55 protein-coding genes and 1 tRNA gene (2 of these 56 cut by a window edge) are annotated in these 57671 nt (G+C 30.0%); 43 read left to right on the top strand and 13 right to left on the bottom strand.

The window, feature by feature from the left end:
• From ACI48P_RS17655 to ACI48P_RS17590, 14 genes are all read left to right on the top strand, one after another.
• A protein-coding gene (locus ACI48P_RS17655) for an ATP-binding protein (RefSeq protein ID WP_475218177.1) crosses the window boundary here: on the top strand, window positions 1–81 show its 3' portion. 690 nt of this gene lie to the left of the window's left edge; the window shows 81 of its 771 coding nt (coding positions 691–771); the start codon falls outside the window, past its left edge; it ends in the stop codon at window positions 79–81.
• A 19-nt stretch (window positions 82–100) separates the two neighbouring features.
• Window positions 101–1045 (top strand): acetyl-CoA decarbonylase/synthase complex subunit delta, encoded by a 945-nt coding sequence (acsD, locus tag ACI48P_RS17650; protein WP_475218175.1) that lies wholly within the window; start codon window positions 101–103, stop codon window positions 1043–1045.
• A 29-nt stretch (window positions 1046–1074) separates the two neighbouring features.
• Window positions 1075–2451, top strand: a complete 1377-nt coding sequence (gene acsC / locus ACI48P_RS17645; protein WP_475218174.1) for an acetyl-CoA decarbonylase/synthase complex subunit gamma — start codon at window positions 1075–1077, stop codon at window positions 2449–2451.
• A gap of 34 nt (window positions 2452–2485) precedes the next feature.
• Window positions 2486–3298: a carbon monoxide dehydrogenase/acetyl-CoA synthase methytransferase subunit gene (gene acsE / locus ACI48P_RS17640; RefSeq protein WP_475218172.1), complete on the top strand. Its 813-nt coding sequence runs from the start codon at window positions 2486–2488 to the stop codon at window positions 3296–3298.
• Between the two features lie 28 nt (window positions 3299–3326).
• A complete protein-coding gene (gene acsB / locus ACI48P_RS17635) occupies window positions 3327–5453 on the top strand; it encodes an acetyl-CoA decarbonylase/synthase complex subunit alpha/beta (protein WP_475218170.1) in 2127 nt (708 codons plus the stop codon).
• Window positions 5454–5472: 19 nt separating this feature from the next.
• Window positions 5473–5847, top strand: coding sequence for a glycine cleavage system protein GcvH (gene gcvH, locus ACI48P_RS17630; RefSeq protein ID WP_475218168.1), 375 nt, complete (start codon window positions 5473–5475; stop codon window positions 5845–5847).
• Between the two features lie 217 nt (window positions 5848–6064).
• Window positions 6065–7993: a corrinoid activation/regeneration protein AcsV gene (gene acsV / locus ACI48P_RS17625; protein WP_475218166.1), complete on the top strand. Its 1929-nt coding sequence runs from the start codon at window positions 6065–6067 to the stop codon at window positions 7991–7993.
• Window positions 7994–8171: 178 nt separating this feature from the next.
• Window positions 8172–8363 carry a CooT family nickel-binding protein gene (locus ACI48P_RS17620; protein WP_475218164.1) on the top strand — a complete coding sequence of 64 codons (192 nt, stop codon included), beginning with the start codon at window positions 8172–8174 and terminating at the stop codon, window positions 8361–8363.
• Window positions 8364–8378: 15 nt separating this feature from the next.
• Window positions 8379–8798 (top strand): DUF3842 family protein, encoded by a 420-nt coding sequence (locus ACI48P_RS17615; RefSeq protein ID WP_475218162.1) that lies wholly within the window; start codon window positions 8379–8381, stop codon window positions 8796–8798.
• Window positions 8799–8810: 12 nt separating this feature from the next.
• Window positions 8811–9113 (top strand): DUF8180 domain-containing protein, encoded by a 303-nt coding sequence (locus tag ACI48P_RS17610; RefSeq protein ID WP_475218160.1) that lies wholly within the window; start codon window positions 8811–8813, stop codon window positions 9111–9113.
• Between the two features lie 225 nt (window positions 9114–9338).
• On the top strand, window positions 9339–10127 hold the full coding sequence (gene hisJ / locus ACI48P_RS17605; RefSeq protein WP_475218158.1) for a histidinol-phosphatase HisJ: 789 nt from the start codon (window positions 9339–9341) through the stop codon (window positions 10125–10127).
• 281 nt (window positions 10128–10408) lie between these two features.
• Window positions 10409–10501 (top strand) — tRNA-Ser (locus tag ACI48P_RS17600).
• A 127-nt stretch (window positions 10502–10628) separates the two neighbouring features.
• Window positions 10629–11747 (top strand): COG1361 family protein, encoded by a 1119-nt coding sequence (locus tag ACI48P_RS17595; RefSeq protein ID WP_475218157.1) that lies wholly within the window; start codon window positions 10629–10631, stop codon window positions 11745–11747.
• A gap of 127 nt (window positions 11748–11874) precedes the next feature.
• Window positions 11875–12939 carry a M42 family metallopeptidase gene (locus ACI48P_RS17590; protein ID WP_475218155.1) on the top strand — a complete coding sequence of 355 codons (1065 nt, stop codon included), beginning with the start codon at window positions 11875–11877 and terminating at the stop codon, window positions 12937–12939.
• 106 nt (window positions 12940–13045) lie between these two features.
• On the opposite strand, the gene ACI48P_RS17585 is transcribed toward ACI48P_RS17590, so the two are convergent.
• Both ACI48P_RS17585 and ACI48P_RS17580 read right to left on the bottom strand, forming a co-directional pair.
• On the bottom strand, window positions 13046–13948 hold the full coding sequence (locus ACI48P_RS17585) for a DUF4300 family protein (protein ID WP_475218153.1): 903 nt from the start codon (window positions 13946–13948) through the stop codon (window positions 13046–13048).
• Between the two features lie 356 nt (window positions 13949–14304).
• Complete coding sequence (locus ACI48P_RS17580; protein WP_475218151.1) at window positions 14305–15219, bottom strand: ribonuclease H-like domain-containing protein; 915 nt, start codon at window positions 15217–15219, stop codon at window positions 14305–14307.
• A 190-nt stretch (window positions 15220–15409) separates the two neighbouring features.
• On the opposite strand from ACI48P_RS17580, the gene ACI48P_RS17575 reads away from it, so the two are divergent.
• On the top strand, window positions 15410–17452 hold the full coding sequence (locus ACI48P_RS17575; RefSeq protein WP_475218149.1) for an ATP-dependent helicase: 2043 nt from the start codon (window positions 15410–15412) through the stop codon (window positions 17450–17452).
• 334 nt (window positions 17453–17786) lie between these two features.
• Here ACI48P_RS17575 and ACI48P_RS17570 read toward each other — a convergent pair whose 3' ends face one another.
• A complete protein-coding gene (locus ACI48P_RS17570) occupies window positions 17787–18782 on the bottom strand; it encodes an asparaginase (protein ID WP_475218147.1) in 996 nt (331 codons plus the stop codon).
• 873 nt (window positions 18783–19655) lie between these two features.
• Between ACI48P_RS17570 and ACI48P_RS17565 the strand changes: the two genes are divergently transcribed.
• Window positions 19656–20807 (top strand): cysteine desulfurase family protein, encoded by a 1152-nt coding sequence (locus tag ACI48P_RS17565; RefSeq protein WP_475218145.1) that lies wholly within the window; start codon window positions 19656–19658, stop codon window positions 20805–20807.
• A 55-nt stretch (window positions 20808–20862) separates the two neighbouring features.
• On the top strand, window positions 20863–22035 hold the full coding sequence (gene thiI / locus ACI48P_RS17560) for a tRNA uracil 4-sulfurtransferase ThiI (protein ID WP_475218143.1): 1173 nt from the start codon (window positions 20863–20865) through the stop codon (window positions 22033–22035).
• Window positions 22036–22160: 125 nt separating this feature from the next.
• Here the strand turns inward: thiI and pflA are convergent, their stop codons facing one another.
• Window positions 22161–22901, bottom strand: coding sequence for a pyruvate formate-lyase-activating protein (pflA, locus tag ACI48P_RS17555; RefSeq protein ID WP_475218141.1), 741 nt, complete (start codon window positions 22899–22901; stop codon window positions 22161–22163).
• A gap of 398 nt (window positions 22902–23299) precedes the next feature.
• Window positions 23300–25531: a formate C-acetyltransferase gene (gene pflB / locus ACI48P_RS17550; protein WP_475218139.1), complete on the bottom strand. Its 2232-nt coding sequence runs from the start codon at window positions 25529–25531 to the stop codon at window positions 23300–23302.
• Between the two features lie 327 nt (window positions 25532–25858).
• Here pflB and ACI48P_RS17545 point away from each other — a divergent pair, with 327 nt between their 5' ends.
• The 12 genes from ACI48P_RS17545 to ACI48P_RS17490 all read left to right on the top strand — a co-directional run bounded on the left by ACI48P_RS17545 (window position 25859) and on the right by ACI48P_RS17490 (window position 36922).
• The gene (locus tag ACI48P_RS17545) at window positions 25859–26812 is read left to right on the top strand and encodes a calcium/sodium antiporter (protein WP_475218138.1); all 954 of its coding nucleotides are present in this window, start codon (window positions 25859–25861) and stop codon (window positions 26810–26812) included.
• Window positions 26813–27011: 199 nt separating this feature from the next.
• The gene (locus ACI48P_RS17540) at window positions 27012–28640 is read left to right on the top strand and encodes a DEAD/DEAH box helicase (RefSeq protein ID WP_475218136.1); all 1629 of its coding nucleotides are present in this window, start codon (window positions 27012–27014) and stop codon (window positions 28638–28640) included.
• A gap of 336 nt (window positions 28641–28976) precedes the next feature.
• Window positions 28977–30170 carry a methionine gamma-lyase gene (gene megL, locus ACI48P_RS17535; RefSeq protein WP_475218134.1) on the top strand — a complete coding sequence of 398 codons (1194 nt, stop codon included), beginning with the start codon at window positions 28977–28979 and terminating at the stop codon, window positions 30168–30170.
• A 129-nt stretch (window positions 30171–30299) separates the two neighbouring features.
• Window positions 30300–32297 (top strand): molybdopterin-dependent oxidoreductase, encoded by a 1998-nt coding sequence (locus ACI48P_RS17530; RefSeq protein WP_475218132.1) that lies wholly within the window; start codon window positions 30300–30302, stop codon window positions 32295–32297.
• 83 nt (window positions 32298–32380) lie between these two features.
• The gene (gene spoIIAA, locus ACI48P_RS17525) at window positions 32381–32716 is read left to right on the top strand and encodes an anti-sigma F factor antagonist (protein WP_475218130.1); all 336 of its coding nucleotides are present in this window, start codon (window positions 32381–32383) and stop codon (window positions 32714–32716) included.
• A 13-nt stretch (window positions 32717–32729) separates the two neighbouring features.
• Window positions 32730–33158 carry an anti-sigma F factor gene (gene spoIIAB, locus ACI48P_RS17520; protein WP_475218128.1) on the top strand — a complete coding sequence of 143 codons (429 nt, stop codon included), beginning with the start codon at window positions 32730–32732 and terminating at the stop codon, window positions 33156–33158.
• Window positions 33159–33183: 25 nt separating this feature from the next.
• Window positions 33184–33948 carry an RNA polymerase sporulation sigma factor SigF gene (gene sigF, locus ACI48P_RS17515; RefSeq protein WP_475218126.1) on the top strand — a complete coding sequence of 255 codons (765 nt, stop codon included), beginning with the start codon at window positions 33184–33186 and terminating at the stop codon, window positions 33946–33948.
• 114 nt (window positions 33949–34062) lie between these two features.
• On the top strand, window positions 34063–34659 hold the full coding sequence (locus ACI48P_RS17510) for a stage V sporulation protein AA (RefSeq protein WP_475218124.1): 597 nt from the start codon (window positions 34063–34065) through the stop codon (window positions 34657–34659).
• Between the two features lies 1 nt (window position 34660).
• Window positions 34661–35068 (top strand): stage V sporulation protein AB, encoded by a 408-nt coding sequence (locus ACI48P_RS17505; RefSeq protein ID WP_475218122.1) that lies wholly within the window; start codon window positions 34661–34663, stop codon window positions 35066–35068.
• Between the two features lie 13 nt (window positions 35069–35081).
• Window positions 35082–35522, top strand: a complete 441-nt coding sequence (gene spoVAC / locus ACI48P_RS17500) for a stage V sporulation protein AC (RefSeq protein ID WP_475218120.1) — start codon at window positions 35082–35084, stop codon at window positions 35520–35522.
• A gap of 12 nt (window positions 35523–35534) precedes the next feature.
• Window positions 35535–36548 (top strand): stage V sporulation protein AD, encoded by a 1014-nt coding sequence (gene spoVAD / locus ACI48P_RS17495; RefSeq protein WP_475218119.1) that lies wholly within the window; start codon window positions 35535–35537, stop codon window positions 36546–36548.
• A gap of 11 nt (window positions 36549–36559) precedes the next feature.
• Complete coding sequence (locus tag ACI48P_RS17490; RefSeq protein ID WP_475218117.1) at window positions 36560–36922, top strand: SpoVA/SpoVAEb family sporulation membrane protein; 363 nt, start codon at window positions 36560–36562, stop codon at window positions 36920–36922.
• Between the two features lie 131 nt (window positions 36923–37053).
• Here ACI48P_RS17490 and ACI48P_RS17485 read toward each other — a convergent pair whose 3' ends face one another.
• Entirely contained in the window at window positions 37054–39645 is a 2592-nt protein-coding gene (locus ACI48P_RS17485) for a transglycosylase domain-containing protein (RefSeq protein ID WP_475218115.1), read from the bottom strand.
• Between the two features lie 210 nt (window positions 39646–39855).
• Between ACI48P_RS17485 and yunB the strand changes: the two genes are divergently transcribed.
• Window positions 39856–40533: a sporulation protein YunB gene (yunB, locus tag ACI48P_RS17480; RefSeq protein WP_475218113.1), complete on the top strand. Its 678-nt coding sequence runs from the start codon at window positions 39856–39858 to the stop codon at window positions 40531–40533.
• Between the two features lie 127 nt (window positions 40534–40660).
• Here the strand turns inward: yunB and ACI48P_RS17475 are convergent, their stop codons facing one another.
• Together ACI48P_RS17475 and ACI48P_RS17470 are read right to left on the bottom strand one after the other, a co-directional pair.
• Window positions 40661–41662, bottom strand: a complete 1002-nt coding sequence (locus ACI48P_RS17475; RefSeq protein ID WP_475218111.1) for a SpoIVB peptidase S55 domain-containing protein — start codon at window positions 41660–41662, stop codon at window positions 40661–40663.
• 208 nt (window positions 41663–41870) lie between these two features.
• Window positions 41871–42227 carry a hypothetical protein gene (locus ACI48P_RS17470; protein WP_475218109.1) on the bottom strand — a complete coding sequence of 119 codons (357 nt, stop codon included), beginning with the start codon at window positions 42225–42227 and terminating at the stop codon, window positions 41871–41873.
• Between the two features lie 307 nt (window positions 42228–42534).
• Between ACI48P_RS17470 and ACI48P_RS17465 the strand changes: the two genes are divergently transcribed.
• The 4 genes from ACI48P_RS17465 (at window position 42535) to ACI48P_RS17450 (ending at window position 46874) form a co-directional block, all read left to right on the top strand.
• Window positions 42535–43329: an N-acetylmuramoyl-L-alanine amidase family protein gene (locus tag ACI48P_RS17465; RefSeq protein WP_475218108.1), complete on the top strand. Its 795-nt coding sequence runs from the start codon at window positions 42535–42537 to the stop codon at window positions 43327–43329.
• A 15-nt stretch (window positions 43330–43344) separates the two neighbouring features.
• Window positions 43345–44052, top strand: coding sequence for a zinc dependent phospholipase C family protein (locus tag ACI48P_RS17460; protein WP_475218106.1), 708 nt, complete (start codon window positions 43345–43347; stop codon window positions 44050–44052).
• 295 nt (window positions 44053–44347) lie between these two features.
• Window positions 44348–45898 carry an ABC-F family ATP-binding cassette domain-containing protein gene (locus ACI48P_RS17455; RefSeq protein WP_475218105.1) on the top strand — a complete coding sequence of 517 codons (1551 nt, stop codon included), beginning with the start codon at window positions 44348–44350 and terminating at the stop codon, window positions 45896–45898.
• 343 nt (window positions 45899–46241) lie between these two features.
• Entirely contained in the window at window positions 46242–46874 is a 633-nt protein-coding gene (locus ACI48P_RS17450) for a TIGR01906 family membrane protein (protein WP_475218104.1), read from the top strand.
• 343 nt (window positions 46875–47217) lie between these two features.
• Here ACI48P_RS17450 and ACI48P_RS17445 read toward each other — a convergent pair whose 3' ends face one another.
• A complete protein-coding gene (locus ACI48P_RS17445; RefSeq protein WP_475218103.1) occupies window positions 47218–47475 on the bottom strand; it encodes a cysteine-rich small domain-containing protein in 258 nt (85 codons plus the stop codon).
• A gap of 107 nt (window positions 47476–47582) precedes the next feature.
• On the opposite strand from ACI48P_RS17445, the gene hflX reads away from it, so the two are divergent.
• The 4 genes from hflX to ACI48P_RS17425 all read left to right on the top strand — a co-directional run bounded on the left by hflX (window position 47583) and on the right by ACI48P_RS17425 (window position 50975).
• Window positions 47583–48875 carry a GTPase HflX gene (gene hflX / locus ACI48P_RS17440; RefSeq protein ID WP_475218102.1) on the top strand — a complete coding sequence of 431 codons (1293 nt, stop codon included), beginning with the start codon at window positions 47583–47585 and terminating at the stop codon, window positions 48873–48875.
• Window positions 48876–48883: 8 nt separating this feature from the next.
• Window positions 48884–49546 (top strand): HEAT repeat domain-containing protein, encoded by a 663-nt coding sequence (locus ACI48P_RS17435; RefSeq protein WP_475218100.1) that lies wholly within the window; start codon window positions 48884–48886, stop codon window positions 49544–49546.
• Between the two features lie 122 nt (window positions 49547–49668).
• A complete protein-coding gene (locus ACI48P_RS17430; RefSeq protein WP_475218098.1) occupies window positions 49669–50115 on the top strand; it encodes an NUDIX hydrolase in 447 nt (148 codons plus the stop codon).
• A 215-nt stretch (window positions 50116–50330) separates the two neighbouring features.
• Window positions 50331–50975, top strand: a complete 645-nt coding sequence (locus tag ACI48P_RS17425; RefSeq protein WP_475218096.1) for a YigZ family protein — start codon at window positions 50331–50333, stop codon at window positions 50973–50975.
• A gap of 57 nt (window positions 50976–51032) precedes the next feature.
• On the opposite strand, the gene ACI48P_RS17420 is transcribed toward ACI48P_RS17425, so the two are convergent.
• From ACI48P_RS17420 to ACI48P_RS17410, 3 genes are all read right to left on the bottom strand, one after another.
• Window positions 51033–52961 carry a hypothetical protein gene (locus ACI48P_RS17420; protein WP_475218094.1) on the bottom strand — a complete coding sequence of 643 codons (1929 nt, stop codon included), beginning with the start codon at window positions 52959–52961 and terminating at the stop codon, window positions 51033–51035.
• A gap of 220 nt (window positions 52962–53181) precedes the next feature.
• Window positions 53182–53562, bottom strand: coding sequence for a sulfite exporter TauE/SafE family protein (locus ACI48P_RS17415; protein WP_475218092.1), 381 nt, complete (start codon window positions 53560–53562; stop codon window positions 53182–53184).
• A complete protein-coding gene (locus ACI48P_RS17410) occupies window positions 53562–53930 on the bottom strand; it encodes a sulfite exporter TauE/SafE family protein (protein WP_475218090.1) in 369 nt (122 codons plus the stop codon). Before ACI48P_RS17410 ends, ACI48P_RS17415 begins: the two co-directional genes overlap by 1 nt.
• 171 nt (window positions 53931–54101) lie before the next feature.
• On the opposite strand from ACI48P_RS17410, the gene nadE reads away from it, so the two are divergent.
• Both nadE and ACI48P_RS17400 read left to right on the top strand, forming a co-directional pair.
• A complete protein-coding gene (gene nadE / locus ACI48P_RS17405) occupies window positions 54102–54857 on the top strand; it encodes an NAD(+) synthase (protein ID WP_475218088.1) in 756 nt (251 codons plus the stop codon).
• Window positions 54858–54954: 97 nt separating this feature from the next.
• A complete protein-coding gene (locus ACI48P_RS17400) occupies window positions 54955–55677 on the top strand; it encodes a YebC/PmpR family DNA-binding transcriptional regulator (RefSeq protein ID WP_475218086.1) in 723 nt (240 codons plus the stop codon).
• A 160-nt stretch (window positions 55678–55837) separates the two neighbouring features.
• Here ACI48P_RS17400 and ACI48P_RS17395 read toward each other — a convergent pair whose 3' ends face one another.
• Complete coding sequence (locus ACI48P_RS17395; protein ID WP_475218084.1) at window positions 55838–56158, bottom strand: hypothetical protein; 321 nt, start codon at window positions 56156–56158, stop codon at window positions 55838–55840.
• Between the two features lie 159 nt (window positions 56159–56317).
• Here ACI48P_RS17395 and ACI48P_RS17390 point away from each other — a divergent pair, with 159 nt between their 5' ends.
• From ACI48P_RS17390 to ruvA, 3 genes are all read left to right on the top strand, one after another.
• A complete protein-coding gene (locus tag ACI48P_RS17390; protein ID WP_475218082.1) occupies window positions 56318–56917 on the top strand; it encodes a hypothetical protein in 600 nt (199 codons plus the stop codon).
• Window positions 56918–57052: 135 nt separating this feature from the next.
• On the top strand, window positions 57053–57562 hold the full coding sequence (ruvC, locus tag ACI48P_RS17385; RefSeq protein WP_475218080.1) for a crossover junction endodeoxyribonuclease RuvC: 510 nt from the start codon (window positions 57053–57055) through the stop codon (window positions 57560–57562).
• A protein-coding gene (gene ruvA / locus ACI48P_RS17380; protein WP_475218078.1) for a Holliday junction branch migration protein RuvA crosses the window boundary here: on the top strand, window positions 57555–57671 show its beginning. It continues 486 nt past the right edge of the window; only the first 117 of its 603 coding nucleotides appear in the window; the start codon lies at window positions 57555–57557; its stop codon lies beyond the right edge, outside the window. Before ruvC ends, ruvA begins: the two co-directional genes overlap by 8 nt.

Raw genomic sequence — 57671 nt, 5'->3', positions numbered from 1 at the left:
ATACCACTAGTAAAGCTACCTGAAGATGCAAAAGCTAAAATGGCAATAAAAGAATTAATGGCCAAATTAGAACTAAAATAGGCTTAAGGGGGAGAAAACTATGGCATTTAAGATGTCTGTTCAAAAATATTCTGGTAAGATATCAGAAGTAGAAATAGGGACAGGAGATAAAGCGATAAAATTAGGTGGAGAAAGCGTATTACCATTTTATAGTTTTGATGGAGAAACTGGAAATTCACCAAAGGTAGGAATACAAATATTAGATGTTTACCCAGAAGCATGGGCTGATTCATACAAAGAATTGTATAAAGAAGTAGCAGAGTGTCCAGTAAAATGGGCTAAGCATGTGGAGGAAACTTCAGCTGCAGATTTTATCAACTTAAGATTTGAAGGAGCTGATCCAAATGGATTAGACAAAGATCCTGAAGATTGTGCAAAAGTTGCTAAAGAAGTAGCAGAAGCAATTTCACTACCACTTGTAATATCAGGATGTGGAAACCATGAAAAGGATTCAAAATTATTTGAAAAAGTAGCTCAAGCTGTAGATGGATACAACTGTTTATTTATGTCAGCTGTAGAGGAAAACTATAAAGCAGTAGGAGCTGCGGCTTCAATGGCATATAGCCATAAGGTTGGAGCTGAGTCTTCAGTAGATATAAACCTTGCTAAGCAAATGAACGTTTTATTAACTCAATTAGGTGTTAAACCTGAAAATATAGTTATGAATATAGGATGTTCAGCAGTTGGATATGGATATGAGTATGTTGCATCAACTATGGATAGAATTAGACTTGCTGCATTTGGTCAAAATGATAAATCATTACAAATGCCAATAATAACACCAGTATGTGATGAAGTATGGAATGTTAAAGAATCTGTAGCTTCAGTTGAAGATGAACCAACATGGGGATGTGTAGAAAAAAGAGGGATAGCAATGGAGATATCAACAGCAACAAGTGCATTAGCTGGTGGAGCAAACGCAGTTATATTACGTCATCCAAAATCTATAGAAACTATAAAAGAATTAGTTAACGCATTAGCTTAATTAAATTGTAAGGTTAGGGGGATAAAATAATGGCATTAAAAGCTTTAGATATATTTAAATTAACACCAAAGAAAAACTGTAAGGATTGTGGATTCCCAACATGTATGGCTTTCTGTATGAAGGTTGCATCAGGGGCTGTTGAAGTAAGCAAATGTCCACATATGTCAGATGATGCTATAGCTCAATTATCAGAAGCTACAGCACCATTAATGAAGGCTTTAAAAATAGGAACTGGAAAAAGCGAGTATGAATTTGGTGGAGAAACTGTATTATTCAGACATGAAAAAACACTAGTAAATAGAAATAGATTTGCTGTAGCATTTAATGATGCTATGAGTGAAGATGATATAGAAGCAAAACTTACAAATATGAAGATTGTTGATTATGTAAGAATAGGCGAAGAAATGAAGGCTGAAATGGCTGTATTAGAATATATTAACAGCAAAGAAAACTTCATAAATTTAATAAATAAGGTTAAAAATAGTGGATTAGATTTAGCTTACATAATAGTTTGTGAAGATGCAGAAGTAGCAGCAGAGGCTGTAGGAATTTTAAAAGAGTTTAAACCAATGGTTTATGGGGCTAACAAAGAAAACTATCAAGCTATGATAAATGTAGTTAAAGATGCTAAATTACCTTTAGGTGTTAAAGCTAGTTGCTTAGAAGAGTTATATGCTACTATAGAAGCTATTCAAGGCGCTGGATATAAAGAATTAGTATTAGATGTAACTGGAGAAACTGTAAAAGATACATTTACTAATGCTGTTCAAGTTAGAAGAATATCTTTAAAAGAGCAAGATAGAACATTTGGATATCCTTCAATAATATTTGCTAATAAATTAGCTAAAGATAATGAAATGATGGAAGTAGCATTATCATCATTATTCACAGTAAAATATGGATCTATAATAGTTTTAGATGATATAAACTATGCTAAAGCATTACCACTATTTGCTTTAAGACAAAATATATATACAGATCCACAAAGACCAATGAGGGTTGAACCTAAGATTTATCCAATAAATAATCCAGATGAAAATTCACCAGTATTAGTTACTGTTGACTTCGCATTAACTTACTTTATAATAGCAGGTGAAATAGAAAGATCTAAAGTGCCATGCTGGCTTGTAATACCAGATGCAGGTGGATACTCAGTTCTTACTGCATGGGCAGCAGGTAAATTTGGTGGAAATTCTATATCTGCTTTTATCAAAGAAAGTGGTGTAGAAAGTGTAACTAAGAATAGAGATTTAATAATACCAGGTAAAGTTGCAGTACTTAAAGGGGATATAGAAGATAACTTACCAGGATGGAAAGTTGTAATAGGAACTGAGGAATCAATGCAATTACCTAAGTTCTTAAAGGACTACAATACTAAAAAACAAGAAAGTCTTGCAAACGCTTAATAATTATAAATAAACTAAAGGGGGATAATTGTAAATGGAAAAGTTTATGATTATAGGAGAAAGAATACACTGTATTTCGCCAGTAATAAGAAAAGCATTAGCAGAAAGAGATCCTGAGCCAATATTAAAAAGAGCTAAAGAACAATTAGAAGCAGGAGCACATTATATAGATTTTAATATAGGTCCAGCAGAAAGAGATGGAGAAGAATTAATGGCTTGGGGAGTTCAATTACTTCAAAGTGAATTTAATAATGTTCCATTAGCGCTAGATACTGCTAATAGAAAAGCGATAGAAGCTGGTCTTAAAGTTTATGATAGAACTCATGCAAAACCAATAATAAACTCTGCTGATGCAGGTGGAAGAATAGATTTAATAGATTTAGCAGCTGAATATGAATCTAAAGTTATAGGTTTATGTGCTAAAGAAGGTATACCAAGAGATAATGATGAGCGTATGGGTTATTGCCAAGAAATACTAGAAAAAGGGTTAATGTTAGGTATGGATCCAAGTGATATATTATTTGACCCATTATGTTTAGTTATAAAAGGAATGCAAGAAAAACAAGGTGAAGTTCTTGAAGCTATAAGAATGATGACTGAAATGGGACTTTTAACTACAGGAGGATTATCTAACGTATCTAATGGATGTCCTAAACATGTAAGACCAGTTCTAGATAGTGCATTCTTAGCAATGGCTATGGCAAATGGATTTAGCTCTGCAATAATAAATCCATGTGACGCAGAGTTAATGAAGATGATAAAATCTTGCGATATAATAAACAACGCATCATTATATGCTGATTCTTATTTAGAATTAAATGAAGGTGGATTTGCATTTAACGCATAATCTATAAGTTTAAAAGGGGGAAAGTAGAGTGAATTTATATAATATAATTTTTACAGGTTCAGAACAAGCTTTAGCAGCAGCTAAAGGTATGTTAAGTGAAGCAATAGAAAAAAATGGAAGAGAACATAAGGTTGCATTCCCAGATACAGCTTATTCTCTACCTTGCATATATGCAGCTACAGGTCAAAAAATGAATACATTAGCTGATTTAGAAGCAGCTCTTGGAATAATTGAATCTTTAATAAATAGAACTCATTTATTAGAGCATGCATTTAATTCAGGTCTTGCTACAGCACTTGCGGCTGAAGTTATAGAAGCATTAAAATATTCAACAATGGATGCTCCATATAGTGAGCCATGTGCTGGACACATTAGTGATCCAATAATAAGATCACTAGGAGTACCTTTAGTTACTGGGGATATACCTGGAGTTGCAGTTGTTTTAGGTGAATGTCCAGATAATGAAACCGCAGCTAAGGTAATAAAAGATTATCAATCGAAAGGTTTATTAACTTTCTTAGTTGGAAAAGTAATAGATCAAGCAATAGATGCTGGAGTTAAGATGGGTCTTGAGCTAAGGGTTATACCATTGGGATATGATGTAACATCTGTTATCCACGTTGTATCTGTTGCTGTAAGAGCAGCACTGATATTCGGTGGATTAACACCAGGTGACTTAAATGGATTATTAGAATATACAGCTAAGAGAGTACCTGCATTTGTTAATGCATTTGGACCACTTAGTGAGTTAGTTGTATCTGCTGGAGCAGGAGCAATAGCTCTTGGATTCCCTGTTATAACTGATCAAACAGTTTTAGAAGTTCCGATGAACTTATTAACTCAAAAAGATTATGATAAATTTGTAGCTACTTCTTTAGAAGCTAGAAATATAAAAATAAAAATAACTGATATACCAATACCAGTTTCATTTGCAGCAGCATTCGAAGGAGAAAGAATAAGAAAGAACGATATGTTTGCTGAATTTGGTGGAAATAAAACTGAAGCTTGGGAACTTGTTATACACAAAGAAGCAAGTGAAGTTGAAGACCATAAGATAGAAGTGGTTGGACCAAACATAGATCAAGTTGAAACTGATGGCGTAGTTAGATTACCATTAGCTGTTGTAGTTAAAATAGCTGGTAAAAACATGCAAGATGACTTTGAACCAGTTCTAGAAAGACGTTTACACTACTTCTTAAACTATATAGAAGGTGTAATGCACGTTGGTCAAAGAGATATGTCTTGGATAAGAATATCTAAAGATGCATTTGAAAAAGGATTCAGATTAGAGCATATAGGAGAAGTTTTATATGCTAAGATGAGAGATGAATTTGAATCTGTTGTTGATAAATGTGAAGTAACGATAATTACTGATGCTGAAAAAGTTTCAGAATTAAAAGCAGAAGCTGCAGCTAGATATGAATCAAGAGATGAGAGATTAGCATCTCTAGTTGATGAAAGTGTTGAAGAATTCTATTCTTGTAACTTATGTCAATCATTTGCTCCAGCGCACGTTTGTGTTGTTACTCCTGAAAGACTTGGACTTTGTGGTGCAGTTAGCTGGTTAGATGCAAAAGCTACTAAAGAGCTTGACCCAACAGGGCCATGTCAACCAATAGTAAAAGGAGAATGCTTAGATACAAGAACAGGGGTATGGGCATCAGTAAATGATACTGTTGGTCAAATATCTCAAGGTGCAGTTGAAAGCGTTACTCTTTACTCTATACTAGAAGATCCTATGACTTCTTGCGGATGTTTCGAGTGTATATGTGGAATAATGCCAGAAGCAAACGGATTTGTTATAGTAAATAGAGAGCATGGAGGAATAACTCCAGTTGGTATGACATTTGGTGAATTAGCTTCTATGACAGGTGGAGGGGTTCAAACTCCAGGATTCATGGGACACGGAAGACATTTCATATCTTCTAAGAAATTTGCATTTGCAGAAGGTGGACCAGAAAGAATAGTTTGGATGCCAAAAGAATTAAAAGATTATGTTGCTGATAAGTTAAATGCAACAGTTAAAGAGATGACAGGAGTTGAAAACTTCTGTGATATGATATGTGATGAAACAATAGCTACTGATTCTGAGGGAGTACTTGCTTTCTTAGAAGAAAAAGGTCATCCAGCATTATCAATGGAAGCTGTAATGTAAACTTATTAGGAGGAGTGTTATGAAAACTATACCAAGTTTAAAATATACTAGCAAACATGAATGGGTAAAAGTAGAAGGTGAATACGCAATAATAGGTATAACTGATTTTGCTCAAGATCAATTAGGAGAAGTTTTATTTGTTGAAATGCCAGAAGTAGGAGATGCTATAACTAAGGATGAGGATTATGGTGTAGTTGAATCTTCTAAAGTAGCTTCTGATTTAATAGCTCCATTATCAGGAGAAGTAGTAGAAATAAATGAAAAATTAGAAGATGAACCAGAATATATAAATGATGATCCATATGATGCATGGATAATAAAGATTAAGATTGAAAATGAAGAAGAGATTGCTGATTTAATTAGTTCTGAAGAATATGAAAACGGATTAGAATAATATTATTATATAGGAGTATATTTGGTTTGAGTGCACGCAAACCTACTATACTCCTATTCTCAATACAACTTATCTTAAAATCACAGTAAAAAATATATATTTAATATTCAAGCAGGTAATAAAATTGATAAATTTACTTAAGTAAAAATATGAATTTTGTTACTTGTTAGTTAGCGTGTGCTAAAATTATGTTAAAGATACATATTGGGGGGAGAGCATGATAAAAGTAGTTTTCAAATCACATAACAAAGAAGTTTATTGTAATGAAGGGGACAATTTATTAGAAGTAGCAAGAAATAATGATATTTTTATAGATGCTCCATGTAATGGAAATGTATCATGTGGAAAATGTAAAGTTAAGTTATTAAGTGGGCAAGTAAATACAGAAAAAACTTTACACATAAAGGATGAAGAATGGGAACAGGGATATATATTGGCATGTAATACGAAGGTTACATGCGATATTGAAATAGAGGTGCCATCAAAATTATCTTCATCTATGGATAAAATGAAGATTGAAGGCAGTGACAAGAAAAAGGATAAAGAGATATTTGACAGAGCAAAAAATATAATTAAAAAACATAATCTTAAGTTTAGTAGCAATATTAAGAAACTGTATATAGAATTAGAAGAACCAAATTTAGATGATAATATTAGTGATGTCGATAGACTAGAGAGATATGTTAGAAATAACTTAGGATATGAAAAAATAGATTTTAGTTTAGAATTATTAAGAAAAATACCTATTGTTTTAAGAGAAAGCAACTTTAAAATTACATTAACTTATGTAGAAAAAAAGAATAAGCTTACTATATTAAATACTGAACCAGAAAACACAGAAAAAGAATTATATGGCATTGCTATAGATATTGGAACTACATCTGTAGTTGTATGCTTAGTTGATTTACATACTAAAGAAGTAATAGATAAAGCTTCATCAGGAAATGCACAAATAAAATATGGTGCAGATGTAATAAATAGAATAATTTACTCAACAAAAGGTGAAGGGCTAAAAAAATTGAATGAAGCAATAATAGAAGAAACTATAAATCCTTTGTTAGCATCATTATATAAAAAGAACAAAGTAAATAAAGATGATGTGGTAAGTGTTGTTGCGGCAGGAAATACAACAATGAGTTCTTTATTTTTAGGTGTATATTCTGACTTTTTAAGAATGGAACCATATATTCCTCCATTTTTAAAATCACCTAAGTTAATGGCTAAAGATGTTAATATGTATGTTAATGAAAGTGCATATTTATATATAGCTCCTAATGTTGCCTCTTATGTAGGAGGAGATATTACAGCTGGAGTATTATCTTCAGGGATATGGGCTAGCGAAGAAAATGTATTATTTATAGATTTAGGTACTAATGGTGAGATAGTATTTGGAAACCAAGATTACATGATGAGCTGTGCTTGTTCAGCAGGACCTGCATTTGAAGGTGGAGGAATAAGCTGTGGAATGAGAGCATCAAGTGGAGCAATAGAGAAGGTAAATATAGATAAAGAAACTCTAGTACCTGACTTAAAAATAATAGGAGACTGTGAGCCAGTAGGTATATGTGGCTCAGGTATAATCGATTTAATCTGTAAGTTAATGTTATGCGATATAATTGATAGAAGAGGTAAAATACACAAAGATATAGATAATAAAAGAATAAGGTTTAATGAATATGATATAGGAGAGTATGTATTAGCATTTAAAGAAGAGTACAACCTTGAAAATGATATAACAGTAAATGAAGTAGATATTGATAACTTTATCAGAGCGAAAGGTGCAATATATTCTGGGGCTTATACCCTTGTAGAAAGCCTGGGAATGGATTTTAGTGTGCTAGACAGGGTTTATATTGCAGGTGGAATAGGAAACAATTTAGACATAGAAAATTCGATTCTAATTGGACTTTTACCTGATATAGATAGAACAAAATTTACTTATATAGGTAATAGTTCTTTAGTAGGTGCATATCTTACTTTAGTTAGTAAGGATGCTAAGAAAAAACTAGAAGAAATAGGTAATCAAATGACTTATGTGGAGCTAAGCGTATATCCTACATATATGGATGAGTTTATATCTGCATGTTTTTTACCTCATACCAATATTGAGCAATTTCCAACAGTAAAAAATATACTTGAAAACTAAAGCAAAATATAGCAAAAATAGGTAATTTGAATTGACGTAGCAACTTAAAAAGTGATATACTCAACTTATAATAATATATTAAAAAAACGAAATCATGAAGATTTCTTTGGAGTATTGAAATACCTAAAGAAATCTTTTTTTGATATCTAGAAAAAAGGTATAAAAAGGGAGGATTATTATGTGTGAATCAGCAGCTTTTATTTGGAAAGAAGATAAACTAGAGAGAGTTATGGATAACGTTGTAAGTGTTGATCCAATTGAAGGAAAAGTATATTTAACAGACTTACTTGGAGATCAAAAGATAATAGATGGGGAAATAAAAGAAATAAGATTAATGGAGCACAAAATAATAATAAAAGAGAATATATAGTAAAGGGAATTAGTTATGATAATAGCAGTTATAGATGGAATGGGTGGAGGTATAGGTGCCCAAGTGGTATCTGCCTTAAGAGAGGAGTTACCATCGTATATAGAAATATATGCACTTGGTACAAACTCAATAGCAACTAGCTCAATGATGAAGTCACATGCAAATAAAGGTGCAACAGGGGAAAATGCAATAGTGGTATCGTCTAAAAAAGCAAATATAATAGTAGCACCTATTTCTGTTATAATGCCAAATTCTATGATGGGAGAGGTAACAAGTAGAATAAGTGAAGCAGTAGCAGATAGTGAAGCTTTAAAAATATTACTACCGATTATGCCTGAAAACATAGAAGTTGTTGGACTAGAAAATAAACCGCTGGCGCTACTGATAAAAGATTCTATAAAAGTAATAAAGCAGGAGTTTAATATTAAAAAATAGGGGGAGTTACAAATGATATTTAATAATGAAACTTTAAGATACCATCATGGACATGACCATGACCATGATCACGAGCATACTCATGAACATGTACATACACACGGGGAGTCAGCAGAAAATAAAGACGAAAAAACTTTAAAAATATTATTAGTTCACTGGATAAACCACAATGAATCTCATGAAGAAGGATTTAAAGAGTGGGTAGAAAAAGCTAAAGCTATAGGGAAAAATGATACTGCAGACTATATAGAAAAAGCTATAGAATGTATGCAACAAGCTAATCAAATGTTAATGGAAGCTAAAAAATATATGTAATATAAAGCTGTTTCAAAATAATTTTTGAAACAGCTATTTTATATACTAAGGTATTATAACTTATCTGGTTTTTGGATAAGTTATAATACCTACCACTTTCAACCTGAGCAACGGGATGTGAGCTTGCCGAGCAGACGTTGGCGACATGAGCGAAGCGAATTTTTTACGTATAAGAATAAGTTTTTAAATTAGGGAATTATGACGATATAAATGGAGGAAATTTACATGAGAGATGGACATATACACTCACCTTATTGTCCTCATGGAACTAAGGATGCTTTTGAAGAGTATGTAGAAAGAGCAATAGAAATAGGATTAGAAGAAATGACTTTTACAGAGCATTTACCTTTACCAACTGGTTTTAAAGACCCTTCACCTGAAGATGATAGTGCAATGAAAATTGATAAATTAGATTTATATATCAATGATGTAAAAGCTATTAAAGAAAAGTATGCAGGTAAGATAAAGATAAATATAGGGTTAGAAGTTGATTACATAGAAGGTTATGAAGAATACACAAGATATATACTCAATAAAGTAGGAGATGATCTTGATGATGCAATATTATCAGTTCATATTATAAAAGTTGACGACGAATATCACTGTGTAGATTATAATCCTGAAGAGTTTATAAAATTGGCGAAAAGGTTAGGAGGAATAGATAACTTATATTCTAAATACTATCAAAGTGTAAAAAAGGCTATAAAATCTGACCTTGGTAAATTTAAACCTAAACGAATAGGACATTTAAACTTAGTAAGAAAGTTTAATCAAGTTCATCCACATGACTATAGCGAAAATAAAGATTTGCTAGATTTAATTAAATTGATAAAGGATGAAAATTATGAGGTAGATTATAATATATCAGGGCTTAGAAAAGGAGGCTGTAAAGAACCATATTTACATGGTGCTTTATTAGACTTAATAAAAGAGCATAATATAAATATGGTTTTTGGAACAGATTCACATTGTGCTGATGAAATATTATCTCTTAGAGACTTTTTAGGTGAGTAACAATAACATACTAAATATGTTAAAGATGGTATATAAATATATCTATGTTAAGTAATTTATAAATAGTAAGATATAACTTTATAAAAAATATGAAAAGGCTTCTGTGTAGTAATTAATAATTAAATCAGAAGCTTTTTTAGAATAATTTATTAAATGTAGATTGAGTTTATTATTCTTATAAAGCTATATATAATCATAATAAAAAATATATTATATAAAATGGAAAATATATATTGACTATCTATAGAAATTATTATATAATTTATCTTGTAGATGAGCTTGGAGAAGTACTCAAGCGGCTCAAGAGGATCCCCTGCTAAGGGATTAGGCTGGATTAAACCGGTGCGAGGGTTCGAATCCCTCCTTCTCCGCCAGTAAAGACTATCGATTTTCGATAGTCTTTTTTATTGTGTAAAAATATAGATGTACTGTAATATTGAGGTATGAGATATAATTAACATAAAGGGAATATTTTAGTAATGGTCAAAGGGGGAGATTATTATGAAAGAAAAGCTACCTAAGGACTGGAAAAAAATATTACTTTGGTTTGTAGGAGCAGTTCTATTTACAATATTAGTTTTCTTTTACAGTCAAAGTCAATTAGATAATTATGATACTAGTTATGTATCAGCTGATAAAGATAGATTGGAAGTAGGAGATCCTGAATACGTAGAATATGAAAATATCAAAACTAATGATACATATATCAAAACAAAAGGAAACTCTAAGTATTCTCAAATTAAAGTTAAAAATAACTCTAGCGAAACCTTATATGAAATAAGTATTGGGTTAAAAGAGCAAGAGATGAATAATCCATCTGAGTTTATTATTCCGTCCTATAGTATAGAGGTATTAGAGCCTGGAGAAAGTGCTATACTAAGTAACCGTCATGAAAATTTAAAAGATGGTGAAAAACTTGAAATAGATAGATATTCTTATTGTGATGGTAAAGGTAAATCTTATGAAGTAACTAAGAGAATAGAAGATGGTAAAATTAAATTAGGAATTAGTAGTGATAGAGATGATAAGTTTTACAAATACCACGATATTACACCTAAAGTTGATGCTATATCATTTAAATATATAAGCGAAAAAGAAGAAAATAATAAGATATATTATGAATTAGAAATAAAAAATAATTCTAAAATTGATGTTGATAAAATTCACTTAACTTTAAACGAAGAATTTGATGGAAATATTGTTGGGAGCTATTATGTTGGATATAGTGGCAAATTAAAGCCAGGAGAAACTGGCACCTTAAAGTTTAATACAAGTAAGGATATAAAACTAGATATGGTTTATTATGGTTATGTAACGTACAATGAACCTGATAAAGAGGAAACTATATCAGATTATTATATATATGTGAAACAAGGTAAATATAAATTTTATAATTATGAAGACCTTGAAGTAAGTTCACGTAGAACATTATATTTATCTATTAGTAATGTTATTGTTATTTCAGCTTTCTGGATATTAGATGCCTTTTCAAAAAAGATGAAGAATAAAGGTATTTTAGAAAATAATGAAAAATATATAAAAATTTCAATAACTTTAAGTAGAATTAGGATTGCAATATTAATTCTGTATGTAATTTTCGCATTGTTAGTAACGTTTTAAATTAATTTAATTAATAGTAGGGCTTTCATATTTAGAAGGCTCTTTTTTTATCACTAGCAGATGTAAATATATGCTAAAATTAAATAAGATAGATTTTTAAATTTCAAATTATAAGGGGGATTTACTTATGGAAAAACAATTAGAGATGTTTAAAGCATTAACAGAAGCTAAAGGTGTTCCAGGTAATGAAAAAGATGTACGAAATTTAATGAAAAAATATATAAGTCCTTACTGTGAAGAAATAACACAAGATAATTTAGGTAGTATTATTTGTAAGAAGACGGGAAATGAAGGTGGTCCCAAAATAATGATGGCAGGACATATGGATGAAATAGGATTTTTAGTTGCTAATATAGACGATAAAGGGTTTATAACATTCCAAACATTAGGTGGATGGAATGGTAAAGTAATGCTTGCTCAGAAGGTGGTTATTACAACATCTGAAGGAAAAGAATACATAGGCATAATAAATGGTAAACCGAATAAGGATGCAGCAGCTTCTATAGATAAAGATAATATGTTTATAGATATTGGAGTGGATTCTAAAGAAGAGGTTAAAAACTTAGGAATAAGACAAGGAGATATGATTACTCCGTACTTTGAGTTTGAGCAAATGGCAAATCCTAAATATCTTGTAGCTAAGGCATGGGATAATAGAGTAGGTTGTGCTTTATGTATAGACATACTTAGAAAATTAAGAAATAAAGAACATGAAAATGTAGTATATGCAGTAGGCACAGTTCAAGAAGAGGTAGGATGTAGAGGTGCTAAAACTGTTTCTCAAATAGTTAATCCAGATATAGGATTTTCACTAGATGTAAGTATTGCTAACGATACTCCAGGTCAAAATACAAACTATGGTGATGGAAAGCTAGGAAATGGACCTCAGTTACATATATTTGATGGTGGATTAGTAGGTCATGTAGGTCTTAGAAATTACTTAATAGATATAGCTGAAGAATTAGAAATACCTTATCAAGTTAATTCTTTACCATTTGGAGGAACAGATGCTAGCCAAATGCATTTAGCTCACAACGGAGCTCCATGTATGAGTATAGGTATACCAACTAGATATATACACTCACATGCTAGTATAATCCATAAAGATGACTATGATAATACTGTAAAACTTGTTACTGAATTTATAAAGAGATTAAACAGCAAAGAGTACCAAAGAATTATAGAAGAATAGAGTATATATTTTGAAATATAGTCTATAAGTAGATTTGTTTATACAAATCTACTTATAGATTTTTTTAGTTTATAAGATTACATTTTAGGTTGAGACATTATTTTAATTAGAATTGCATAACATTATCATTTTCCATTATTATAGGTTTTGAACCATTTCCTGTTGTGTCTACATCCAATCTATTCATTAAATATGAATATAATTCTTTTCTATTGTTAAATTTAGATACTATATAAGGTGTTAAGAAAGAATATTTTTCTACAAAAGTTAAACCTTCGTTGTCTTCTATTAATACTCCAGCATGACCTACAAAAAGTTCTTTAGTATCATAGTCATGTAAATATCCATTTATCATAGATACTTTACCATTATTCTTGAAAGTTATATTTCTTTTTTCCAACTCTTTTTTAATAGTATCAACGTGAACTTGATAATCCTTAGTATCTTCTGCTTTAATAGATGCAAATAAATTTATAAACTTGTTTCTATCATCCTTATTAAATTTTGATAATGGATAGTTGTCAAAACTATCTAAATCCATAAATAAGTTACTACTATCACCTGTGTATTGACTATTTGAGTTTATAAAATCTTTCATTATCTCGAATGCTGTTAATCTACAGTTAAAGTCCTGGTATAAATACCCTTCTTTTTCCCATTTTTGGCTTGAGTATACATCATCAAAACTTGCCTCTGGTAACTCAGTTGTTATGTATCCACTTTGTAAGCCTTTCATTTCTTTCATAATTTTATTGTATGAGTTAACTTTTTCTATAAAGTAATTTATAGAATCTTCTCTTACTCCAGCATCTTTAAGCTTTTTTATGATTTCTTCTTTAGTTTCATTATCTACCAAATTAGTATATGTTAGTTTGTAATCTTTACTATAATCTGATTGTTGTGTTTGATTTTGATTTTCCTCTTCGTTATTGACTTTATTAGGGGTAGAGCACCCTGTAGTTAGAATTACTGTACATAATAATATTGCTATATATTTTTTAACTTTCATTATGTTTTCTCCTTTGTAGTAAATATTTTATAGTCACATATAATAAGACGCATTATGAGTAGGAAAAGTTTTAGAGATTTTATTTTTTACGCTTAAGGATATTATAATACTTCTAATTATGTGGATAATTTCTTAACCTAAGTAATATCAACAGACTGGTTTTGAGCGTAAAAAAGATTTTGAGCAACGGACGAAGTCGTTGGCGACATGAAGTAGTTCGCAGACGTAGTCGCTCAAGCGAAGCGAATTTTTTATCAAATGAGTAAATTAGCATTAGTTATTCGTGAGAATATTCGATTTATTAAGGGATGACTTATTTATAAAAATATTGACGTATGAAAAAAGAACTAAAAGCCTTATAAGGCTTTTAGTTCTTTTTGAATTAAGTAACTACATAAAGTGTGAATATTTTCTTCTAAGCACGAATCATTAACTTTTAAAGGTATTATCTTAGACATTCTATAAAATAGTATAGAATTATTATTAGAGTCTACACCTTTATCTATGTTAATATTTAAAGTAATGATATCTTTGCCAGAAATTATATTATAATTGTCAGTATAAATACTTATGTCATTGTAGTTTCCTGAGAAAATATTATATTTCATTATTAATCGAGTATTAGAAATTTTATATGATTTAGCTATCAGTTTAACTTTTAGGATATTAGAATTTATAGTTATGAGATCTAGCTTTTTTTCTAAAACTTCTTTTATCTTAAACAAGTGACCTAAGTAATAAATATCCTCATAGTTATGAAGTAATATTATGTCCTTTAATTTTTGAGATTTATTATTAACATAATTTTTATACATATCAACACTTTCTTTACCGGATATAGTATCTTCTCTATGTATTCCCACGTATTTTTCTACTGTTTTTAGTTTACAATCAGATAGAGACAGTTTTTCTTTATAAGGTTTTATTAATCTTAAAATATCAATATCATCAGATTTGTCTAAAGAAAAATCAATATTGTGCTTAGCTAATCTAGAATTTAAAAATGGGATATCGAATGTTATTCCGTTAAATGTAATATGATTTTGAAAATCTGATATCTGATCTATAAAAGTTAATAGTAGTTCTTTCTCTTGATCTTCATTTTCTGCGAAAAACTGTTTAATTACAGTGTTATTACCATAATTAAAAAGAACGCCTATTAAGATAACACTACAGTATTTAGGACTAAGTCCTGTAGTTTCAATATCAAAAACAAAATGATTAGGAGGAATGTCAATATATTCATCTAAAACCTTTGTAATTATATCCATAAAATTTCTCCTTTTTTAAATTATATATTATAATAAAAAAGTCTTTTATTTAATTATTTTTAGAATGACTTTTTTAGTTGTGGATGTAAATTATTTTATACTTAATTTTAAAAGTGTTATAATTTCATTATTCAGTATAAACTTATATATTATTATAAATTAAATAAATAATACTTCAAGGTGGTAAGTTATGATAAGCATAGATAAATTAAATCCCCATCAAATGGATGCGGTTAATCATATAGATGGGCCTTGTATGGTACTAGCAGGTCCTGGATCAGGAAAGACGAGAGTTATTACATATAGAATAGCTAATATGGTGATAAACAATAATATAAAGCCAACTAGTATATTGGCAATAAGCTTTACAAAGGCTTCATCGGTAGAAATGAAAAATAGAGCGCTAAATTTAAGTAATGATCCACGAATGAATAAGGTTACATATGGAACATTCCACTCAGTGTTTTTTAGAATACTAAGACACTTTGAAAAATATAGCTTAGATAGTATTTTTGATGAAAAATCGAAAAGGTTATTATTAAAAGGAATACTAAAAAATCTTAATATAGAAAATGCAGATGACGATGAAACCATTGGACAAGTTATCAATGAAATATCTTATGTTAAAAATGAACTTATGGATAAAAGAGATTTTAAATCTGAGATACTAACTAGTGATGAATTTTCAAAAGTATTTAACTTATATGAAGAACATAAAGAACAAATAAACAAAATAGACTTTGATGATATGTTAATAAAGACATACTATCTATTAAAAAATAATCAAAATGCCTTACAAACTGTTAGAAATGCATACAAATATATACTAGTAGATGAGTTTCAAGATATAAACAAAGTTCAGTTTGAGGTTATGAAGCTCATTTCTAATCCTAGAAACAACATATTTGTTGTAGGAGATGAAGACCAAAGTATATATGGGTTTAGAGGATCTAGACCTGATTTCTTATTGGAGTTTGAAACTTATTTTGAAAATACCAAAAAGATTATGTTAGACATTAACTATAGGTCGAAAAGTGAGATTATAGATGTTGCAAATAGACTTATTCAAAATAATGAAAATAGACATAATAAAGTAATTAAATGCAGCCAAGGAGAAGGAGCGAGAGTAAGTTATATTTCTCCTGAAGACTCCGAAGAAGAAGCTGTATTTATTGGAAAAGAAATTTTAGAAGAAATAAAAAAAGACTATGTGGAGTACACAGACTTTGCAGTAATATATAGAACAAATATACAATCTAGAGCCTTAGTAGATGTATTTATGGATATGAGAATACCATTTGTAGTTAAAGACTCTGTAGTAACTATATACGACCACTGGGCGTCTCAGGACATATTGTCATACTTAAGAATAGGATTAAATCCTCAATCTAATAAAGATTGGGTTAGAATAATAAATAAGCCATTTAGATATATATCAAAAGACAATGTTAATATGATAAAAGATGAAAAAGATTTTATAAATGCATTAATTAACAAATGTGATCTACATCCAAAACAAGTAAAGACAATAAATGACTTAGAAATAGATTTAAGCTATTTAAAAACATTAAATCCTAAAAATGCTATTTCATATATAAGAAGTAGTTTGGATTATGATAGATATATATTAGACTATTGTACAAACAGAAAAATAAAAACAAATGGATTGATAGAAATATTAAACGAACTAGAAAGTTCAGCAACAAACTTTAAAACAATAGAAGAATACTTAGACCATATAGAAAGAGTAAAATCAGAGTTAGTAGAAAATAAAAATAATAAAGAAGCTGATGGTGTAATATTTACAACAATGCACAGTGCAAAAGGCTTAGAATTTAGAAATGTATTTATAATAGGAGCAAACGAAGGAACAATACCGCATGAAAAATCTTATGACATGGTAGATGAAAATAAGAAAAAAGATCAAATAGAAGAAGAAAGAAGACTAATGTATGTAGCAATAACAAGAGCAGAAGAAAATCTATGCATAAGTTCCCCATTAAACAAATACAGTAGAAAAGTATCAAAATCAAGATTCATAGACGACATAAAAGCACCAACAAAAAAAGAACTAGAAAACCTAACAATAGGAGATAAAATCTACCACAAAAAGTTTAAAGAAGGAACAATAATTCAAAAAGACAGAAATTTAATAAAAATAAGATTCAAAGACGGAGACAGAACCTTAGATTCAAAATCTTGTTTATTAAACAACATAATCTACAAGATATAATTAATAAAGAATATATATTAAATTAATATTTAATTATTAAACCTTAAATTAATCTATTAAATATTTAATAGATTAATTTAAGATATAGACGATAATATATAATTATATAAAAATAACAAAACTCAGCTTAATATTAAGCTGAGTTTTGTTATTTTTTATATGTTTTTCCCACACTATTAAGATTATACAAAACAAAAAGATTATGAAGCTAAACCAGCGGAGGTAATATAGATAGATTCGACTGACATTTGCAGGCCTGAACTTGGCCTGCATGGAAGTGAAGCTAGCTATATTGCCGCAGCGGTAGGCAGCATAATCAATTGTTTAAAAAATCTTAATAATATATTCCTTCTTCGAAGAAGTCTTTTATTTGATTTAAGTCATTAGTTTTACCAAGAGCTAACATTAATTTAATTCTAGCTTTTTGTCCAGGTAAATCTCCACCAAATATACATCCTATATTTCTAAGATCTCTACCAGATCCTAAATATCCGTAGCTATCAAATACTCTACCTGAATGACATCTAGAAACAATAACCACAGGTATACCCATTTCACGAGCATATCTAACACCTTCGTACATGTTTGGAGGTATATTTCCTCTACCCATAGCTTCTATAACTATACCTTGATAACCACTATCTGCAGCGAATTTTATGAAGCTATCATCCATTCCTACTCCAGATTTTATTAATGCTACCTTAGGTTCTACAACATCTGTATCAATAGTTGTTCTAGTAGCTATGTTTTTATATAAAACTAGTTCGTTACAATCTATTATACCTATTGGACCACCATTTAAAGCTTTGAAAGTGTTAAGTGAAAGTGTATCTGTTTTAGTAGCTTCAGATGCTAATAAAACCTCGTTGTTTAAAACAACTAAAACACCTTTGTCCATAGCTTCTTCAGATATAGCAGTGCAAACAGAAGATGATAGGTTACTTGAACCATCATACCCTAATTCAGAGCTACTTCTCATAGCACCAGTAACAATAACTGGTTTTGGATTATTTATAGTTAAGTCAAGGAAATATGCAGTTTCTTCTAAGCTGTCAGTTCCGTGAGTAATAACAACTCCACAAATATCTTCTCTAGCAAGTAAGTTATTTACATAATGCTTTAATTCCATCATATGATTAGGTGTCATATGAGGTCCAGGAATTTCGTCAAAGTTAAATACTTCAACATCTGCAACTTTATCGATATTAGTTACCATAGATAATATCTGTTCACCAGATAATGTTGGTATTGCAGCACCAACTTGTTCGTCTACCGTCATAGATATAGTTCCGCCAGTGAATACTATAGCAACCTTCTTTTTATTACTCATAATATCTCCTACCTTTTCAAATATAAAAATTTATATCATTTAATTAAATTATATCAAAAATATTATACATAGGTCTATGGAATAGTAAGGAAAAGATAAAAAAAGATAAAAAAAAAGAGCTCGGGGAAGCTCTTTTTTTGTTTGTTAAGTGGCTTCCGTTGCCAACTTAACAATAATGGATATAAAGTCTATCCGTTCAAAAGGGGTATTGGGAATAGAGATTTTAATTAAGGTTATCAGGGGGATAACCATGAATTAATAATAACAAAATTCGACAAAAAAAGCAATACTTTTTATTAAAAAATTTATAAAAACTAAAAAAATTTGTTTTTAAAATAATATATATTAATAATAGTTTGTAATTGAACTTATTGTTATAAAAAATAAAAAAACCTACCTCATTTGTCCGATCTGAAGTAGGCTATAAATGAATATAAAATATTCATTTATAAGGGGTATTGGGAATAGAGATTTTAATTAAGGTTATCAGGGGGATAACCATAGATAAATAATATCAAAGTTCGACAAAGTAATCAAGTTTTTCTACAAAAAAATATAAAGATATTAGTAAATTAAGACAATATTCGATAAATTAAAACTGGCAAACGGTTACTTAAAGATAAGTATAAATTTCCCTTTACTTAAAAAAGTTAAAAAAGAGAATAATATAAAATATGAATAAAACAGAGACTATATATTGTTGTAAAAAACCAAAAATAAGCACAATTAGCATATATATTGTTAAAAAATGAAAAAAATAATGGTATAATAGAAGGATGTGAAAAAAATAAATTACTTTTGATAATTAACATATAAATTTGGTAAAAATATAAAAACAATAATTTTTGTATATAAAGAAAGTTGGTGCAGTATATGGAGATATATTTAGATAATAGTGCTACAACAAAACCCTATAAAGAAGTTATAGATAAAGTGGTTCAAGCGCTAAGTGTAGAGTACGGAAATCCATCTTCTCTGCATAGAAAAGGCATTGAGGTTGAAAAAAATATAAAAGAAGTTAGACAAAATATAGCTAGATCTATAGGTGCAAAGGATAAAGAAATATTCTTTACATCAGGTGGAACAGAATCTAATAATACAATAATTAGAGGTGTAGCTAATTTACATAAAAAAAGAAAAAATCATATAATATCAACTAATATTGAACATCCTTCTGTTTTAGATACACTTAAAGATTTAGAAAGTGAAGGTTTCGAGGTAACATATTTAAAGGTAGATTCTACTGGAAAGATAAATATGGATAATCTTAAAGCTGCAATAAGACCGACTACAGCTTTAGTTACAATAATGCATGTAAATAATGAAGTAGGAAGTATACAGCCAATAGAAGCTATAGGAAAGTACCTAAAGACATTAGATGATAAAGTATACCTACATGTAGATGCAGTGCAATCTTATGGTAAAATAAGCTTTAGGCCATCTAGATATAATATTGATTTTATGAGTGTAAGTGGTCATAAATTCCACGGGCCTAAAGGTATAGGATTTATGTATGTGAAAGAGAATAATAGACTAAAGCCAATCTTAACAGGAGGCGGTCAAGAAAGTAGCATAAGATCAGGAACAGAGAATGTACCTGGAATTTATGGTTTAGGTGAAGCTGTAAAAATATTAAACAATGATTTGAATAAAAAGATTAAAGATATTACTAGTCTTAAAAATATGCTAAGAGAAGGCATTGTAGAAAATGTTGAGGATATAAAGATAAATTCACCAGAAGATGGTGTATGCCATGTATTAAATATTTCGTTCAGAGGTATAAAAGGAGAGGTATTACTTCATTACTTAGAACAAAAAGGAATATATGTATCAACTGGATCTGCATGTTCATCTAAGAAAAAAGGAAGTCATGTGCTAAATGCAATGAAACTTACTCCTGATGAAATAGAAGGAGCAATAAGATTTAGTTTATCGGACATGAACACAGAAGAAGAAATATTAGAAACTATAAAAGAAGTAAAAGAAAGTGTTAATGATTTAAGGATGATAATAAGAAGAAGATAATTTTAAGGTTAGACTTATTAGAAAAATGACTAAATTAATATAAGAGGTGATAGATTTGTACAATATACTAATAGTTAAGTACGGAGAAATAGGTGTTAAAGGAAAAAATAGATATATATTCGAAAACAAGCTTATAAAAAATGTAAAAAATATATTAAAGCCAATCGGTGACTTTAATGTATATAAAGAGTATGGAAGAATATATGTAGACTTAGAAGATTATGATTATGAAGAAATAATAGAAGAAGTAAAGAAAGTATTCGGTATAGTTGGAGTATGTCCAGCTGTAAGAGCTGAAAAAGATTATGAAAAATTAAAAGAATTAGCTTTAAAAATGTTACAAGAAAAAATAGAAGATGGAGCTAAATCTTTTAAGGTTGAATCAAGAAGAGGAGATAAAACTCTACCTTTAACTTCTCAAGAGATGAGTGTAGATATAGCTGGATTCTTAGTATCTCAAGTTAAAGATGCAATAAAAGTTGATGTTAGAAATCCTGAAATTAAAATAAAATGTGAATATAGACAAAGCCATGTAATGGTATATAGTGATACAGTGCCTGGTTATGGAGGATTGCCTCTTGGAACGAATGGTAGAGCAATGTCTTTATTATCAGGAGGAATAGATAGTCCAGTTGCATCATGGATGGTTGCAAAAAGAGGTATGGAATTAGAATGTATTCATTTCCACAGTTACCCATTCACTAGTGAAAAATCACAAGAAAAGGTTAGAGACTTAGCTCAAATATTAGCTAAATACTGCGGAAGAGTTAGACTTCATAAAGTGAATATATTAGAAATACAAAAAGCTATAGGTTTACAATGTAAAGAAGAAGAAATGACTATAATATCAAGAAGATTCATGATGAAGATAGCAGAAAGAGTTGCTGAAAGCAGATACTGTGAAGCTTTAGTAACTGGAGAAAGCATAGGACAAGTTGCATCTCAAACAATACAAGGTTTAACTTGTACTAATGCATCTGTAAGTATACCTGTATTTAGACCGCTTATAGCTATGGATAAAACAGAAATAATAGAAATAGCACAAAAAATAGGCACATTTGAAACATCTATATTGCCAGAGGAAGATTGTTGTACAGTATTCTCGCCTAAGAAACCTGTAACAAAGCCTAAGTTAGATAGAATAGAGAAGTCAGAAAGTAAATTAGATGTAGAAAAATTAATACAAGATGCTATAGATAATATAGAAATTGAAGATATAGAGTTCTAAATTTTAATATATACTTAAAAACCTATGAAAAACTTATCTTTATATAAAACAAAAAAAGAAGCCATAAGGCTTCTTTTTTGTTTTATATAAACAATCATATTTTATGATTCAAAAGGGCTATAATATTATTTAGACTTGTTAAATACTGTAACTCCGAATTTTTCAACAATTTTAGCTGCTTTATCTACATCTTCTTTTGTAGCATCTTCAACATTTTTTAATTCGTAATCAAATCCCATACTTTCCCACTTATGAACACCCATAGAGTGGTAAGGTAATAATTCTAATCTGTCTACATTGTTTAAAGTAGATACAAATTGACCTAATTTTTCTAAATTTTCAACATCATCAGTAACTCCAGGAACAAGTACATGTCTTATCCATACAGGTATATTTCTTTCATCTAAATGTTTAGCTAGTTTAAGTGTTTTTTCAATTCCTACACCAGTTAAGTCTTTTGATTTTTCTTCAACCATATGTTTTAAATCTAATAATACAAGGTCAGTATTATCAAGAACAGAATCGATTTTTTCGATATCAACAAATCCTGAAGTATCTAAACAAGTGTGAATATCGTTCTTCTTAGCTTTAGCAAAAAGTTCTGTTAAAAATTCTGGTTGTAATGTAGCTTCACCACCTGAAACAGTTATACCTCCACCTGAGAATTTCATGTATGATGAGTATTTTAAAGCCTGGCTTATTATTTCATCTGTAGTGTATTCTGTACCACCTTTAGTGTCCCATGTATCTCTGTTGTGGCAGTATTTACATCTTAGTGGACAACCTTGCATAAATAATATATATCTAATTCCAGGACCATCTACTGTCCCAAATGTTTCTATTGAATGTACTCTTCCTTTAATCATAATGATCACCTCATAAGTTGTTTTGTTATTTGTCAAAGAATATACTGTATACAAAATTTATTTACAAATACATTATATTCTATTATCTATAGTAAGTCTATATTTTTCATATATAGATTAACCTTCATTGTTATATTTATATTATACCCAGATAATAGCTTATAAAACTTAAATCTAAATAAATAGTAAATTATTTGAAATTTTAGTGAATATTTGAAATTATAGTATAAGATTGGGTGATAGAACTTTATATAGTAACGAAAATTAGTTTAATATGTAAAAAAAGAGAGTGTAAGTTGATGAGACTTACACTCTGAAAAAAATATATACTTTGATTGATGATTCTTACTTCTCGGGTGAGGTAAGAAGTTAATATTATTATTAACAGATGTTATAAATTAAGCCATTTTTCCGTGGAATGTTCTGTTTATAACGTCCATTTGTTGTTCTTTAGTTAATTTTATGAAGTTAACTGCGTATCCTGAAACTCTTATAGTTAATTGAGGATAGTTTTCTGGATGTTCCATAGCATCTTCTAAAGTAGCTCTATCAAATACGTTAACGTTTAAGTGATGAGCATCTTGAGCGAAGTATCCATCCATCATTGCTGTTAAGTTGTTTACTCTTTCACTCATATCTTTTCCTAAAGCACCTGGTACTATAGAGAAAGTATTAGATATACCATCTTGAGCATGCTCGTATGGTAATTTAGCAACTGAAGATAATGAAGCTAAAGCTCCGTTAGTATCTCTTCCGTGCATTGGGTTTGCTCCTGGAGCAAATGGTTCACCAGCTTTTCTACCACATGGAGTAGAACCAGTCTTCTTACCATAAACAACGTTTGAAGTTATAGTAAGTATAGATTGAGTGTGGTAAGCATTTCTGTAAGTCTTGTTTTGTCTTACTTTGTTCATGAAGCTTTCAACTAAGTCTACTGCTATAGCATCAACTCTGTCATCGTTGTTTCCGAATTTTGGATAATCTCCTTCTATTACGTAATCAACAGCTATTCCAGCTTCGTTTCTTATAGTTTTAACTTTAGCATGCTTTATAGCAGATAATGAGTCAGCACATACTGATAAACCAGCTATACCACAAGCCATAGTTCTGAATACGTCTCTATCATGTAAAGCCATTTCTAATGCTTCATAAGAATACTTATCATGCATGTAGTGGATGCAGTTTAATGTATTTACATATAAGTTTGCTAACCAATCAGTGAATGGTTCGAATCTTGACATTACTTCATCGTAATCTAAGTACTCAGAAGTTATTGGCTCGAATCTTGGTCCTACTTGAGCACCAGACTTTTCGTCAACTCCACCGTTTATAGCGTATAATAATGTCTTAGCTAAGTTTACTCTAGCTCCGAAGAATTGCATTTGCTTACCTATTCTCATTGCAGATACACAACATGCTATTCCGTAGTCATCTCCCCAGTAAGGTCTCATTAAATCGTCGTTTTCGTATTGTACAGAACTTGTGTCTATAGATACTTTTGAACAGAAGTTTTTGAATCCTACTGGTAATTTTGTAGACCATAAAACTGTTAAGTTTGGTTCTGGAGATGGTCCAAGAGTGTAAAGAGTATTTAAAACTCTGAATGAGTTCTTAGTTACTAATGTTCTACCATCAACACCCATACCAGCTATTGATTCTGTTACCCAAGTTGGGTCACCTGAGAATAAATCATTGTAGTCAGGAGTTCTTAAGAATTTAACCATTCTTAACTTCATAACGAAGTGGTCCATTATTTCTTGAACTTCTTCTTCAGTTATTGTACCAGCAGCTAAATCTCTTTCGAAGTATATGTCTAAGAAAGTAGAAGTTCTACCTAATGACATTGCAGCTCCGTTTTGATCTTTTATAGCAGCTAAGTAAGCGAAGTATAACCATTGTACAGCTTCTCTTGAGTTAGTAGCTGGCTTAGATATATCGAATCCGTAAGTGTTAGCCATAGCTTTTAATTCATTTAAAGCTTTTATTTGATCAGATATCTCTTCTCTTAATCTGATTACATCTTCGTCCATACAAGAAACTTCTAATGTTTCTTTTTGGTGCATTTTATCTTCTATTAATTTATCAACACCGTATAAAGCAACTCTTCTGTAGTCTCCTATTATTCTTCCTCTTCCGTAAGCATCAGGTAATCCAGTTATTATACCAGATTTTCTAGCAGCTCTCATTTCAGAAGTATAAGCATCGAATACACCTTGGTTGTGAGTTTTTCTATACTTAGTGAATATTTCACTTATTTGAGGATCACATTCATATCCGTAAGCCTTACAAGAGTTTTCAACCATTTTTATACCACCGAATGGCATAACAGCTCTCTTTAAAGGAGCATCAGTTTGGAAACCAACAACAGTTTCTAAATCCTTGTTTAAGTATCCTGGTCCGTAAGCATTTATTAAAGATACAGTCTTAGTATCTACATCTAGAGTTCCGCCATTGTCTCTTTCTTGCTTGAAAAGATCCATAGCTTGTTCCCATAATTTTTTAGTGTTTTCTGTAGCTCCAGCTAAGAAAGAGTCATCTCCTTCATATGGAGTGTAGTTTGCTTGGATGAAACCTTTAACATCTATTTCTTTAGTCCATCTACCAGCTTTGAATCCTTGCCATGCGTTCATAGTAAAAGTCCTCCTTGGTTAAGTCAGGTTATTTTATAGTTCTACTTTATTTTAAAATCTAGCTAGATATTTTTTAAACAAGTTAATCATAACATACATTTAGTATTTTGTATACAAAATTAAGCTAGATTTTGTCGATATTTATCATAAAAATTAATTGATTATATGATAAATACTTATGATTACTAATTTTATATTGAATTTATACCCGGCAATATTTACCTTAAACGCAAAAATATAAAATTGTTTAATATTTCTCTTTAGCAAAAAAATAATCATTTTTTGTACTAGCTTAGAATATCAATATATATAAGGGGAGGTGGTTAAATGTTTGTTACAATTTTATTATTCTTATTAGGGTTTATATTAATAACTAAAGGGGCAGACATATTCATTAATAACACTGTAGAAATCGGTAAAAAAACTAACATATCTGAACTAATACTAGGAGCAACAATAGTGAGCTTTGCAACAACACTACCAGAACTTACAGTATCTTTATTTGCATCACTAGATGGACATACAACTATGAGTATGGGAAATGCAGTTGGTTCAATAATATGTAACACAGGCTTAATATTAGGATTAGTAGCTTTTATTAGTCCTTTTAGAGTGGATAAGGATATGTTTTTCTCTAAGTCTTTGTTATTAATTGTTTCTGTAATAGCATTATTACTGCTAGGGGCAGATGGTTTAATAACTAAAGGTGATGCACTAATATTAACTGCTATACTAGTAGTATTTATGGTTAATAACTATCAAAGTGTTATAAAAGGAAATAGATCTAATGTTGATAAAAGAAGCAAAGAGATATTAAAAAAATCAGAAGTATTTAAAATAGGAGTATTCTTCATTTTAGGGCTTGTTATGATGGTTGTTGGATCAAGATTACTAATTGAGAGTGGAGTAGAAATTGCTAGTATTATTGGAATACCGCAAGGGGTAATAAGTTTAACTGTTATTGCTTTAGGAACTTCATTACCGGAGTTGGTGTCATGTTTAACTGCAATAAGAAAAAAACATCATGCCATATCAGTAGGAAATGTACTAGGAGCTAACATATTAAACATAGTTTCTGTTATCTCTCTTTCAGCATTACCAAATGATATACCAGTATTATCTCAAAATATAGGCATTGATTTTCCATTTATGATAGCAATACTATTAATACTGATAGTTCCTACTATCAAAAAGCATAAGTTGTATAGGATTCAAGGTCTATTAATGCTAGGGTCATATGTAGCATATTTAGGAACATTATATTTTATGTATCTTGCTTAAATTTAAGTTAAAATGCTTAAATAAATTTATATAATTTAAAATGATAGATGTACATATTAAAATATTAAAATTATAACTATATTAATGTATATATTGTATACTATACCGTTATTAGGGACAAAATACTAATTGCATATTATACGAATTAAATATATAATAGGTAGGTTAGGATTAATTGATAACGGAAAGGAAGTAATATATGAACATAATAAAGTTTGAAGATTTACCAATAAACGATAATATAAAAAGAGCAATAGCAGATATGGGGTTTGAGGAGCCATCTCCAATACAATCGCAGTCTATACCTGTTATTTTATCAGGGAAAGATGTAATAGGGCAAGCGCAGACAGGTACGGGAAAAACTGCAGCATTTAGTATACCAATATTAGAAATGGTTAATCCAGAGGATAGAAGTTTACAAGCAGTAGTACTTTGTCCTACTAGAGAATTAGCGATACAAGTTTCAAGTGAAATAAGAAAAATAGGAAAGTACATGTCCGGAATAAAAACTTTACCTATATACGGTGGTCAACCAATAGATAGACAAATAAAATCATTAAAGAGTGGAGTTCAAGTAGTAATAGGTACTCCAGGACGTGTTATAGACCATATAAATCGTAAAACATTAAAAATGGATAACGTAAAAATGGTTATATTAGATGAAGCAGATGAAATGCTAGACATGGGGTTCAGAGAAGATATCGAAATGATATTAAGCAAAACTCCAGAAGATAGACAAACTACTTTCTTCTCAGCTACTATGCCAAAAGGAATATTAGATTTAACTAGAAAATACCAAAATGATCCAGAGCATATAAAGGTTGTTAGAAAAGAACTTACAGTTCCAAACATAAAGCAATATTATATAGAAACTAGATCTGCTAATAAGTTAGAAGTATTATGTAGATTAGTAGACGTTTACAACCCAAAATTATCAGTTGTATTCTGTAATACTAAGAGAGGTTCTGATGAATTAGTTAGTGAATTACAAGCAAGAGGATACTTTGCAGATGCTTTACACGGGGACTTAAAGCAAACTCAAAGAGATATAGTAATGGATAAGTTCAGAAACGGAACAATAGATATATTAGTTGCTACAGACGTTGCAGCTAGAGGAATAGATGTTGATGATGTTGAAGCAGTATTCAACTATGACTTACCTCAAGATGAAGAGTACTATGTACACAGAATCGGTAGAACAGGTAGAGCTGGTAGAAATGGTATATCTTTCAGTTTCGTATTCGGTAAAGAAGTAAGAAAAATGAAGGATATAGAAAGATACACTAAGACTAAATTAGTTAAGCATGAAATACCATCTATAGCTGACGTTGAAGAAAAGAAAGTAAGTGCTTTCTTCAAAGAAGTTAAAGGAGCTATGGAAGAAGGTAAGTTAGCTAAGCAAGTACAATGGTTAGAAGCTTTCTGTGCAGAAGAAGATTACTCAACTGCTGATGTAGCTGCTGCTCTATTAAAGTTAGCTTTAGGTGAAGAATTAAAGCAAGAAATAATAGAAGAGAAGCCAAGAGAGCGTAGAGAACGTGGTGAGCGTGGTGAACGTAGAGGTTCTACTGGTGCTCAAGAAGGAATGGTAAGACTATTCATAAACGTTGGTAGAAACCAAAGAGTTCAAGCTAAGGATATAGTTGGTGCTATAGCTGGAGAAGCTGGAATACCAGGTAAATTAGTAGGGACAATAGATATATATGACAAATATACTTTCGTTGAAGTACCTAAGCAAAATGCTAAAAAGGTATTAGAAAAGATGAAAGATATAAAAATAAAAGGAAACAAGATAAACATAGAACAAGCTAATAGAAGAAAAAAATAATAACTTAATAATATAGATTAAAAGGCTAAAGCAGATAATGCTTTAGCCTTTTTTATGTATATATGAAAAAATTGTCAAGAGTAGGATAGGATTTTTATATACAAAACTGTTAAGTAGCTACAAATCCCCTGTAAAAAATATTAGAAATACATATATATACTGAATATATAATATAAAAAAATCTATTAATTAGCATATAAATAATATAGCTTAAATAAAATATACCATGACGACAAATAAAATAAGTCTGCTTGTAATATTATGCTAAAAATTTGGACATGTAATAAGCTGATTAATAAAGTATTAATCATAAAAAATTATAGGGGGGAATCTATTATGGAAAATTTAAAGAATGCTAAATTTGCAACTAAAGCAATACATGGTGGACATAAGAAAGACCATGTATCAGGGGCATTAACAACACCAATTTATCAAACCTCAACATTTATATTTGATAGTGCAGAGCAAGGGGGAAGGAGATTTGCCCTTGAAGAGGAAGGATACATATATACAAGGTTAGGCAATCCTACAAATACACAGCTTGAAGACAAAGTAGCAATATTAGAGGGTGCAGAAGCTTGCATGTCTACATCATCTGGGATGGGGGCAGTAAGCTCAGCTTTATGGACTGTATTAAAATCAGGAGATCATATTGTTGCAGCTAAAACAATTTATGGATGCACTTTTGCTCTACTAAACCATGGATTAACTAGATTTGGAGTAGATGTAACTTTCGTAGACGCGTCTAATTTAGAAGAGGTTAGAGGTGCTATGAGAGAAAATACAAGAGTTGTTTATTTAGAAACACCAGCGAATCCAGACTTAACACTAGTAGATATAGAAGCTGTAAGTCAAATAGCTCATAAAAATGAAAATTGTTTAGTAATGGTGGATAACACTTTCGCTACACCATATTTACAAAGACCATTGGAGTTTGGAGCGGATGTAGTAATTCATTCAGCAACTAAGTATCTAAATGGACATGGGGATGTTATTGCAGGTTTTGTAGTAGGCAAAAAAGAATACATTGATCAAGTGAGATTATTTGGTGTTAAGGATATGACTGGATCAGTATTAGGAGCTTTTGAAGCATATTTAATACTAAGAGGCATGAAAACTCTACAAGTGAGAATGGATAAACATACTGAAAATGCTATGAAAATTGCAAAATACTTAGAAGATCACAACAAAATAATAAAAGTAAATTATCCAGGTTTAGAGAGTTTTTCTCAATATGACTTAGCAAAAAAACAGATGAAATCTCCTGGTGGTATGATAGCATTTGAAGTTGTAGGAGGTGTAGAAGCAGGAAAACAACTTCTAAACTCTTTAGAATTATGTAAGCTTGCAGTAAGCTTGGGTGATTGCGAAACATTAATTCAGCATCCAGCATCAATGACTCATTCGCCATATACTAAAGAAGAGAGAGAAGAGGCAGGAATATCAGATGGGCTTATAAGACTATCTGTTGGATTAGAAGATGTAGAGGATATAATTGCAGATTTAGAGCAAGGATTAAATAGATTATAGTATATAGGATGAGAAGGTAATAGTTTGATTATTACCTTCTTTTTTATAGTATTAATAAGGTTTTTGTTATAACATAATAAATAATAATATTTAGTACTTTATAATGCTATTGAGATGGGATGTGAAAAATTGAGTAATGAGATTAAAATATTAAGTCATGGATGCACCTTAGATTGTTTTGATGCTTGTAAATTTAATGTACATATACAAGATGATAAAGTTATTAAAATAGAGGGAGATAAAAATCATCCATATACAAAGGGAATTATTTGTAAGAAAGGTAGAGCTCACCTAGATAGATTAAACCATCCTGAAAGAATCTATAATCCTATGCTAAAAATTGATGGTAAATGGATTGAGATAACATTTGAAGAAGCTATAGATATAGTTTCGGGGAAACTTAAAGAGTATAAGAGTAAATATTCATCAAAATCAGTTATGTATTATGAACAATATGGAAGTGGATCTATACTAAAAAGTATAGGAGATATATTTTTTGATTTTTATGGTGGAGCTAGCAAACAAAGTGGTGGTCCATGTTGGAGTGCAGGTATTGCAGCTCAAAGGTATGACTTTGGAGATGTAAGAGGACATGCATTAGAAGATATGTTAAATAGCAAGACCATATTTGTATGGGGAAAAAATCCAGCGTACACAACTATACACACAATGCAAACTATAAAAAAGGCAAAAGCTAATGGAACTAAAGTCGTAGTTATTGATCCGATATATACATCTACTGCAAAGATAGCAGATAAATATGTAAGAGTAAATCCTGGATGTGATGGTGCACTAGCTATGGCTATGGCAAAGGTAATAATTAATAAAAGGCTGTATGATGAGGATTATATAAGGTCATATGTAATAGGGTTTGAAGAATATAAACAATATATAGATGCTCTAAGTCTAGATTATTTATCAAAAGAATGTGGAGTAGCAGAGGAGGATATTTTAGAACTTGTGGACTTATATACCAATAAATATTCTACAATACACTTAGGCTATGGAATGCAAAAATACTATAATGGTGGAAATACAATAAGGGCAATAGATTCCATAGGAACGATTACAGGTCAAATTGGATTTAGTGGAGGAGGAATAAACTACGCAAATAGAGTATATCCAGATGTGTTAGATAGTGATCCCTATAATAGCAAAGATTATGCACAAAATAGGTTTTTTTATGTAAGTAATATTTCAAAATTCATAAAAAATCCTAAGGATTTTAGCTTAGAAAAAGAAGATTCATCTCCAATAAAGATGGCTGTCATAGTTAAAAGCAACTTATTAAATCAATTGCCTAACTTATCAGAATTAGAAGTAGCGTTTTCTGGAATAGAGTTTAAGGTGTGTTTTGATATGTTTATGACGGACACTGCTTCTAAATGTGATTTATTTATACCTGCAACAAACACTTTAGAAAGTGAAGACATTGTATATAGTTCTATGACGAATCCTTATATTATTTATAATGAAAAAGCAATAGAGCCAAAAAATAAGCTTATGGATGAGTACTATTTCTTTATGGAAGTAGCCAAAAGACTAGAATTAAATAATTATCCTTTGGTATCAAAACATGAGTATTTAACTAAGGTAATTGAGCCACTAAAAGCATTTGATGAAAGTATAAACATCGATAAGATTAAAGATAGCTATTTTACAATACATAACCCAGTAGCATGGGAAGATAAAAAGTTTGCAACATCATCAGGTAAAATTGAAATATATTCTGAAAAAGCAAAGGTAAATAATATAAGCCCTATTCCAGTATATATAAGCTCAGAAAAGGAAAAAAAATTTAGACTTTTAACTAATCATCACAGTGAATCACTATTTAGTCAACATTTTATGGAAAAAAAAGGTATATCTCAGGCATATATTAATGAAAATATGGCAATAAACTTAAGTATAGGTAATGAAGAGGTTGTAAGTCTTAGAAATAATGATATAAGTATAGAAGTACAAATTAATATTGATGATAGTGTAAGTGATAATGTAGTAATGATGTACGTAGGATGGTGGAAAAAACATGGCAATCCAAATTTTATAGCTAGCAGTGGATTATCTGACATAGGAGGACAAGTAACATACAATGAAACCTTTGTTGACATAATTAAACAAAACTAGTTAAATTTCATCGAAGGAAAAAGCTATAGATTATAGAATTGTTTAGAAGTTATTACTTTTAAGGATTGCGAGGGGGAACGCTAATGATAAAATATTCTTTAGATGAAAAAAACTTATTTGTAGAGTTTACAGCTACAGAGTTAGATCATCATATTGCCAGTGAAGTGAGAGAAGATATCGATGATGTACTTTTAAACAAACAAGTTAAAAATATAATATTTGATTTCAAAAATATTAATTTTATGGATTCTTCAGGAATCGGAGTGATCATTGGTAGATATAAAAAGATATCTAATGAGAATGGTAAAGTATCAGTTATACATACTAGTGAAAGAGTAAAAAAAATATTTGAATTATCTGGTATGAACAAAATAATTGGCATTTACGATACGTATGAAGAAGCAATAAGTTCTTTATAAGGGGGAATATAATATGAGTAATATATTGGAAGTAAAATTTTCTGCCAAATCTGAAAATGAAAGTTTAGCGAGAGTTATAGTTGCGTCATTTGCAGCAAAATTAGATCCAACATTAGATGAAATAGGAGATATAAAAACTGCTGTATCTGAGGCTGTCACTAATGCTATCATACATGCATATGACGAAGATGAATCACAACTAGTATATTTAAGATGCAAAATAGAAGATAATTCAATAAAAATCGTAGTAGAGGACAGAGGAAAAGGAATAGAAGATATATCAATGGCTATGCAACCGCTTTACACATCAAAGCCAGAACTTGAAAGATCAGGAATGGGATTCACTGTGATGGAAAGTTTTATGGATGATGTAGTGGTAAGTTCAATAAAGGATGAGGGTACTAAGGTAGTAATGACAAAAAAAATAAACTTGCCTAAATAAAGTCCAAAGGAATAGAGGTTTTATTATGGGGATAACTGCAAGTAAAGAAGAGAAAAAAGCGTTACTTAGTCATGAAGAAACTCTAGATTTAATTGATAGAGTTCAAAATGGCGATGAAGAAGCCAAAGAAATACTTATAGCTAATAATTTAGGCTTAGTTAGAAGTGTCGTTACAAAGTTTTTAAATATAGGATATGATAGAGATGATTTATTCCAGTTGGGTTCAATAGGGCTTATTAAATCAATATATAAGTTTGACCCTAGCTTTAATGTAAAGTTTTCTACATATGCTGTACCAATGATATTAGGAGAAATAAAAAGATACTTGAGAGATGATGGTATGATAAAAGTATCAAGATCTTTAAAACAAATCGCCATTAAAGCAAAAACGCAAAGTGAAATATTAACTAAAAAATTAGGTAGAGAACCAAGCATTGAGGAATTAGCTACTATATTAGAAGTAGAAAAAGAAGATTTAGTAATGGCTATGGAATCTAATTTTAATGTTGAATATTTACATGGTGTAATTCACGAAGAAGAAGGGTCTCCAATATGTCTTATAGATAAAATAAGTCTAAAAGGGGAAAGTGAAGAAGAAAAAGTAATAGATAATTTACTCTTAAAAGAAATTCTAGGGAAGCTAGAAAAAAGAGAAAGACAAATTATTATGCTTAGATACTTTGAAGATAAAACTCAAAGTGAGATAGGTGATATTTTAAATATATCTCAGGTTCAGGTATCAAGGATAGAAAAGAAAGTATTATCAAAATTAAAATCATACATAAGTTAAATATATAAAATAAACTCTTAGTTTAGATAATCTCAAAATGCAAATTTTTTGGGATAAAACCTAAATTAAGGGTTTATTTTTTTGTATTAAACAAATAATAAGAAAGAGGGAAATATGGATATGGAAGAAATTTACTTGATACCTAAGAAGATTGAGCCTTTCAATGCAAAAAAACAACACATATATTTAAAAGATATTTATTGTATTTATCCTGAAAGATATGAAGAAAAGATATCTAGCATTATTTTAAGAAGTTATGATAACAATTCATTCAAGTATGATGTTATACACTTGGGAGAAGTCATAGAAGCTATAAAGAAGTTAGATTCTTCAACTCACATTAACTTCTTAAAAAAGGATGATATAGTAATATACTTTGACTATGGAAAAAAAGATAGAAGCAAATACTTAAGGGTATTTCTGGTAAGTATTGTTGTACTTATGGGCTCGATTATGGGGATAATGAATTTTCATGCAGATGTAAATATGGATAAATCACAATTAAAGATGGTTACTGCAATAGCTAAAGATCCAGTTAAATATTTGCCATATTTTCAGATACCATATTCTATTGGAATAGGATTAGGAGTAGCTATTTTTTTTAATAAGTTTATACCAACATATGCAAAAGATGAACCTAGCCCTCTTGATTTAAGAATGTGTTCCTTAAACAAAGAAATAGAAAATCAAATAAGAAATAAAGGTAAATAGAATGAAGCTATTTGTAATGTTATTTGGATTTTCATCAGGTATTATGGTAGGTTCTGGAGTAGTAGCTATATTAATATTAGTTGGAATAATTCCTAGATTATCTCAAGTAAGTAATACAAAAAACTATATTAATTTTTATGAGAGTTTATTAGTAATGGGAACTCTTATTGGCAGTATTATATCTCTTCATAATATAAATATTAGTATTGGTCGTATGGGGATTATTGTATGTGGTTTAGCATATGGAATTTTTGTGGGTTTTTTAAGCTCTGGAATTACAGAAGTATTAGACTATATTCCGGTAGTATCAAGAAATCTTAAAATACCAGTAAAATATGTTAAATATGTAATATGGTCATTGTTAATTGGAAAAGTTATTGGTTCGTTTGTTGGATGGAAAATAATTTAGGAGGTATTTATATATGGATAAAGATTATAAGAAGTATGTAGAACAGATAAGTCCAAAGCCAACATATTTAAAGAATAATATTAGTGCATTTATTGTAGGAGGAATTATATGCTGTATAGGTCAGGCTATAAATGATATTTATACTAATTTTGCAAGTTTGGACAAGTTAGCAGCAGGTACAGCAACTTCTATAACATTAATATTTTTAGGTGCATTTCTTACAGGGCTTGGAATTTATGATTTAATAGGTAAAAGAGCTGGAGCAGGTTCTATTATACCTATAACTGGTTTTGCAAACTCTATAGTTTCACCAGCTATGGAGTTCAAAAGAGAAGGATATGTATTAGGTGTTAGTGCAAATTTGTTTAAAATAGCTGGACCAGTATTAGTTTATGGTATTGGATCTTCTATTTTATGTGGATTTGTTTACTATATTTTTACACTTGTTAAATAAGGATGTGGGAATATGAAAAGTAAAAGAATAGGACAAAGAACAGTTAGATTAGAAAATAATCCAACAATTATTGCAACTGCATCAATTGTTGGATCTAAAGAAGGAGAAGGTCCACTGAAGGATTATTTTGATATTGTATTAGAAGATGATTTATTTGGAGAGAAAAGTTGGGAATTAGCAGAAAGTAAGATGGTACAGACTGTTATGGAAAAGACAGTTAAGAAGGCAGGAAAAACATTAGAAGATGTAAACTATATGCTTGGTGGAGATTTAATAAATCAAATTTTACCAGCATCTTTTGCGGCAAGAGAGTTAGGAGTTCCTTTCTTTGGAATATATGGAGCATGCTCTACTATGTCAGAAGGTTTATGTTTAGGAGCAATGATAGTAGATGGTGGATTTGCAGATTTAGTACTAGCAGGAACATCTAGTCACTATTGTACTGCAGAAAGACAATTTAGATTTCCATTAGAGTTAGGTAATCAAAAGCCTATGACAGCCCAGTGGACAGTAACTGGAGCTGGAAGTGTTTTAATTAAGCCAAATGGCAAAGGCCCTAAAATAAAATATTTAACTGTAGGTAAAGTAATAGACAAGGGTATAGAAGATGGAAATAATATGGGTGCAGCAATGGCACCAGCTGCTATAGACACGATATATTCATATTTTACAGATACAAAAGATGACCCTAATAGTTTTGATATTATTGCAACTGGAGATCTAGGAAGCTTAGGAAAACAAATAACAGAAGATTTATTAAAACAAAAAGGTATAGATATATCAAAGGTATACACTGATTGTGGTATTGAGATATTTAACTTAAAAGAACAAGATGTGCATTGTGGTGGAAGTGGTTGTGGATGTTCAGCCTCAGTATTTGCATCATATATTTACGATAAGTTAATGAAAAAAGAGTTTAAAAAGGTAATGCTAGTATCAACAGGTGCATTATTATCTCCGACTAGTACGCTACAAAAGCAGACCATACCATGTGTTGCACATGCAGTAGTAATTGAATGTGAGTAGGAGGAATTAATATGCTTATGGATTATATAAAAGTTTTTATAGTTGGTGGAATCATATGTTTAATAGCCCAAATACTAATGGACTATTTTAAGATGCAAACCCCATATGTTATGGTTACATATGTAACTGCAGGTGTAGTACTAACCTTTTTAGGTGTATATGAGCCTATAGTAAAGTTTGGTGGTGCAGGAGCAACAGTACCATTAATAGGATTTGGATATTCACTAGCAAATGGAGTTAAAACGGCTATCGCAAGTGATGGACTGATAGGTGTATTTACTGGTGGTACAATAGCTACAGCAGGTGGTATTGCAGCAGCTATATTTTTTGGATACATGATGGCTGTAATATTTACACCGAAAGCAAAGCCATAAAATATAACGTATGGAACAGAATAAATTATTATAATCAGAAAGAGGATATCAAATGACTTTGATATCCTCTTTAATAGTTTGTATTTTGTTTTAAAAAGCTATATTTCTAAATTATTTAGAAAGCTTTTTTACTACTGAGGGGGTGTTGAACCTTCCCCAGGTGTTTCTGGTGTTGTAACTGGTGGAATTTCAGGCGTTGTAGGCGGAATTTCCGGAGTTACTGGCGGTGGAGTAGGTGTTGGAGTTTCTGGAGTTACTGGAGGCTCAGGAGTTTCAGTTTCAGGAGTCTCAGTCTCCGGCTTTTCTTCAACTTCTGGTTTTTCTTCCTCTACAGGAGCACTAATTCTATTTGGAGCCGTTCCATTAATAAATGCTGCATTTGAGCCAGAAGATGATTTACCACCATCATTTGGATTTATTTTTGTAAAGTACACATTATCAGGCACTTTAAATTTAGTAACTGTTAAGTTTGCATGTATCTTTGTCATAACCTTAGACCATAATCTAGCAGTAGTGGCACTTCCGCCTTGGACAGATCTACGAGCTATTGTATTGCCGTTAGCATCTTTTCTACCAGCATCATCACCGATATAAGTTGCACCAACATAGTATGGTGTATATCCAACGAACCAAGCATCTAAAGAATTATTAGTAGTACCTGTCTTACCTGCAACTGGCATACCACTAGATATAGAAGCTGAACCACCTATACCTTCAGTAATAACAGCGCTTAGCATATCTGTAATAACATATGCAACTTCAGGAGCTACAACTATATGCTCATCAGGAGTATTATTTAAAATTAACTGACCATCATAAGTTGATATTGTTGTAAATATGATAGGCTCAACATAAACCCCAGCATTTGCTAAAGTACCATAAGCCGCAGCCATTTCAAGTGGAGAAACTCCTCTTGCCATACCTCCAAGAGTTAATGCAGAGAAACTTCTATCACTAGCAGCAGCATCTACCGCTTTTGTATCTTTTAAACTAGTTATACCGAAGTTCTTTAAGTAATCAAGCATTATATCAACGCAATCCTCATAAGTATCTCCAAGCATTTCTGCTGTTTTAACAGCTATTGTATTTGAAGAGTAAGCAAGTGATTTACGTAAACTCATTATACCTGAACCTGCAGTAGTAGTGGATGGGTTCCACCTGTTGTTATCCTTAAACTTGTAAGGACCTCTCGTATCGCTTACAGCATCAGCTTGAGTAATACTTAATGTATCTATAGCTGGAGTATAAACGGATAGTGGCTTTATAGTAGAACCTGGTTGTTGAGGAGTAGTAGCTCTATTTAGAGTTTTTCGTCCTGTAATATTTCTACCACCTACTAAAGCTTTTATGTGACCATTTCTGTAATCTAGTACAACCATTGAAGATTGTGGCTGACTTATACCATCTGGTCCTATAATATTACCAGGGAAGTTATTATTATTTGCATATTCTTTTTCTAATATATCTTGCATTGAAGGATCTATAGTAGTTACTATATCTAATCCTCCGTTGTAGAATAGATTGTAAGCTTCATCTTCAGTATTACCATTTTCTATTAAAGCATCTATTACTTCATATTCTATTAAGTCTTCAACAGAAGATTGTACTGTATCAGATTTTTCTGGTAATCTTATTTTTATTTCAGCTGCAACAGCTTGATCATGTTGTTCTTGAGTTATGTATCCAAGTTCTAGCATTTTTCCTAAAACAATTTCTTGTCTTTCTTTAGCCTTTGGATTGTTTATAGCTTTTCTAACTACCATTGAACCAGACATTAATTGCTTGTAAATATCGTCATTAGGTATTAATTTCCAACTTCTTAATTTTTCAACAATTTCAAAATCTGCTTCAGTAGGATCATCAAAGTTATCATCACTTGTATTAGTATAGAATAATAATATATGATCTAATTGTTCTTTACTTTCAGTTCCATCAAGCTTAGCAGTAATATATGCTGAGTATCTAGATGGGTTTTTAGTCGAACCTGCAAGTAAAGCAGCTTCGTGAAGTTCTAAATCGTTGGCTTTTTTGTCAAAGTATCCTCTTGCACCGGCTTCAGCTCCTGCAAGACCTCTACCTACGAAGAAGTTATTTAAATAAACTTCTAATATCTCGTCTTTAGAAAGAGTTTTACTCATTTCGTAAGCATAGTATATATCTTTAATTTTACGAGGTAAAGTTTGCTCTGAAGTAGTTAACAACATTTTAGATACCTGCATAGGTATTGTACTACCACCTTGCTTATCACCTGTTAATGTTTTTACTACAGATCTTATTAACCCTTTAATATCAACACCGCCATGCTCATAGAAACGTTCATCTTCTATGGCGATAACTGCATTTTGTAAATCTCTTGAAATTTCATCGATAGGAACAGGTTCTTTTTTGTTTATACTTGGGGCATTTGATAAAAGGCTACCATTAGAGTATTTAATTTTTGTCGTTTGGTAAGTCTTTTCATCAAGCATAGCCTTTGTAACTGGTTGTACATCTCTAATAGATGCAAATACTAGACCAGTACCTGTTGCGGCACCAACTACTAATAATACTAAAAAGATTATTCCAGTAACCCTTAGAAATTTAAATTTATCTTTTTTCTTACTAGACCTTGATTTCTTTTTAGTGTTAGTAGAACTACTTTTGTTAGAGCTACTGTTATTAGTAGAGGAGCTGACAGTTTTTCTTCTTATTTTATTGTTATCTTGATTATTATCTTTGCTCATAAGTTTAACCTCCTTACCTAATGCTATATTATATCACATCTATTAATGTTTTTGTAAAATATAGCAAAAATCAATACATTGCTCTAATATGTATTTTTTACATATATCACTAAAAATATGTGAGTATGAAAATGTAAATACTTATTTAATATCATAAAAATAAGTAAAGACTTTTAAATCATGACATAAAATAATAGGGGGGTGATGTTTTTGTATAGAGCAAGGTCACAAAAAAGAAAAGATAGCTTTAGAAAAAATGTAATCATATTTACTTCAATATTTATATTATCCGTATTGATAGGTAGTTTTTTATACATAGATACAAGCCTGAGACCAACTATAACAGTATTAGCAGAAACAAAAGCATTAGAGCTTGCCAATAGATCTATAAATAAATCTGTTGCACAAATGGTAGATGGGAAAATAAACTATGAGGATTTAATGACAGTAAAATTAGATTCTAATGGTAATATTAGTTATATACAAGCTAATACTATAATGATGAATGAGATAGCATCTAAAATAGCTCTTGAAATACAAGATGAACTAAAAAAAGTAAAATCAACAAGTTCTTATATACCTATAGGAACTGCTTTAGGTAGTCCGATACTAGCTAAATATGGACCTAAGTTAAAAATCTCTATAGAGCCAATAGGTACTGTATCTGTAGATTTTAAAACAGAATTTGAATCTTCGGGAATAAATCAAACTAGACATACAATATATCTAAAAGCAAATACTAAAGTGAAAGTAGTGCTTCCTTTAATAACTTCAACAAAAGAAGTTGATACTAAAATACCAATATGTGAAACTATAATTGTTGGGGATGTTCCAGAAAGTTATGTGAATATACCTACGGAATTAGTTCCTAATATCATACCAAAATAATAATATTATATAAATAATAAGTAAGAGATATGAGAATTAAAAATTCTCATATCTCTTTTAAAATTAATAGACTTTATTAAAATAGTTCAATTAAGTTAGATATATTTTAAAGTTAAAAAATTACATACTACTTGTCATTTTCAAGCATCCATTTTATAAATACACCATAACCTAAAGATGGATCATTTTCTACTGCATGTGATATGGCACCTATAATTTTATCATCTTGAACTATTGGAGTACCACTCATACCTTGAACGATACCACCTGTTTTTAACATTAAATCTTTATCTAGAATTCTAATTTTAAAGGTTTTAGCACTTGGACTTTTTTGGTTGTCTATTGATATTATTTCAATATCATATTTCCTACATTCATCATTATCTGATTGCAATATTATTTGAGCTTTGCCAAGTTTAACTTCATCTAATGAAGCAACTTTGTATTTTTTTAAGTTTTTTACATTATAATTTGATATTTTACCTTTGATACCATAACTAGTGTTTAAATTAAACTCTCCTATTAGATCCTTCTTAGTCGCGCTTATAGAACCAACATTTCCTCTATAAGATTTTTCAATATTTAATGAAGTTGTTGAAGATATAGAGCCACTTTTTATAGGAACTTTTTTTGACCCACCTATATTGATAGGATGAGCTACAGCACCAAATTCCATAGTTTCAGGATTCACATAGGTTAAAGTTGCAAAGCCTGAAATTAAGTTATTAAAGCTAATTTTTTCTAAAATATCTCTAGTTGTAGATATTGTTAAGTTACGATCGCCTCTATTAATAACTACAGGTATTTTTTGTTCGTATGGTAAGCTGAGTAAAAGCTTAGAAAAATCACTATAGCTATTAATATTAACGTCATTAACTTTTTCAATATAATCGCCAACTATAAATGGTGAGTTATCACAAATATTTCTAACGATTAAATTGCGCAACTCTGCATCTATCTGTAGAATTTTTCCTGAGGGTATCAAATAGTCGTTAGCAAAAGCTTTTTCAGTTTGTGCATAAATTAGGCTATTTGTGAAAAAATATACTACAAATAGTAAAAGTGAAAGTGTAATGATTTTAAACTTAAAATAAATAATGTTATTTTTATTTGATTTTTTTGAAAACATAAAACACCTTCTTTCTGACTGTCTTTATTGTTTAAATCGGTGCTTTAATATTAGAATGCACAGTAATTGATTTTTGATGCTTGGAAAAGAGACTCAATAAAACCGTAGTTTTCAAAAATAACTAACTAATATTTTAGACTTGTCTAGATTGCAGTAAGTTCATATAAATCAAAAATAAAAACACCCAATTAATTTCTAATTAAGTGTTTTATTTCTTTTTTATTTTTTTACGTACAACCTTTTTTTTACGTTTTTTTACTTTATTTTGGCAAGTGACAGTTTTAGGCTTTTTGCTTGTTCTTGATACAGCAGGAACTGGCGGAACAAAAACTGATTCATCATTATTATTGCTGTCATCATCATTGTTGTTACAAGTCTCCTCTACAGCACTTATCAAGGCTAGCTCATCAGATAATACTGCAAATAAAGTTGCTAAAATATTAAGATCATCTGCACCTAGTTCCTCAGCTAAAGCGACTGCTATAGTAGAAGCTAAAATTATATAGTCTACATAACCAAAGGCACATAGTATAGGTTTCTTATTAGAAGTATTATTTCTTATCATATTAATTTTCACCACAATTTAACGAATATAATATATGTAATAAAATTAGATTCTATTAATAAATGAAGCTATTCAAAATTGATAATAATTACTATTCATTTAGATTCCTCCTTTTATTGTTTTAATACTAGTTTATTTAATAAGTTGTAACTCTATGACAAACTTAAGTTTTTGAAAAATAAAAAAGGTAAGCTACTAAATAAAAATTATTAACATAGGAAATAATATACTAAACATCATAGATTAAATAGAATAAAAACGATAGAAATATGTCAACAATCAATATACATATGAAAGGAGTAAACATATGAAAAATTATAGGCTATTTGTTACAGCGATTATTGCAATAGGAATTATACTTATAGGAACGTCAAGTCCATTTACAAATTTTTATAAGAGTACAAACTTAATAATAAAAGGATTTAATCAAAATGATGATGAAAAGGACTCAGACTCTAAGTCTGATAGTGAACAAAAGTACTTAATATGTATAGACCCTGGTCATCAAGAAAAGGGAGATGGAAAATTGGAACCTGTAGCGCCTGGTTCATCAAGTCAAAAAGCCAGAGTATCATCAGGTACAGCAGGTGTTGCTACAAAAAAACCAGAATATATTCTAAATTTAGAGACATCTATAGTTTTAAAACATATATTAGAAGGTAAGGGATATAACGTAATAATGACAAGGGAAACTAATGATGTAAATATAAGTAATAGTGAGAGAGCTATATTTGCAAATGAAAATAAAGCAGATATGGTAATTAGAATACATGCTGACAGTATAGACAACTCAGGAAAAACAGGAGCATCAATATTAGTACCACAAGAAGGTGGAAAATATACAGCATCAATATTTGAAGAGAGTAATAAATGTGCAACTATAGTGGAAAAGAGCATGAAGGGATCAGGCATAAATGTAAATGGTATTTTCCAAAGGGGAGACTTAACAGGATTTAACTGGTCTAAGGTACCTGTAATATTAGTAGAGATGGGATTTATGAGTAACTACAATGAAGATCTAATGATGTCTAACCCAGACTATCAAAGAAAGCTAATGCAAAGCATAGCTGACGGAGTGGAGGAGTATTTTAAGACAAAATAATTATAGGTGATTTAAATGAAAAAGACATTAGAAAATTGTTATGCAGCAGCATTATCTAGTACATTCAAAGTGGTAAACCCTATAAAGAAAAGTGTAGTAAAGACGGACTGTGAAGTACATCTTTTTATACAAGAGAATGCATTAGAAATACTCAAAAATGAAGGATATATAAAAGAATACAACTTATTTAAATCTTATTTACCTGCTATTAATAGGGGACTAGTATGGGCAGATCAAGATTTTAAAAGCTATCATCATTTTTATAATCCAAGACAACAAAGAGGTAAGTTTGGATATGATGAAAATGCAATGACCGTAGCTAAAAGCTACTATAATAGAGCTTTAAAGTATTATGCAATGAAAAATTATGATAGATCCATGTTTTACTTTGGAGCAGCATGTCATATAGTTCAAGACTTAACTATACCTCAACATGCTAAGGGCAAACTGTTAGATAATCATAGACAGTTTGAAGTATATGTTAAGGATAATTATAGAAAAATAAAAAGATTTAAAGCACATGACACACCAATTATATTTAATTGTATAGAGGAATATGTGGATCATAACGCTATGAGTGCTCTAAATTTAGACTACATGTATTCAAATGTAAATGATACTACAACAAAGTTTTATTTAACTGCTGTAAAAGCTATTACATTAGCTCAAAAAAGTAGTGCAGGGTGCATGATAATGTTTTATGAAAATTTATTATTATCATAAAAGATAAGAATGAGTATAGTTGAAAAACTTGCTCATTTTTTACGTATAAGGAAATTATAATAACTATTAACTTATGTATAACTCATGAAACTAGGTTATATCAATGTACAAATGTAAGTAAAAAAAGGTTTTGAGCAACGGGATGTGAGCTTGCCGAGCAGACGTTGGCGACATGAGCGAAGCGAATTTTTTATGCTTACATACTTGTAATCACTACACTTGATTTAAGTCAAAAAAGAATATATTATAGTATAGAATGTAAAAAAATGATTTTAATATATAAAGAGGTGAAAAAATGCTAGTAGTAGAAAATGTAAGTCACGGATTTGGAGCTAGAGTTATATTAGAAAATGTTTCATTTAGACTTAAAAAAGGTGAACATATAGCATTAGTTGGTGCAAATGGTGAAGGAAAATCTAGTTTTTTAAATATAATAACAAAAAAGCTTATGCCAGACGCTGGTAACATAAAGTGGTCTTCTAGAGCAACTGTTGGATACTTAGATCAACATACAGTACTTTCTAAAGGGAACTCTATAAGAGACATATTAAGAGATGCTTTTAAGCCTATGTTTGACTTAGAGCAAGAAATGATAGCTATGTACGATAAAATGGGAGAAGCTAATGATGATGAGATGGCTAAGCTTCTTGAAGAAACAGCAGACATACAATCTATATTAGAAAACAGTGGTTTCTACATGATAGATGCAAAAATACAAGAGGTTGCAAATGGTTTAGGTCTTGGAGAAATAGGATTAGATAGAGATGTAACGGACTTAAGTGGAGGTCAAAGAACTAAAGTACTTCTAACTAAATTATTACTTGAAAATCCTACAATATTAATATTAGACGAGCCTACTAACTACCTTGATGAAGAGCATATAATTTGGTTAACAAGATACTTACAAGAATATGAAAATAGCTTTATATTAGTATCACACGATATACCATTTATAAATGATACATGTAACGTAATTTATCATTTAGAGAATGGTGAGTTAAACAGATATAAAGGAAACTATGATGAGTTTGAAAGACTAAATGACATCAAGAAGCGTCAAGAAGAAAGTGCTTACGAAAGACAAGTAGAAGAAAGAAAGAAATTAGAAGACTTTGTTGCTAGAAATAAAGCTAGAGTTGCTACTCGTGGTATGGCAAACAGTAGACAAAAGCAATTAGATAAAATGGAAATCTTAGAAAGACCAAAGGAAAAGATAAAACCTACTTTTGGATTTAGGGAAGCTAGAGCGGCAAGTAGAATAATATTTGAAACAAAAGATTTAATATTAGGATATGATGAAGCTTTAACTAAGCCATTAAACTTCCAATTAGAAAGAAATAAAAAAGTTGCATTAAAAGGTATGAACGGTGTTGGTAAGTCTACATTACTTAAGACTTTACTTGGAATAGTTAAGCCTTTTGGCGGAGAAGTTGAATTAGGAGATTATTTAGAAGTAGGATACTTTGAACAAGAAAGTTCAAGAGAAAACTACAATACTCCTATGGAAGAAGTATGGGCTGAATTCCCAGGACTTTCAAACTTTGAAGTAAGACAAAACTTAGCTAAGTGTGGACTTTCTAATGAACATATAACAAGTCAGATGAGAGTTTTAAGTGGGGGAGAAGCTGCTAAGGTAAGATTATGTAAGATAATGTTAAAAGACATAAACTTATTAGTACTTGATGAACCTACAAACCATTTAGATGTGGATGCTAAGGATGAATTAAAGAAGGCTATAAGAGAATTTAAAGGAACAGTTCTTTTAGTATGCCATGAGCCTGAATTCTATATGGACATAGTAGATGACGTATGGAATATAGAGGATTTCACTACTAAGATTGTTTAGTAGTACTGGTGGCTCCGGGGGGAGGTGAAATCACGTTTTGACCCATGCAAGCCAAAGAGCGGCTTGCGAATGGGATCTGCAACGTGATTTTCACCTCCCCCCTTCGCCTTTATACTATTAAACTTTAGTTGTTAAATTGGTAAGAGAAGGATAGAAAAACAAAAGAGCATAAAGAATTAAGAATATAAGGATGTATAGTAAAGAACATAATCAAAGAAATATTAAATTATGTAGTAAAAGAGTATTAGATTATTTAGAGCTCTATAATTGATGTACATAAGGTTAAAGGTGTTTTATAATAAATATAAAATTTGTATTACATATTTAGAATTGGGGTGTTATTGTGAAGAAGTATTGGAATATGATATTTTCCGTTATATTTAGTTTATTTATAATACTTGGTGTTGTGAGATTTACTATTGGTTTTAAGGAACTTTATTATTTTGATATTGGGTATCTGGATATACCAAGTATGATTGATTTACCAGAGGAAGAAATTAAGTTAAATTATGATTATGTAATAGACTATAATTTTAGTAACGAACCATCAGAGTTTAATATGCCGACTATAAAATCATCACCAGAAGGTAAGATACATTTTGAGGAGGTTAGAGAGATATTTAGAAATGTTGATAAGTTCTTTATATTGTGTATGATTGTTTCAATAATAGGATTAGTTATAAACATAAAGAAAAAGCATTTCGAATTTTTAAAAACTACTTCAAAGCTAATAATCACTATACCACTGGTACTATCACTACCTGTGATTATAGATTTTAATAAAAGCTTTGTAATATTCCACAAATTATTATTTGATAACGACTACTGGATATTTGACCCAAATAAAGACCCAGTAATAAAAATGCTACCAGAAGAATTTTTCTTCCACGCAGGTTTAATGATATTAGTATTAATACTATTAGCAAGTATAATAAGCTACGGTACATATAAATTATTGAAAAAGAAAAATGCTTAAGACATGATATAAGTATTGAAAGTATATAAGTTTATAGAATATAGAAATTAAATAAAGATTGAGTAAATAGTGATTTAAAATTAAATACTTAGGTTAGTATAAAAGTAAATAATTATAAATAATAGATAATAAGTATAACTAAAAACTAATAGAGGTCTTAAGGTTTTTACTTCCGACCTCCAAATGACTACATAAAATAAGAGTTTTAAGGATAAAACTAAGCGTAGGGGAGAAAGTGATGTGGCAACGACATTTGCAGGCGTGCTCTTTGCATGCATGGAGTGTAACAGCACTTTCTCCCCGGAGCGAGTATATCCAAAAAACTCTTAAAAAATATGTAGTCTTATTTTTTAGCTATCTTCATAATATCTGGATATCTACTCATAATATAATCATAGTTCTTTTTATTATGAGGTAGCAAACAACCAGAACAGTCTTTAAAATTGTTTTCGTTGTATTTAAAATTTCCACCACAGTCATCGCCTAAAGCATATAGGGGACAGTAGCAAAATAAGCAGTTGAATTCCTCAGGTTTATTAGTTTTGTGACAAGGAAAGTATTCACAATCCTTATGATTAAAAAACTTGTAATTTTCACTCATTATAGTTACCTCCTAAAAGATTTTAATATGTAATATAATTATACTAAAAATTAGCAATAGTGGTATAATATAAAAAAGCCAAAAAGTATTTAAAATGAGGTGTTAGAATGCAAGATAATTTAGAAGTAAAAGAAAAAGCATTGCTTGTAGGACTTAATATAACTTCTACAGCAAGAAGAATTGATGATATAGACATAAATGATTCAATGGAAGAATTAAAAGAATTAGCAAAAGCTGCAGGTGCAGAGGTTGTTGGTAGTTTAACTCAAAATAGACAATCAAGAGATGCAGCATATTACATAGGAAAAGGTAAAGTAGAGGAAATAAAGGCATACTGTGAATCATTAGGTGCAACAATGGTAATTTTCAATGATGAATTATCAGGAGCTCACATAAGAAACATAGAAGAATTAGTTGGAATCAAGATAATAGATAGAACAACTTTAATTCTTGATATATTCGCACAAAGAGCTCTTAGTAAAGAAGGTAAATTACAAGTTGAGCTTGCTCAGTTAAAGTATAGGCTACCTAGACTATATGGAATGGGTGGAGAAATGAGTAGAACTGGTGCAGGTATAGGTACTAGAGGACCAGGGGAACAAAAGCTTGAAGTAGATAAAAGACATATACTTAATAAAGCTGCAGATATAAGACGTGAATTAAGAGAAGTTAAGAAAAACAGAGAAACTCAAAGAGTTCAACGTTTAAAATCTAATATACCAATAGTAGCTCTTGTGGGATATACAAATGCAGGAAAATCTACTTTACTTAACGAATTAATAAAGACGCATAAAGATTATGAGCAAGAAAAAGAAGTTTTTGCTAAAGATATGCTATTTGCAACGCTAGATGTAACTTTAAGAAAAGCTCTTTTACCAAGTAAAAAAGAATTTTTAGTAGTTGATACAGTTGGGTTTGTTAGTAAACTTCCTCATGACTTAGTAGAAGCATTTAAGGCTACTTTAGAAGAAGTTCAATATGCAGATTTAATATTACACGTAATTGATGCTACAAATGATAGCTTTGAATTACAAAAAAATACTACGGAAAGTGTTCTTAAAGAATTAGGTGCAGATGATAAAAAGACCATACTTGTTTACAATAAAATAGACAGACTAGAGTTAGACATTTATCCAAGAAATCAAGAAGATACAATTTATATATCTGCTAAGCAAGGTATAAATATGGATAAACTGCTGAATGTTATAGAAGAAGCTTTAATGGAAAATACTTATCCAGTATGTTTACTTTTACCATATGAAAGAGGAGACATATTTAGTAAAGTTAAAGATAAATATAACGTAGAAAATTTTGAATATGTAGAAAATGGAATAACAGTTAATGTAAATTTAGATGAAGAAGACTATAATATATATAAAGACTATATATTAGAGAAGTAGGTAATAATATGAATATAAGTTGGGATAATATAGAAGAATTGGAAGATCATTTTATTACATATCTTCTATATAAAGAATCTAGAACAGTATCTCAAATCAGTAAAATAAGAAATATATCAACTTCAGAAGTCAATGACCAACTAATTAAGGCTAAACTAGAAATTAGATCTATGCTAAAGGACAAGGTAGAGCTATCAAAGGATGTAATAGATAAATTCTTAGAGCAAAACAAGTCTGAAAGGACAGAATTTATGTCTAGTTTATCAGGAGAAAGGATGGTTGATTTTAAGAGAAAACTTTATAAAAGAATACTAACTGAAAGAAATGCTGATGATTTAATGACATTAATCTGGGCTACAGGAGAGCTTAAGGATGATAGATTTTTAGTTTTATTACATCCCCTTACTACTCATAGACACTCAGATGTAAGAAGAATAACTTATTCAGCACTTCGAAAAATTGAATCGCCTACTAGTAGAGAATATCTACAAAGAGGACTTTATGATTCAAACCCACAAACAAGGCAATATTGCGCCAAGGCTCTTGCAAAAATAGGAAATAAAAATAGCTTAAAAATGTTAAGACAGCTTAGAAATAAACAGTTTGAAAAAGAGTACGTATTAAGGGCTTACAGTGAAGCAATTGATACATTAGAAAATTCAAATAATTAACATAAACTGTAAAAACTTAACATAGAATTAATTAACTTAAATAGTTAATGAAGTGATTATTTACCTATTAGGTATCTCCAGAAGTTAACATAAAAAAAGTAAGTTAATAGGAGGGGTTTAAGATGATAGTAAGACGCTGTGCAGGTGGAGTAGTATTTTACGCTAACAAAGTACTTTTATTAAAAAATGACAGAGGTGAATGGACTTTACCGAAAGGGAAGTTACATGACGATGAACTTCAACATGAAAGTGCAGTTAGAAGAGTGAAGGAAGAAAGTGGAGTAGAAGCTAAAGTATTAGAAATAGCTGGCGACACTATGTATGAATTTTTCTCAAGAAGTAGACAACAAGAAGTTTGCAATGCAATAATGTGGTATATTATGGAGACTGATAACACAGATTACATACTCAAAGATGAATTTAGTGAAGGTGGGTTTTATAGAGTAATTGATGCTCTAGAAATGTTAACACACAGTAAAGAAAAATCCCTAGTTGATATATCCTATAAGAAATATAAAGAACTAAAAAAAGGTTCAGATTTTACAAATATAGCTGTAAATTATAAATAAAATAAATTAGATAAAAACAAAGAAAGGGAAAACACCCTTTCTTTTTTACGTTTAAGGAGATTATAATGCTTCAAACCAGGTGTATAAACTCTGAACCTAATTAATATCAATAAACTGTTTTTGAGTAAGTTATAATTTCATAGCACTATAGATTGTACTAAAAAATATTATTGGATATAATAAAGTCATAAAGACAAATACTTGGGAGGAATTACATGGGAGCGTATAAAACATTACATGAATATGGTGATGATGAAATTATTATAGAGAAATCAACATTTATAGGATATGCAAAACCAATAAAAACAGAGGAAGAAGCAGTTGAATTTATTAATGAAATAAAGAAGAAACACAAAGATGCGACTCATAATGTATGGGCATACACAGTTGGTAAATCAATGAATATACAAAGATATAGTGATGATGGTGAACCTCAAGGTACAGCAGGAATACCAACATTAGAAGTTATAAAAAAAGAAGATTTAAGAGATGTAGTAGTTGTGGTTACTAGATACTTTGGAGGTATAAAGCTTGGAGCAGGAGGACTTGTTAGAGCTTATACTAAAGGGGCTAAAATAGGTATAGATGCGGCGAAAGTCATAGAGAAGGTAATGTATCAAGAAGTAAAAATAAAGATAGACTATACTCAATTAGGCCGAGTGCAAAATGAAATAATGAACATGGGGTATTTTATAAAAGATACAATATATGAGGATAATGTTGAGATAATAGTATATTCTAGATTAGATGAAGTAAAAACTATAACTGATAAGATAATTGATGCAACTAGTGCTACTGCAGAGATAGTTTTAGGTGAGGAGTTTTATCTATCTGAGAAAGATGGTCAAATTATTCTATAATAAAAGAACTGACACCAATATTGGAGTCAGTTTTTTTATATTTAAGGTTAATAATATTTAACTAAGAGATTGTATTATAGTCTGAACATATTGATAACATAATTCTATTAATAAATCTATTGAACCTTTATAGATTCTTGATTTTGCAAGTGATACAGGCTCTTCATAAAGTAGTTCCCAATCAGTATCTGCAATAGAGGAGTAGCTTCCATATACTAACACATCGTTAGTATTAATTTTTGAATAGCTTCCAAATACATCGACACCTTCAATATTTTTATATTTATTAACATCAAAGATGCTGTTACTATACAAGCTGCTGGAATAAAAAATATTTCTTAAGTTAGAATAATCATCTTGAGGAATTTCTGTTAGTGTATATTGGTTAGAGTATAATATTTTTTCTTTATTTAATATTGTGATGATTTTTGAAGAATATATTTCATTAGATAATAATATATTTAGCAAATTATCTACAGAAACAACTCCAATAGAGTTATACCATTTATTTGTCTTATTATCTAATACTCTTCCACTTAAATAAAATACATACTGTCCATAATTATCATCATAGAATATATCTGATATACCTGTATTATTATATAGTTTATTACTATTTTTTATAGCTTGATTTGCATACTCAAGGTTAAAATTATCTTTGCTACTGTTAAAGTAAATATTATTTGAATCATCTAAAAGAAGAATATTTAGTATGTTACTATTAGTTTCTTGAGATCTATTTAAGAAAAACTTTAAATCTAAATCTTTGAATTCGGTGACAGCCCTATTAGAAGAGTAGAAATTCCCTTTTACCTCACTTACATAATAACTTATAAGCCTTTTATTAACTTGATTTGAAAGATCTAAATTGTTTTGAATATCATTATCTGTTTTTATTTTTCCTATAGATATTATTGAAGTGATAGAGATTAAAATTAAAATTATTAAATTAAAAATTGATGCATACTTCTTATAAAATGTAAGTATCGAACAAGACTTAATATATGATTTTGTCTTACAAAAGATACTATTATTTTGGTTTCCTTGCCTAAAACCATTATCTTCATTTTTAGTATTAGATTTTTTATTTTTAAGTCTTAAATTAAGATTATTATAAAGTGGTTCTAGTAATTTTGAAGTAGCTAATATAAGTGTAATAGAACTTATTAAAAATGAATTTATATTACTCGAAGTATTAATAACTTCTTCTTCATTTATCTCAACTATTAATTTCCATCTATTTAAATTTAGAGTAATATGATAGCCATATACATATTCATCTCTATAATCAAGATAGGCTTTCTTTTCAAAACCATCTAATGAATTATCTAGAATTCGATTTTCTTTCAAAGTAACAGGTGATTTGCTAATATCTGCATACTTTAATCCAGTAAGAACCTTACCTGTAGAGTCTATAATATAAGATTCACCAGTTGATAATATAGAAACATTCTTCATAGCTGAATCTATGCGCTCAAATGATTCAACTTGCCACATTAATCCTACTAATTTACTATTATCAAAAACCGGAATTAAGATGTCAATTACATTATCATTATAAAGTTCACTAAATCTAATATTTTGAACGCTAGGTTCAAGTATTGACTCTGGTCTTAAATTACCAAAAACTGATTGGAAGGAGGTGTATCCTTCATAGTTTTCGGTTAGTAAATTACCTTTTAAATCAAAAAATACGACATCATATATTTTAATATTGTTATTAAAAGACAAGATATGCATTAGGTCATCTTTATATAATTTTCCGGTTTCAATAATGTTTGGATAAGTAGATACTCTAGCTGCATTTTCAATACTTTGATTTATTAAAAATTCAAAAATTGATTTTTGTTTTTGAGCAACTTCTTGCAAAGTTACACCAATATTTGCAGTAGATGCTAGTGTGATTATTTGAGTAGAAATATAAATTGATACAGCAATAGCAACTATATAAGGGTAAAATTTACTTTTTGATTTTTTTTCATACAAACATTATCACCACCCTCTAATTTAATATATGACTTTTACGATTAAATGTACCTAATACATATTTTTAAAAATCACAATGAAAAATTAAATTTGAGTATTCAATTATAAAAAAGTACCCATAGATTAACCAGGATAGTATATCTATAGGTACTTTTTTATATTTTAAGGATTTAGGATATTAATTGATTAGAATATCTGATTTTCAGAGTTAACTTAAATTTTATTTTTTTTCACAATCAGTATTTTTTGGATGAGAAATTCCTTTTTTTACTTCTATACTACCAACTATTAATAAGAAAATACCAAATATTTTTCTAAGATGTTCTGATGAAATATAGTTTGCAACAAAAGAACCTGCAATAGCTCCTAATACTCCAAATAAAGCAATAGGAAGAACTAATTCTTTAACTACGCTTTTTGACTTAATATGAATTATTAAAGCAAATATAGTCATAGGTATAGATGAAAGTAAATTTATACTTTGAGCAATTTTAGGGTCAATACTTGTAAATAATATAAGAGCAGGTATTAGTATAGTTCCGCCACCCATACCCATTCCACCAATTATTCCTGAAAAAAATCCAAGTATAACATAAAACATTAAAACACCATCCTTAATGCAGCTATAATCATTATTAATCCAAAGGAAATTCTTAGAAACTTTCCAGTGAGCTTACACAACAGTTTAGCACCAACTATACCACCAACTATGCTACCAGCAGCTACTTTAAGTGTTAAATTAACATCATATGTACCTCTAGAGACATAAACAACTGAACTTGCAGATGTTAAGAATACAATTATTGCAAGAGCCGTTGCATGAGATTTATGTTCCTCAACTTTAAGGATGTTGTTAAGTATGGGAACTAAAAGGGTACCTCCACCAGATCCAAAAACTCCATTGATAAATCCGGTAAAACAACCTATTATTGTATTTTTAAAATTAAGATTTAAATATTTTTTATTCATAGTTATCACCTTCTTACTTTAGTCTTTACACAAAGTAAGAAATATATTTATGTAGTAATTTGTTTAAAGAAATAAATGATTGTATATGATTAGTCTATAGACATAAGATTAGCCAAATTATGATATAATAAATCTATACAAAAAATGTAAAAAGCACGAGAGGAGAAAAATATGACTGATTTTAATCAAAAAATAGATAAGACAGTTGATTGGTTAAGGGAAAAGGTAAAAGAAGCTAATTGTAAAGGTTTAGTAGTAGGGGTTTCTGGTGGAATAGATTCTGCTGTTGTATGTTACCTAATCAAAAAAGCTTTTCCGGATGACTCTATGGGAGTTATTATGAGCATAAAGAGTAACCCAAAAGATAGAGATGATGCACTTAAGGTAATCAATGGTTGTGGGATAGAATATCTTGATTTAGATTTAACTGAACCTCAAGATGCTATATTAAATACAGTAGTAAATGGATTAAAAGAAAAGAACTTATATAAAGAAGACTATTTAAGAATATCTGATGCTAACTTAAGAGCAAGAGTTAGAATGAGTACTGTTTATACTGTTGCAAATAACTTAGGATACTTAGTTGTAGGTACAGATAATGCGGCTGAAATACATACAGGATACTTTACAAAGCACGGAGATGGTGGAGTTGACTTAGTTCCTCTTGCTAACATAACTAAAAGAGAAGTTTATGAATGGGCTAAGGCATTAGGAGTTCATGAAGATGTTATAAATAAAGCTCCTTCAGCAGGTCTTTGGGAAGGACAAACTGATGAAATAGAAATGGGAACTACATATGATATGATAGATGCGGTAGTTGAAGGAAGATTAGATGAAGTTCCACAAAAAGATCAAGAAATAATAGCTAGATTACACAGAATAAGTGAGCATAAAAGACATACTGCAGCAGCACCTCCTAAGTTCTAATTTACTAATTGGATGATTTATGCTAAAATTTACGGGTAATATTAAAACGTTAGATATATAATAATATAATCAATTATACGTATTAAGGAGTGGAATTATGGGACGTATAGGAAACATAATAAACAAAAAAGGTAAACAAGATGCTAAAAGAGCAAAAATATTCACTAAGCATGCTAGAGCAATAGCAGTTGCAGCTAAAGAAGGCGGAGGAAATCCAGAATACAATGCAGCTCTAAAAACAGCTATAGATAAAGCTAAGGCAGACAATATGCCTAATGATAATATAGATAGAGCAGTAGCTAAAGGAGCTGGAGCTGGAGCTAACGAAAACTATGAAACAATAGTTTACGAAGGATACGGACCAGGTGGAGTTGCTGTTATAGTTGAAACATTAACAGATAACAAAAACAGAACTGCTGGTAACGTAAGATACTACTTCGATAAGAATGGTGGTAACTTAGGAACTAGTGGATGTGTATCATTCATGTTCGATAACAAAGGACAAATATTAATAGAAGCTTCTGATGAAGTATCTGAAGATGAATTAATGGAAGTGGCTTTAGAAGCTGGTGCTGAAGACTTCATGGTAGAAGAAGATGGATATGAAGTAGTAACTGATCCTGCTGATTTTGCTGCAGTTAGAGATGAACTTAAAGCTAAAGGATATGAATTCATATCTGCAGACGTTAAGTTAATACCTCAAACTACTACTGAATTAACTGAAGAAGAACAATTAAAGTTCATGAACAGATTAGTTGACATGTTAGAAGATGACGATGATGTTCAAAATGTTTACCATAACTGGGAAATAGCTGAATAATAATTATTCATATACATAAGCCGTATTGATGTAAATCAATATGGCTTTTTTGCGTGTAAGAAAATAATAATAAATTAAAATAGAGTGTATCTAATTTTATGATTAAAAATAAAGAAGTACCAAATAAGAAAAAACTTAATTTCTTATTTGGTACTTTAAATTAATTACTATATGAAAATAGTGAATTATAGACTTCATTATCCATAAGTGCTTTCGCAACTAAAGCAGAAGATGAAGGATATGATTTGATAGGAGGCCATAGTAGGAATAGCTCTTTTTCGTACTCTTCAAAAGTATACTTTTCCCCTGCTAATATTTTTTCTGAAATAGATTTAGTAAAATCTCGTATTTGTAAAAAACATTCTAAGCTTAGCTCTTCAAAAATTGCTGCTTTATGCTGAGGTTGTTTTAAAAAAAGAATGCTTTGCTTAAATTCTAAAAACTCTATTCTATCATAAATTAACCTAATGTATGCACTCATAAAATCCCTCCTTTATATAGAGTATAGAGAATAATCTATAATATGTATAAAAATTGGAAAATGAGATAAAAATATAAGTGTATAAAATTACTAAAAATTACCTTAAATGTATAGAAAGTCCTACAATGGTGAAAATAATATGTAGAAGGAGGTTTTACTATGTTTGAAAAAAAAGAACCATTCCAATGGAAAATACCAGTATTAATCTTAGTAGGAGTACTTGTATTAAGTAGCGGAATGTACATAGGAGTCAAAACTAGAGATTTAGGAAAAGAAAAAAACAAAGCTAACGCAGAGGAAATAGTGAACAAAAATTCAAAAGAAGTATTTGAATTAATGGAGAGCTGTGAAATTTGGGTAGAAAAAAAATCAGAAGATGGAAGTTTAGTTGAAGGACAATCTATGATGATAGGTACAGTTCCAAAAGAACTATTAAATAAAAGTGAAGAAGAGATTAAAGCCTTCCTAACTGATAAATATCCAGAAAGAGATATAGAAAGCATCCAAAAAAGCAAGATAGTTTTATCAGAAAATGCAAAAGTAAATGACCCTTCTAAAGCTAGCAAGTATTCACTTGAAGATTGTGATGGATTTGTAGCCCTTTATAAATATGATGAAAGTGGAAATAAGTCTTTAATAGAAAAGACTCAAATACACGTATATGTTTTACCTAAAGCAGTTCAAAATGAGCTTAAGGAAGGTATATTAGTAGAAAGCGAAGAGGAAGCTTACTCTAAACTAGAGAATTTTGGAAGTTAAAGATATGAGACTATATATCATCAAACCAGGTGATATATAGTCTTTTTATTTCGAAGGTAACAAAAGGTTAAAATACCAATGCTTAATATGATATAATAATACAGAACATAAGTTTTATGGAAGGATAATAAAATTATGATAATATTAGGTATAGACCCAGGAATAGCAATAGTGGGTTACGGTATAGTGGAATATAAGAATAATAAATTTAAAGTAATAGATTATGGAGCAGTAACAACACCAGCTCATATGGATAATTTAAAAAGATTAGAGCTTGTATATAAAGGCATAGATTTATTAATAAAAAATTACAATATAGATGAAGTAGGAATAGAAGAACTATTCTTTAACAAAAATGTTAAGACAGCAATTACTGTTGCACAAGCGAGGGGGGTTACAATGCTTGCATGTGCTCACAATGGAAAACCAGTTTATGAATATACTCCACTTCAAGTTAAACAAGGTGTAGTAGGATATGGTAGAGCTCAAAAAGCCCAAGTACAGCAAATGGTAACTTCATTTTTAAATTTAAAATCAGTGCCAAAACCTGATGACGTGGCAGATGCCTTAGCAATAGCAATATGTCATGCACATGCAAATAAATTAGAAAAAACATTAAAGAATATAGGGGGCAAATATGTATAGTTATATAAAAGGAAGTATAGAAGAAATTCGTTTAGATAGCGTAGTAATAGAAAATAATAATATAGGATATAAAATAAATGTTTCATCAAATACTATAAAAGACTTACAA

It is taken from the genome of Romboutsia sp. LXY-2, assembly GCF_056171995.1.
This window is presented reverse-complemented; position numbering and strand designations above follow the sequence as displayed.

What these genes read in the sequence shown, in the direction of transcription:
- acsD (WP_475218175.1), top strand. Translation starts at nt 101, where the DNA reads ATGGCATTTAAGATGTCTGTTCAAAAATATTCTGGTAAGATATCAGAA.
- acsC (WP_475218174.1), top strand. Translation starts at nt 1,075, where the DNA reads ATGGCATTAAAAGCTTTAGATATATTTAAATTAACACCAAAGAAAAAC.
- acsE (WP_475218172.1), top strand. Translation starts at nt 2,486, where the DNA reads ATGGAAAAGTTTATGATTATAGGAGAAAGAATACACTGTATTTCGCCA.
- gcvH (WP_475218168.1), top strand. Translation starts at nt 5,473, where the DNA reads ATGAAAACTATACCAAGTTTAAAATATACTAGCAAACATGAATGGGTA.
- acsV (WP_475218166.1), top strand. Translation starts at nt 6,065, where the DNA reads ATGATAAAAGTAGTTTTCAAATCACATAACAAAGAAGTTTATTGTAAT.
- ACI48P_RS17620 (WP_475218164.1), top strand. Translation starts at nt 8,172, where the DNA reads ATGTGTGAATCAGCAGCTTTTATTTGGAAAGAAGATAAACTAGAGAGA.
- ACI48P_RS17615 (WP_475218162.1), top strand. Translation starts at nt 8,379, where the DNA reads ATGATAATAGCAGTTATAGATGGAATGGGTGGAGGTATAGGTGCCCAA.
- ACI48P_RS17610 (WP_475218160.1), top strand. Translation starts at nt 8,811, where the DNA reads ATGATATTTAATAATGAAACTTTAAGATACCATCATGGACATGACCAT.
- hisJ (WP_475218158.1), top strand. Translation starts at nt 9,339, where the DNA reads ATGAGAGATGGACATATACACTCACCTTATTGTCCTCATGGAACTAAG.
- ACI48P_RS17595 (WP_475218157.1), top strand. Translation starts at nt 10,629, where the DNA reads ATGAAAGAAAAGCTACCTAAGGACTGGAAAAAAATATTACTTTGGTTT.
- ACI48P_RS17590 (WP_475218155.1), top strand. Translation starts at nt 11,875, where the DNA reads ATGGAAAAACAATTAGAGATGTTTAAAGCATTAACAGAAGCTAAAGGT.
- ACI48P_RS17585 (WP_475218153.1), bottom strand. Translation starts at nt 13,948, where the DNA reads ATGAAAGTTAAAAAATATATAGCAATATTATTATGTACAGTAATTCTA.
- ACI48P_RS17580 (WP_475218151.1), bottom strand. Translation starts at nt 15,219, where the DNA reads ATGGATATAATTACAAAGGTTTTAGATGAATATATTGACATTCCTCCT.
- ACI48P_RS17575 (WP_475218149.1), top strand. Translation starts at nt 15,410, where the DNA reads ATGATAAGCATAGATAAATTAAATCCCCATCAAATGGATGCGGTTAAT.
- ACI48P_RS17570 (WP_475218147.1), bottom strand. Translation starts at nt 18,782, where the DNA reads ATGAGTAATAAAAAGAAGGTTGCTATAGTATTCACTGGCGGAACTATA.
- ACI48P_RS17565 (WP_475218145.1), top strand. Translation starts at nt 19,656, where the DNA reads ATGGAGATATATTTAGATAATAGTGCTACAACAAAACCCTATAAAGAA.
- pflA (WP_475218141.1), bottom strand. Translation starts at nt 22,901, where the DNA reads ATGATTAAAGGAAGAGTACATTCAATAGAAACATTTGGGACAGTAGAT.
- pflB (WP_475218139.1), bottom strand. Translation starts at nt 25,531, where the DNA reads ATGAACGCATGGCAAGGATTCAAAGCTGGTAGATGGACTAAAGAAATA.
- ACI48P_RS17545 (WP_475218138.1), top strand. Translation starts at nt 25,859, where the DNA reads ATGTTTGTTACAATTTTATTATTCTTATTAGGGTTTATATTAATAACT.
- ACI48P_RS17540 (WP_475218136.1), top strand. Translation starts at nt 27,012, where the DNA reads ATGAACATAATAAAGTTTGAAGATTTACCAATAAACGATAATATAAAA.
- megL (WP_475218134.1), top strand. Translation starts at nt 28,977, where the DNA reads ATGGAAAATTTAAAGAATGCTAAATTTGCAACTAAAGCAATACATGGT.
- spoIIAA (WP_475218130.1), top strand. Translation starts at nt 32,381, where the DNA reads ATGATAAAATATTCTTTAGATGAAAAAAACTTATTTGTAGAGTTTACA.
- spoIIAB (WP_475218128.1), top strand. Translation starts at nt 32,730, where the DNA reads ATGAGTAATATATTGGAAGTAAAATTTTCTGCCAAATCTGAAAATGAA.
- sigF (WP_475218126.1), top strand. Translation starts at nt 33,184, where the DNA reads ATGGGGATAACTGCAAGTAAAGAAGAGAAAAAAGCGTTACTTAGTCAT.
- ACI48P_RS17510 (WP_475218124.1), top strand. Translation starts at nt 34,063, where the DNA reads ATGGATATGGAAGAAATTTACTTGATACCTAAGAAGATTGAGCCTTTC.
- ACI48P_RS17505 (WP_475218122.1), top strand. Translation starts at nt 34,661, where the DNA reads ATGAAGCTATTTGTAATGTTATTTGGATTTTCATCAGGTATTATGGTA.
- spoVAC (WP_475218120.1), top strand. Translation starts at nt 35,082, where the DNA reads ATGGATAAAGATTATAAGAAGTATGTAGAACAGATAAGTCCAAAGCCA.
- spoVAD (WP_475218119.1), top strand. Translation starts at nt 35,535, where the DNA reads ATGAAAAGTAAAAGAATAGGACAAAGAACAGTTAGATTAGAAAATAAT.
- ACI48P_RS17490 (WP_475218117.1), top strand. Translation starts at nt 36,560, where the DNA reads ATGCTTATGGATTATATAAAAGTTTTTATAGTTGGTGGAATCATATGT.
- ACI48P_RS17485 (WP_475218115.1), bottom strand. Translation starts at nt 39,645, where the DNA reads ATGAGCAAAGATAATAATCAAGATAACAATAAAATAAGAAGAAAAACT.
- ACI48P_RS17475 (WP_475218111.1), bottom strand. Translation starts at nt 41,662, where the DNA reads ATGTTTTCAAAAAAATCAAATAAAAATAACATTATTTATTTTAAGTTT.
- ACI48P_RS17470 (WP_475218109.1), bottom strand. Translation starts at nt 42,227, where the DNA reads ATGATAAGAAATAATACTTCTAATAAGAAACCTATACTATGTGCCTTT.
- ACI48P_RS17465 (WP_475218108.1), top strand. Translation starts at nt 42,535, where the DNA reads ATGAAAAATTATAGGCTATTTGTTACAGCGATTATTGCAATAGGAATT.
- ACI48P_RS17460 (WP_475218106.1), top strand. Translation starts at nt 43,345, where the DNA reads ATGAAAAAGACATTAGAAAATTGTTATGCAGCAGCATTATCTAGTACA.
- ACI48P_RS17455 (WP_475218105.1), top strand. Translation starts at nt 44,348, where the DNA reads ATGCTAGTAGTAGAAAATGTAAGTCACGGATTTGGAGCTAGAGTTATA.
- ACI48P_RS17445 (WP_475218103.1), bottom strand. Translation starts at nt 47,475, where the DNA reads ATGAGTGAAAATTACAAGTTTTTTAATCATAAGGATTGTGAATACTTT.
- hflX (WP_475218102.1), top strand. Translation starts at nt 47,583, where the DNA reads ATGCAAGATAATTTAGAAGTAAAAGAAAAAGCATTGCTTGTAGGACTT.
- ACI48P_RS17435 (WP_475218100.1), top strand. Translation starts at nt 48,884, where the DNA reads ATGAATATAAGTTGGGATAATATAGAAGAATTGGAAGATCATTTTATT.
- ACI48P_RS17430 (WP_475218098.1), top strand. Translation starts at nt 49,669, where the DNA reads ATGATAGTAAGACGCTGTGCAGGTGGAGTAGTATTTTACGCTAACAAA.
- ACI48P_RS17425 (WP_475218096.1), top strand. Translation starts at nt 50,331, where the DNA reads ATGGGAGCGTATAAAACATTACATGAATATGGTGATGATGAAATTATT.
- ACI48P_RS17415 (WP_475218092.1), bottom strand. Translation starts at nt 53,562, where the DNA reads ATGTTTTATGTTATACTTGGATTTTTTTCAGGAATAATTGGTGGAATG.
- ACI48P_RS17410 (WP_475218090.1), bottom strand. Translation starts at nt 53,930, where the DNA reads ATGAATAAAAAATATTTAAATCTTAATTTTAAAAATACAATAATAGGT.
- nadE (WP_475218088.1), top strand. Translation starts at nt 54,102, where the DNA reads ATGACTGATTTTAATCAAAAAATAGATAAGACAGTTGATTGGTTAAGG.
- ACI48P_RS17400 (WP_475218086.1), top strand. Translation starts at nt 54,955, where the DNA reads ATGGGACGTATAGGAAACATAATAAACAAAAAAGGTAAACAAGATGCT.
- ACI48P_RS17395 (WP_475218084.1), bottom strand. Translation starts at nt 56,158, where the DNA reads ATGAGTGCATACATTAGGTTAATTTATGATAGAATAGAGTTTTTAGAA.
- ACI48P_RS17390 (WP_475218082.1), top strand. Translation starts at nt 56,318, where the DNA reads ATGTTTGAAAAAAAAGAACCATTCCAATGGAAAATACCAGTATTAATC.
- ruvC (WP_475218080.1), top strand. Translation starts at nt 57,053, where the DNA reads ATGATAATATTAGGTATAGACCCAGGAATAGCAATAGTGGGTTACGGT.